Raw genomic sequence first — 57,671 nt, forward strand, 5'->3', positions numbered from 1 at the left:
GCGCTGGCGCTCAACATCAGCAACCTCACCGACAAGCGCTATTTCGCCAGCACCGGCACCAACGGCTACGTGGCCTCCGATCCGGACGGCTATAACCAGACCATGGTGGTCGGCGCACCAAGGCAGTATTTCATGAGTCTGGACGCGAAGTTCTGAGCAATCGGCGCGTAACAGCGCCACTGTGTTAGTCCCGCTCCTGCCGGGGGCGAAAGGGCACTGCGTGGCGCGCCATCGACGCGGGGGCTTGGAGCGCCTGCGTCGCAGCGCAGGCCGGGGCACGCAGCGGGAGCTGGGGGGAAATACGGAAGGCACTAGATCTGCATTCGGCAGTCGGCGGTTCACCCTCCTGGCGCGCAGGGACGCATTTGGCATAGCTGGCTAGCGCAGGTGTCTGAGGCGCACCCCGCCTATAATAGTCGAATTACTTTCATTCAGCAGGTCTCGCAAGATGGCGCAGACGATGAAGGCGCTGGTCAAGCGCGAAGCGAACAAAGGCATCTGGCTAGAACAGGTCCCCGTGCCGACGCCCGGCCCCAACGAGGTGCTGATAAAGCTGGAAAAGACCGCGATTTGCGGCACCGATCTGCATATCTATCTGTGGGACGAGTGGAGCCAACGCACAATCAAGCCCGGCCTGACCATCGGCCATGAGTTCGTCGGCCGCGTGGCCGAGCTCGGTTCGGCGGTGACCGGTTACCAAGTCGGCCAGCGCGTGTCGGCTGAAGGCCACATCGTGTGCGGACATTGCCGCAACTGTCGCGGCGGCCGCCAGCATCTGTGCCCCAATACAGTGGGCATCGGCGTCAACGTCAACGGTGCGTTTGCCGAATATATGGTGATGCCGTCCAGCAACCTGTGGCCGATCCCCGATCAGATCCCGTCCGAACTGGCCGCGTTTTTCGACCCCTATGGCAACGCCGCGCATTGCGCGCTGGAGTTCGACGTAATTGGCGAGGACGTACTGATCACCGGCGCCGGCCCGATCGGGATCATTGCGGCGGGTATCTGCAAGCACATCGGTGCACGCAACGTGGTGGTCACCGACGTCAACGACTTCCGCCTCAAACTGGCAGCCGACATGGGCGCTACGCGCGTGGTCAACGTGTCCAAGACCTCGCTCATGGACGTCATGGCCGACCTGCACATGGAAGGCTTCGACGTGGGCCTGGAAATGAGCGGCAATCCGCACGCGTTTAACGACATGCTCGACTGCATGTACCACGGCGGCAAGATCGCCATGCTCGGCATCATGCCGCGCGGCGCCGGCTGCGACTGGGACAAGATCATCTTCAAGGGCCTTACCGTGCAAGGCATCTACGGCCGCAAGATGTACGAGACCTGGTACAAGATGACCCAGCTGGTGCTGTCGGGTTTCCCGCTGCACAAGGTGCTGACCCACCAGTTGCCGATCGACGATTTCCAAAAGGGTTTCGACCTAATGGAAGAAGGCAAGGCCGGCAAGGTCGTATTGAGCTGGAACTGATCAACCGACACGTGAGACACATCAAAGGCGCCTTGCGGCGCCTTTGATGTGTCTCACCGCTGGATTATCGACAACGACGTCGTCAGCGATGATGGCCGCACGCACCTAGCATCGCTGCCTGAACAGACAGCGGCGCGGCACACATCGCGATCAGGTCCGCATCGTCGTCGAGCAGCGCATGCGGGTAACTGCCTGCGCAGCAGCGCAGGTTCAACACGCTCTCAGTGCATCGTCCTTACGGCCAGGTGACCGTCGCAGTAGCGACCAGATGGCTCTGCGAATTCTGTCGACCGAAGCCGAATTCGGCTGCTTTGCTGGTGTCGTAATAGCCCACGCTCAACCCGAGTGGACCGAAGGCCTTACCCACGGTCACTCCGAAATCGTTGTAGTCGTGGTCCACCAGACTCAGCGCGGAGGTATAAACGCTGTGCCCCGCATGCGCACCGAAAGTGAAGTCGTGCGGCAATGACCAGTTTGCATCCAGCGCATAGTAATAGCCATCGGTCTTGGTGCCGTACAGATCGTTGGTGTAGGCAACGGTGAGACTGTAAGTCTTCAGCAACGTGGTCTTGGTAATCAACTCGGAGTAGCTGGACGCGGCTGCTCCCAAAAACTGGTAGCGGTTGACCATCACATCGAAGTTCCAATTGGTGCCCAGGTCGGTGTTGTAGCCGACAAAGCCGTCCACTTCCCAATCCGGGTCGCCGGCGACGTTAGATGCCCAGGTGCCGATGTACAGCCCGAACGGCGTCTTGTAGGTCAATCCGGGCTGAAATGCAGGCTCTTCATTGGTCTGCGAAATACCACGGAACAGATAGTTGCTGGTCACCGCAAAGGTGCCACTGAACGGCGAGGCGGGCACAGCTTCGTCTTGCGCCTGCGCCATTGGAACAACACCTACGAACAACAACGACAGACAACAAGCGAGTGGGGACGGCTTCATTGGGGGCATCTCCTGAAACGATGGGCGGTAGGATGGCGCGAAGTGGTGCTGCCATGACTTAATTAGTCCAACTTTCATTGCAGCGCAACATAAAAGTCGCGCTCGCTTGATCCAGCGCACATCATTTGGAAACTGATGGTGCGTGCCACGGCTGTGTCCTATCGACGGCCTGCGGGGAACCTCGATGCACCAAATTTGGGATTCGGGATTCGGGGATTCGTAACAGCCAAAGCGAACAGCGCCGCACGCCTTACGACTCCCTAATCCCCAATACCCAATCAAATACCGACGCCGACCGGCGTTGAGTCACGCCGGAAAGACGCCGTAATGCCGCGCTGCCAGCCGCAACTGCTGCCCTGGCTGAAAACTCCCTGCCGAGGCCGGCAGCTCCACTTCCACCTCGTTGCCTGCTGGCTGCAGCTTTGCGCGCAGGCGCAAGCGCGCCCCGCTGCGCTGCGACCAGGCAACCGTGGCCGGCCAACCGGCGGCGTCCGGCACCAGATCTTCCGGCCGTACGTAGACCTCGACCGGGCCAGCCGCGAGCGCGGCGTTGGATGCCGGCAATGCGTGGCCCGCCACCTGGATCTGACCATGCGCCAGCACGCCGGGAATGCGGTTCACCGCGCCCACGAATGAATATACGAACGGCGAGGCCGGCTTGTCGTAGATCAGCGCCGGGGTGTCGAGTTGCTCAATGCGGCCATGGTTGAGGATCGCCACCCGGTCGGCCAGTTCCAGCGCTTCTTCCTGATCATGGGTAACGAAGACCGTGGTCAGGCCTGTGCGTTCGTGCAGTTCGCGCAGCCAGCGGCGCAGGTCGCGACGCACCTGCGCATCCAGCGCACCGAAGGGCTCGTCCAGCAGCAGCACGCGCGGTTCGATCGCCAGCGCACGCGCCAATGCCACGCGCTGCCGCTGGCCACCGGACAGTTGGGTGGGATAGCGCTGCTCCAGACCCTGCAACTGCACCAGCGCAAGCAATTCCTCGACGCGTGCGCGGATGCGCGCTTCGGGCCAACGCTCGTTGCCGCGCCGCACCCGCAACCCGAAAGCGATGTTTTCGAACGCGTCCATGTGCTTGAACAGCGCGTAGTGCTGGAACACGAACCCGACCCGGCGCGACTGCACGCTCATGCGAGTAGCGTCTTCGTCGCCGAACAGCACCTGCCCGCCATCGGCGTGCTCCAGCCCGGCCATGATCCGCAGCAAGGTGGTCTTGCCCGAGCCTGACGGCCCCAGCAAGGCCAGCAATTCGCCCTGGCGCACGTCCAAGGTGATGTCCTCTAGCGCAGTAAACGTGTCGAACTGCTTGCGCAGGCGGTGGATGCGAATGCCCATGTTCACCTCAGTGGCGGTGGTTGGCGGCAAGCGAATCGCCATGCCGCCATTCCAGATACGTTTTTAGCGCCAGCGTCAGCAGCGCGGTCAATGCCAGCAGTGAGGCGCATGCGAACGCTGCGCTGTAGGCGTATTCGTTGTAGAGAATTTCCACGTGCAGCGGCAGCGTATTGGTGCGGCCGCGGATATGCCCGGACACCACCGACACCGCACCGAACTCGCCCATCGCGCGCGCCGCGCACAACAGCACACCGTACAACAGACCCCAACGGATATTGGGCAGTGTCACCCGCCAGAACATCTGCCAGCCGTTCGCGCCCAGGCTCAGCGCGGCCAGCTCTTCATCGCTGCCCTGCTGCTCCATTAGCGGCATCAGCTCACGCGCGATGAAGGGAAAGGTCACGAAGGTTGTCGCCAACACAATCCCCGGCAGCGCAAACACGACCCGTGGCAGCTGGATCAGCGTTTCGCCAAGTAACGGCAACGGCACGCGCCAGCCTTCGTCGATCAACGGCCACGCCCAGCCGCTGCGGCCGAATATCAGCAAGAAAATCAAACCTGCCACCACCGGCGAGACCGAAAACGGCAAGTCGATCAGGCTGATCAGCAGGCGTTTGCCAGCGAACTGATGCTTGCTCACCGCCCACGCCGCCGCCACGCCGAACACCAGATTCAACGGCAGTACGATTGCGGTCACGATCAGGGTCAGCTTGATCGCCGACAACGCGTCCGGGTCGACCACCGCGCGCAGGAATGTCTCCCAGCCGCCGCGCAAGGCCTCGGCAAACACCAGCACCAGCGGCAGCAGCAGGAACGCCAGCAAGAAGACCAATGCCCCCAGAATCATCAGCCACTGCACCCAGCGCGGCTCGTTGGTGGCCGAGTCGGTGATGCGGCGCGCTTGCTTGGTCATCGCATGTGTCTGCTGCATGGAGGGCAGCGACGAAACAATATAGTTCATGCGGGTCTCCGTTGATAGCGCAGCAGGCGTGCCTGCAGCGTATTGACCAGCAACAGGATCACGAACGACAGCAGCAACATAGCCGCCGCGATTGCGGTGGCGCCGGCGTAGTCGAATTCTTCCAGCCGGATGGTGATCAGCAGCGGTGCGATCTCGGTGGAGTTGGGCAGGTTGCCGGCAATGAAGATCACCGAGCCGTATTCACCCACGCCGCGCGCGAACGCCAGCGCAAACCCGGTCAAGACTGCCGGCCAGAGTCCCGGCAATACCACCCGCCACACCGTCTGCCAGCGCGACGCGCCCAGCGTGGCGGCAGCCGCTTCCAGTTCGCGCTCGCTCTCGGCCAGCACCGGCTGCACCACCCGTACCACAAACGGCAAGCCCACGAATACAAGCGCCAGCACGATACCCAGTTGGGTGTAGGCCACCTTGATGCCGATCGCTTCCAGCCAACGGCCAACCCAACCATTGCCGCCGTACAACGCGGTCAAGGCGATACCGGCCACAGCGGTCGGCAACGCGAACGGCAGGTCGATCACCGCATCGAACAAGCGCTTGCCGGGGAAGCTGTAGCGCACGAATATCCACGCCACCCAGGTCCCCATCACCGCATTGAAGGCGCCGGCCACGAACGCGGTGCCGAAGCTCACCCGCAGCGCCGACAGCACGCGCGGCTCGCTCCACACCCGCCACAGGCCGTCCCAGCCCAATCCGCTGGTCTTGAGGAAGATACCCAGCAGCGGGATCAGCACGATCAATCCCAGCCAGGTCAAGGTGATTCCCAAACTCAAGCCCAGCCCCGGCATCACGCGTCGGCGCAATGACTGCACTGGATGGGGTGCAACCGACATCTGCATTGCCTACTTGTTGGCCTGGATCTGATCGAACACGCCACCGTCGGTGAAGTGTTCCTGCTGCGCCTTGTCCCATGACCCGAACGCTTGCCGGATGGTCACCAGCTTGATGTCCGGGAAACGCGCCAGATCTGCCGTATCGGCAAATTCCGGATGCCGCGGGCGATAGAAATGCTTGGCCGCCAGCTTCTGGCCCTCCGGCGCGTACAGATAGCGCAGGTAGGCTTCGGCCACGTCGCGGGTGCCGTGTTTGTCGACGTTCTTGTCGACCAGCGCCACCGATGGCTCGGCCAGGATCGACAGCTTCGGCAGCACGATCTCGAACTTGTCCTTGCCCAGTTCTTCGCGCGCCAGCAGCGCCTCGTTTTCCCAGGCCAGCAGCACATCGCCGATGCCACGCTGCGCGAACGTCGTCGTGGCGCCGCGCGCGCCGGTGTCCAGCACCGGCACGTTGCGGAACAATGCCTGCATATAGCGCACGATGCGCTCGCGGTCGCCCTTGAAGATATGGTCTGCGTAGGCCCAGGCGGCCAGGTAGTTCCAGCGCGCGCCGCCGGAGGTCTTGGGGTTGGGCGTCACCACCGAGACCCCCGAGCGCAGCAGATCCGGCCAGTCGTGAATGTTTTTCGGGTTGCCTTTGCGCACCAGAAACACAATCGTCGAGGTGTACGGCGCGCTATTGTCGGGCAGACGCGTCTCCCAATCGCTGTCGATCAGCTTGGCCTTCTCGGCGATCGCGTCCACGTCATAGGCCAACGCCAGCGTCACCACATCGGCCTCGATACCGTCGATCACCGCGCGCGCCTGCTTGCCGGAGCCGCCATGCGAGGTCTCTACGGTGACCCTGTCCTGCGGATGCTGCTGCTTCCATTGCGCGGCAAAGGCGGTGTTGTAGTCGCGATAGAACTCGCGGGTGGGGTCGTAGCTGACGTTGAGCAGGCCGATGTCGCGTGCCGCAGCCGGGCCGGCCAGGGCCAGCAAGCTGCATAAGAGAGTCGAAACAAGGCGGAAGCGGGGGTGGGGCACAGCAATCTCCTGGCCGGTTGGGCGAAGCTGAACAGCAAGCATGCCATGCTGCGCACCGGCACGCAGGCGGTAAAATGACATCCACGCCACCGCTTATGCCGATTTTTGCATGACGTAGTGGTATGCCACTGTGATCATTAGAATTACGCCTCATTTCTGCTATTGCAATCGACATGGCCAATGCTCCCGCCGCGCTGACCGCCCACTACGCCGCCGAACTGGAGACGATCCGGTCCCAGGGCTTGTTCAAGTCCGAGCGCATCATCACCGGCCCGCAGTCGGCCCGGATCACCTTGGCCGATGGCCGCAGCGTGCTCAACTTCTGCGCCAACAACTATCTGGGCCTGGCCGACCACCCGGACATCATCCAGGCCGCCAAGGATGCGCTGGACACCCACGGCTTCGGCATGGCCTCGGTGCGCTTCATCTGCGGCACCCAGGATCTGCATAAACAGCTCGAACGCACCATTGCCAACTTCTTCGGCACCGAAGATACGATTCTCTACGCGGCCTGTTTCGACGCCAACGGCGGCCTGTTCGAACCGCTGCTCGGCGAGCACGATGCGATCATTTCCGACGCGCTCAACCATGCGTCGATCATTGATGGTGTGCGCCTGTGCAAGGCGAAGCGCTTCCGCTACGCCAACTGCGATATGGCCGAACTGGAAGCGCAGTTGCAGGCCGCCGATGCCGCCGGTTGCAAGACCAAGCTGATCACCAGCGACGGCGTGTTTTCGATGGACGGTTTCATTGCGCCGCTGAACGAAATCACCGCGTTGGCGCGCAAGTACAACGCGTTGGTGCATATAGACGAATGCCACGCCACCGGCTTTCTCGGCGCCACCGGCCGTGGCTCGGCCGAGGTCGAGGGCGTGCTGGACCAGATCGACATCTTCACCGGCACGCTGGGCAAGGCCATGGGCGGCGCACTGGGTGGCTTCACCACCGCTAAGCGCGAAGTCATCGAACTGCTGCGTCAGCGCTCGCGCCCGTATCTGTTTTCCAACGCGCTGCCGCCGCATGTGGTGGCCGCCGCCATCAAGGCGTTCGAGATGCTGGAAGCCGCCGGCGCGCTGCGCACCCAGTTGGTCGACAACACCCGCTACTTCCGCGAGCGTATGAGCGACGCCGGCTTCGACGTCAAACCCGGCGTGCATCCGATCAGCCCGGTGATGCTTTACGACGCACCGCTGGCGCAAAAGTTCGCCGAGCGCCTGCTGGAAGAAGGCATCTACGCGATCGGTTTCTTCTTCCCGGTGGTGCCCAAGGGCCAGGCGCGCATCCGCATTCAGATCAGTGCCGCGCATACCCGCGAACACCTGGATCAGGCGATCGCCGCGTTCATCAAGATCGGGCACGAACTCGACGTCATCAAAGACTGATGCGCACGGTCCTGCGCCAACGGCTGCTGCTGGCGGCGCGGACCGATGCGCAGGCGCACTTGTTCGACGGCAACTGGGATACCCGTTGCCTGCATTGCCGTCGGCGCCTGCAGGTGCGCGCCGACGGCGAACCGCTTGGACGCGCCACGCTGGAACACGTGGTGCCGCAAGCCTGGTTCGGCCGTCGCGCTGCGGCAGAACTTTGCGCACTGGTCGGCGACGATGCGAATGCGGCACGCAATCTCGCCGTGGCCTGTGCCAGTTGCAATCACGCCAAAGGCCGTCGCCACGATGCCAACGGCGGTGGCGACGCACGCGCCTTTGAAGTGGTGAGCGCCTTGCTCAACGCACGTCTGGCGCGCTGGCGGGATCCAACATCAGCGCCCTGAGGTCCTCTGCACTGAGCATCCGCCACGCACCTTTGCCCAACTCACCCATGGCCAGCGCGCCGATCGCCACACGCACCAAGCGCAGCACGCCGATCTCAACCGCAGCCAGCAAGCGGCGGATCTGCCGATTGCGGCCTTCATCCAGCACGATCTCCAGCCATGCATTGCGCTCGCCCTCGCGTAGCAGGCTGACCCGTTTGGCGCGCAACAGCGTGCCATCGCCATCGCCATCAGGATCAGGATCAGGATCAGGATCAGGATCAGGATCGATGACACCGCTTTGCAATTGCGCCAACTGCTCAGCACTCGGGCGGCAATCGATCTGCACGTGATAGGTCTTGTCCGGCCCGGTCGCGGGGTCGGTCACCGCCGCCGCCCATTGCGAGTCGTTGCTGAAAAGCAGCAAGCCTTCGCTGGCCTTGTCCAACCTCCCGACCGGGGCGATCCACGGCAACCCAGCGCCATCGAAACAGCGATACACCGTGTCCCTGCCATGCTCGTCGCGCACGGTGGTGACCACCCCACGCGGCTTGTTGAGCATCAGATAGCAGCGCGCCGGCCCGGCCAGCGGCTGCCCATCGACGGTGATGCTGGACTGCTGATCTGCGCGGATCGGAAATTCGGGGTCGCGCACCACGCGTGCGGACACACTGACGCGCCCTTCGGCGATCCAGCGCGTCGCTTCAGTACGCGAACACACACCGAGCTTGGACAACACGCGCGCCAGTCCATGACATGGCGCAGTTACAGCAGGCCCTGCACCAGAGGCGCGTGAAGCGCTTGCCGATACCGGGCCACGGTGACGTTGCCGGGACGTCGCCGGCGCAGGCCGCCGGGTCATGCCGTCCCGACCGTGCCGTTTACTTATTTTCGACCGACTTGGCGTCGGCCGCAGGTGTCGCGGTTGCAGCAGCCGGAGCCGGGGCGGCCACCGGGTGTGCCTTGACCACGCGCACCCCGCGCGCCTTCATCCAGGCATCGAATTCCTCGGCGGTCATGCGCTTGCCGTTCTGGCTCATGTCGAAGCGCCACGGCGTGTTGTCGAACACGGTGGTGGCCTTGTAGGCGGCCGGATCGTTTGGGTTGACGGTGCCACCAGGCGCAATGACCTTGGTCAAATCCTGGCAGCCTTCCACGCGCAGACGCAGCAGCACGCGATCCACCGATTGCTCGTTGCTATAAGGCTGCGCCAGCACGCCGGTAGGCATGCCCAGTTGCACGTTGCGGGTGTAGAACTCGGCGGCCGCTGGCGCAATAACGGTGGCGGGCAACGGCAGCGGCTGGGACACCGTGCTGCCGGCGCAGTTCGGAACGGCGTAGGCGGCGGGAATCAAAGCGAGACAGAGCAATCCTGCCGTGGCGGTACGCAGCATCGGGTTCTTCCAATTATGAGTGTGGTATTGCGCGGCGAGTGTAGGCAGCGATGAACGCTGTTTCAACCGGAACCGTGCCTGGATGGCAACACAGACAGGATTGGCGCTGGTTGATGACACATGTTTGGGTTCTACAAAGACAAAACCCGGCGCAGGGCCGGGTTTTGTATGAAGCAAGCTAGCGGTCCAATTAGTTCTGGACGTTCAGCTCGGTACGACGGTTCTTCGCACGGCCTTCCGGATTGTCGGAACCATTCGGGTTGGTGTTCGGAGCAATCGGACGGCTCTCACCGTAGCCGATCGGGCCAACCAGACGCGACGCCTCGACGCCGTTCTTGGTCAGGTAGTCGTACACGGCAGTCGCACGACGCTCAGACAGCTTCTGGTTGTACGCATCGCTACCCTTCGAGTCGGTGTGACCGGCAACCTCGACCTTCAGGTCGGGGTAACGCTTCAGGATCTCGGTCGCTTCGGTCAGGATCGACACAGCGTCCGGACGCAGGGTCGCCTTGTTGAAGTCGAAGTTCACGCCCTTCAGGTCGATCGAGACAGGAACCGGGCAGCCGTCCGGACCGATGGTCTGGCCAGCCTGCGAAGCCGGGCACTTGTCGTCGCAGTTGTTGACGCCGTCGTTGTCTTCATCCAGGTCTGCGCAGCTCGGTGGGACCGGAGCCGGGGCCGGTGGCGGAGCGGTCGACGGAGCCGGTCCCAACGGGATCACGACGCCGACCGAGGCCAGCACGTCACCGAACCAGTCTTCCTGCGGAGCAGCAACGCTCTGGTCGTTGAAGTCAGCGCGGTAGGCCAACTCGGCACGCACGGCGATGCGCTTGTCGAAGGTGGTCTGCAGACCGACACCAGCCTTGGCGGCAAAGTTGCCGTCTTTCTGCTGGCCCGGCGAAACCGGGTTCGGGGTTGCGTTAAACTCTTCTTCCGAGCGCTGGTAGCCCAGACCGAACAGCAAGTAGGGGTTCCAGCCGCGGCCTTCTTGGATGAAGTGGCGGCGCAGGTCGAACGAGATACCGTACTGGCTCCAGTTCTGATCCTGGTTGGCATCGAAATTCGGATTCTGATAGTTCAGCTCGCCGTCGATCGACCAGTTCGGGCTGACGAACTTGCCCAGACCCAGGGTGACGAACGGGGCATCATTGGTCAGACGATCGCTGTCCTGGAAGTTGAAGCCAGCGCTACCGGTCAGGTACCAACGGTCATCAAACTCCTGCGCGGACGCAGCCTGGGCAAATGCCAGACCGCCAAGCAACGCGGCAGTGAGAATTTTCTTGTTCATTTATACAGCTCCTTCTTTGGGAGATAAACCGATAGAGGCGTCGTTCTTGGTAAAGATGCTCGTCACATCAAGAGCCATCGGGGCGCAGATTAAGCCGGGCTCAGTGAAGATCGCGTTAACGGTCATATAACATGTGAAAGCAATCACCAAGTCTCGCAATCCCACGCGATACTACGTATACAGTTTGATGAAGGAAAGGACCGAGCGCTCAGTTCGGACATTCTACATGCATGAACCGTAGCCTAATTAGGCCACTGAATACGCTTCCAACAGGGCGGGTTGTCGTTAGTTCTAGCGTGGCGCCAAACCCACATTGGTGAACGCCAAGTCCCGCCTGAGCTGAATTGCGGGGCCTGTAGTTGCAGGCGACTTGCGCTACAAAGCACCCTGAACTCCCCACCAGGAGCGCTCCGATGAAAGCTGTCGCATTCACCCGCCATCTTCCGATCGACGATCCCGAGTCGCTGCTTGACATGGACCTTCCGTCGCCCGCAGCCCCCTCGGGGTATGACTTGTTGGTACGCGTGGAAGCGATCGCGTTGAATCCGGTCGATACCAAAGTGCGCGCGCCCAAACCGCAGACCCTGGATGCGCCGAAGATCCTGGGCTACGACGCAGCCGGCGTGATCGAAGCGGTGGGCCCGGAGGTCACCGCCTTTGCGGTCGGCGACGAGGTCTACTACGCAGGAGACATCGGGCGGCCAGGCAGCAACGCGCAGTTCCAGCTGGTTGACGCGCGCATTGCCGGCTGCAAACCGACCTCGCTCAGCTTCGCCCAGGCCGCTGCCTTGCCGCTGACCACATTGACTGCGTGGGAGCTGTTGTTCCAGCGCATGCCGTTCGCCTTCGACGGCGCACGCAATCGCGGTAAGCACTTATTGATCATCGGCGGCGCGGGCGGCGTGGGCTCGATCGCGATCCAGTTAGCGCGGCATGCAGGCTTCACGGTGATCGCCACCGCCTCGCGCCCGGAGACCATCGAGTGGGTGCGGCAGATGGGCGCGCAGCATGTAGTCGACCATCACCAGCCGCTGCATCCGCAATTGCGGGCGCTGGGCATGGAGATGGTGGATGCGGCGCTCAATCTGGCCGACACCGATCGTTACTGGCAGCAACTAGGCGAGATCCTGGCGCCGCAGGGACACGTGGGATTGATCGTGGAACCGCGCGGACTGCTGTCGATCGGCGACCCATACAAATCCAAGTGCATCGGCATCCACTGGGAATTGATGTTCACCCGCTCGCGCTATGCGACCGATGACATGGTCGAGCAGCACCGCATCCTCAATCGCGCCGCCAGCCTGATCGATGCGGGCGAGTTGCGTACCACGCATACCGAAACGCTGTCGCCGATCAATGCGCAACAGTTGCGCGAGGCGCATCGTCGTTTGGAGAGCGGCAGCACCATCGGTAAGTTGGTGCTGGCGGGTTGGTAATTGGCGGTTGTTGTTGAGATTCGAGTGCTGCATTGCGTGGGCTTGCAAATCGCCCACACCTTGGGCAGTGAGCGTCAAGACTTGCCGACAACTCCGTCTGCCTGCATCGTGCGTAATCCGTACGCCAGCGTATCTATGCCATGTCGCCCGCCACCGGCCTGTCCGCCCCGCCCTTCCCGCACCTGTTCACGCCGCTCGATCTGGGCTTCACGCAACTGCGCAACCGCGTCCTGATGGGATCGATGCATACGGGGCTGGAAGACCGTGCGCGCGATTTCCCGAAGCTGGCTGCCTATTTCGCCGAGCGCGCCGCCGGCGGTGTCGGCCTGATCGTCACAGGGGGGGTCTCGCCGAATGTGGTGGGCTGGCTCAAGCCGTTTGGCGGCAAGCTGTCGTGGCCTTGGGAGGTGCGCCCGCATCGCCAGGTCACCCAAGCGGTGCGCGAACACGGCGCCAAGATCTGCCTGCAGCTGCTGCATGCCGGGCGCTATGCCTATCACCCGCTGTCGGTAGCGCCGTCCAGGCTCAAGGCACCGATCAACCCATTCACCCCGTGCGCCTTGTCGGCACGTGCAGTGGACCGACAGATCGCCGCTTACGCGCGGGCGGCACGGCTGGCGCGCGAAGCCGGCTACGACGGCGTCGAGGTGATGGGTTCGGAAGGCTATCTGATCAATGAATTCACCGCAGCGCGCACCAATCAGCGCAGCGATGCCTGGGGCGGCGATGCTTCAAAGCGCATGCGTTTTGCGGTGGAGATCGTGCAGCGCATCCGCGAAGCCTGCGGACCGGACTTCATCATCATCTACCGGCTGTCGCTGGTAGATCTGGTTGAAGACGGCAACCAGTGGCAGGAAATCCTGGCACAGGCGCAGGCAATCCAAACAGCCGGCGCAACCATCATCAATTCCGGCATCGGTTGGCACGAGGCGCGCATTCCGACCATCGCCACCTCGGTGCCGCGTGCGGCGTTTGCCGGCGTGACCGCCAAGCTCAAGCCGCATCTGCGCATTCCGGTGGTGGCGACCAACCGCATCAATATGCCGGAAGTGGCCGAGCGCATCCTCGCCGATGGCGCGGCCGACATGGTGTCGCTGGCCCGACCACTGCTGGCCGACCCGCAGTGGACCAACAAAGCCCGCGCCGGGCAGTCGCACACCATCAATACCTGCATCGCCTGCAACCAGGCTTGCCTGGATCACGTCTTCGACAACAAGCTGGCCACCTGCCTGGTCAACCCACGCGCCGCGCACGAAACCGAGCTGATCTACACGCCGACCAGCACCTCCAAGCGCATCGCCGTGGTCGGCGCAGGCCCGGCCGGCCTAGCCTGCGCGACGGTGGCGGCCGAGCGCGGCCACCGCGTGACCTTGTTCGATGCCGCCACGGAAATCGGCGGCCAGTTCAACGTAGCCAAGCGCATCCCGGGCAAGGAAGAATTCAACGAGACGTTGCGCTACTTCGGCCATCGCATCGAAGCGACCGGTGTTCAGTTGCGTCTGAACACCCACGTGCAAGCGGCCGATCTGAAGGACTTTGACGAGGTGGTGCTGGCCACCGGCATTGAGCCGCGCAAGGTGGACTTCCCCGGCGCCGATCACCCGATGGTAGTCAGCTATCTCGACGTGGTGCTGGGCCGCCATGTGGCCGCAGACAAGGTGGCGATCATCGGTGCCGGCGGCATTGGTTTCGATGTCGGCGAGTTTCTGGTGCATGCAGGCGAATCGCCGGCGCTGGATCCGGCACGCTGGATGGCCGAATGGGGCGTGGACCCCAACTTCGAGACACGCGGTGCATTAGTCAAACCGCAACCCGAGCGCCCCGCTCGTCAGGTCTGGCTGCTGCAGCGCCACCCGGGCAAACCGGGTGCACGCCTGGGCAAGACCACCGGCTGGATCCATCGCGCAACGCTCAAGGCCAAGGGCGTCAAGATGCTTGGCGGCGTGGAATATCTAGGCGTGGACGATTCAGGGCTGCGAATTCGCGTGGACGGTAGCGAACAGTTGCTCGACGTCGGCATGGTGGTGGTCTGCGCCGGGCAGGAACCGCGCCGCGAACTGCTTGCTGCGCTGCAATCCGACGGACAGCAACCACATCTGATCGGAGGTGCGGACGTGGCAGCCGAGTTGGATGCCAAGCGCGCCATCAATCAGGCGTGTCGGTTGGCGGCGGCGTTGTAGGACATTTTTCGCAACGTTCTTTGTTGGTCAGCACGGCGATCGGAATGGTGCTGAAAGCCGGCGCACATACCGCTGCATCGCTGTGGCAGCGCGATCAACTGTTGCCGCTGGCAGTGATCGCGACGCTGGCGCCACCGATCTTCACCAAGCTGGTACCGTATCTGGCGCAGTCGCGCAGTCGCGCCGTCGCGCCGTCGCAACTTCGCAAAAAGAACACCTGTCGCCGCAGCGCACGTGCCGCGGCATCTTTGATTGCTTCGGCACGTTAATACCTGGCCCCCTTTGCATGTTCGCGATGACGAGAAACTGATAGGAACCCTTGCTTTCTCGCTACCGAAATATCCTTTAACGGTATGCATCGAAACACTAGGGAACCTCTGAACAACGCACTTCAAATGCGCGACACTACACACCTACGTTGAGGAGTCATCCATGCAACTGACGTTCGGTGACGCTGAAGGTTTGGGCAAGCGCAAGCAGACTCGCCGCGAGATCTTCCTGGCCGAGATGGAGCAGGTGGTTCCGTGGAGGCATTTGCTCGGACTGATCGCGCCGCACTATCCGGTGTCGGGGCGGCCTGGTCGACAGCCGTACGCACTGGCGACGATGTTGCGGATTCATTTGCTGCAGCAGTGGTATGCGTTGAGCGATCCGGCGATGGAAGAAGCGTTGCACGAGATCCGGACCTTGCGCCGTTTTGCCCGGCTCGGCGGTTTGGACAATGTTCCCGACGAGACCACGATTCTCAACTTTCGCCGCTTGCTGGAAACCCATGGCCTTGCAGCGCGGATGCTGGAGGCCGTCAACGCGGATCTGGTGCGCAAGGGTCAGAGCCTGCGGTCCGGCACGATCGTCGATGCAACCCTGATCGCTGCGCCCAGTTCGACCAAGAACACCGACCGCGCGCGCGACCCTGAAATGCATCAGACCAAGAAAGGCAATCAGTGGTATTTCGGGATGAAGGCACCCATCGGCGTGGATGAGTTTTCCGGGCTGGTGCACCACGTCCGTTGTACGGCTGCCAATGTGGCCGATGTCACGGTGACCCACGCATTGCTGCACGGCAAAGAAGACAGTGTGTTCGGCGACAGCGGCTACACCGGTGCGGACAAACGCGAAGAACTGCAGACCTGCAAGGCTGGTTTTTTCATTGCCGCCAAGCGTTCGACGATTCAAGCCATTGGCAACAAACGCGAGCGCCGCCAGGAAGAACGTTGGGAATACTTCAAAGCAAGTGTGCGTGCGAAGGTGGAGCATCCATTCCGCGTGACCAAACGCCAGTTTGGCTACACCAAGGTCCGCTATCGCGGCTTGGCCAAGAACACCGCGCATGTGCTGACCCTGTTCGCACTATCCAATCTGTGGATGGTGCGCCGGCAGTTGCTGCCGGCCAGGGGATAATGCTGTCTGGCGCCAGCCAACGCCGCAAGAAACCGTAGAAATCGTATCGTACGCATCAACTCTGTGCGCTATTGGCACGCAGCAGGCTCGAATTTTAGAGGTCTGGTGCGTTGTTCAGACCTTCCCTAGTGCGCGTCGACAGAGCGCCGCGTCATCTGCGTCACGGACACCGAGGCATATTAGTTGACACCACGCCGCATGCACACTATTCAGAGCGGCTAACAAAACGTAGCGAGCAGCCGCCACGCGGTGCTGTCGCGCGTTGAAGCTCACTTTCGTGGCATCACCGCAAGCCCATACGTGGCGCTGTGGTTTTTGATACGGCGCAAGGCAACCGTCGCCGCATCGATGCGACGCAGATTCAACGCTGCATGACGTGGTGCGGTGTCGCGCAACGCCAAACGCTGCAAGCAATCACAAGCTTAAACTCGGCCCATTCAGCTGCGATTATGTGACCGCCGCCTACTTTGCGTCACCTTTTTGGTCCACCCCATCTGGTGGGCACCTGCGGCAGTTTGTTCTCTCGCCGAAGACAGGGCGACCCGCGGCAGGCCGCCTCCCCATGACGCCAAGTCCTCTGCACTGATGCATCCGCCTTGGATGCTCTGCGGATCGGCCCATACGGAGCAAGGAGTTCTATGAAACTTGTTTGGATACTTTGGCTGTCGCACGTATTGCCGCAGCCGGCTGCGGATTCGCTGTGTTTGAGTACGACCGTGTACTTGGAAGCGCGTGACCAGACCTTGCGCGGTCAACAGGCCGTTGCCGAAGTTGCGTTGCGTCGTCTGGATAGCGGTTTGTGGGGCGATTCGATGTGTCAGGTGGTCACCGCGCGCAAGCAGTTCGCGCCCACGATCGTGTCTCCGGGCACGCAGCTGAAAAATGACGATGCCTGGAACAAGGCATTGGATGTGGCGTTGGCAGCGCAACGTAACTGGGCATTGCCGGTCGGGCAGCGCAAAGAAATCGTGCCGGGCGCAAGTCACTTTGCCGCAAGCGCGATTGCAAGCCCGAGCTGGCGCAATGCGTATCAGGTAGCCACCATTGGCGACCACACGTTCTATCGCGTACAGAAGCTGCGTCCGCGCACCGCCTCCTGAGCACAGCGCGTTGCAGTGACTCCCTCGCAGGGCGCACGAGGCCAGCGCGTCTGTGATGCATCGGCGCTACAACAGCGTTGATGATCGATGAACACGCGCCGAGACGTCTCACGGATTGCACAGGTCGTTTTGTTAGCCATTCTTAATCCAGCCGGTGCGGTACCGCTGCTGGCAGTGGACGATCCGGCGCTGACCCGGAACGCGACCATCCTGAATTACATTGCCGACATCGCGCCGCTGACCGGCCTGTCCGGTGATGACACCGCGCGTAGCCATGCGGACATCGATCGCTGGATCGCCTTCGTCAACGCCGACGTGCACCCGACGTTCAAGCCGGTCTTCGGTAACACAGCGTATCTGCAGAACGCCGCACTGATCGCGCGCAGCCACGACGATGCACGCAGCAAACTGCGCACACTGTACGAACGCGTCGATGCGCATCCGCAGGGTCGTACTTGGCTTGCCGGCGACGCCCACACTGATGCCGATGTGCAGGCTGCATTGAAGGCGGAAGGTCTGGCCTGAGCCAGCCGCATCGGTGATGCATTCTGTGCAGTGGCTAGGCGCACGCGGATTGAGCAGCGCAGGCCGACGTCGTTACGTGAAACATCGAAACGCTTAACGGACGCGATGCACAGACGAAAACGCCGAGCCATGCCCGGCGTTTTCGTGACTCATTTGCTGGCATGCTGCCGCGCTCTTCTTCCAGCTCGACCAAGGGCTGGTCGATGCATTCCTGGCTGAAGCCGCCCATCGGCAACGAACGCGAAACAGGCGACGGCGACGCAACACCTTTCAGCACGTCACTGCTGGATATCCAGACGCTGCTGCAACAGTGCCATTTGTCGCGCCTGGACCTCTTCGGAAGCCCATCGCGGCGCAACTTCCGCAGCATCGTCTGGCGTCGGCACCAGGCTCCAAGTCTTGCTGAACTCGTCAATGGCTTTCGCCAAGCGTGCCTGATCCTTCTCTGTAAGCGGCTGGTTGGCCTGCTTGGCTTGCAGGAGTTGGGCCATTTTGTACTGCGTATGGCAGGTCTTTTTTGCCTCTCTGCTCTGCGGAGTATGGAATTGCACTTCAAAGCCCTGCCCAACACCATCCATGAACACCGCATTGATGCCCTTGTATGGATTGGCCGGGTCCGTCGGTGCGACGAATGTGTTCTTTACCTTCAACAAGGTCATGCCCTTTCGTTCGAGGCCCTCCAGGACCGCTGTGCATTGCGCCGCGAACGCGTCCCCTTCGATTTCGACCTCGTAGCGCAACACGTCCATCACGCTGGCTGCCGCCTTGAGTTACTGCTGCGGGGTCTCCGGCTGACCGACCTTGCGCTCGATCTTGCTGCGGATCGAGTCCCTTTTCTTGCCCTGCTCGCTGATGAGCAACTTCGGCCCGCCGACGATATCGGGCACGACCTCGCGGATGGCGGCGTTGATCTGCTCTTCGCGCTCCAGCGCCAAGTTGCGCAACCGGGTGGCCAATCGCGTCGACGGCTTCCCGGCGGCGCCTTGGGGCTGCTGGTTGACAACGCGCGATGGCCCGACCGTGGCTTGCCGCCGCAATGGCGCATGTTCGGCATAAGCGACGATGCGCTCGATGCCGGGGGGTAACGGCACCCGCGCGCGGGCTTCCCGCATGCGTTCGATGAGGGTCTGAAGCGATGCGTTATCGGGTCGATCCGCCAACTGTTCGGCCTGGCTAAGCTTGTAGTCCGCGTGCAAATCGAGCTTGAGCTGCAGGCTCTGCGGTGTATGGAATTCCACCTGAAATTCGACCTGTTCGCGCATGCGCAGCTGGGCCACGACACCGCTGTAGGTTGAGCTGGACACAAAGTGGTTCTGCACCCCGATGCACCTGATTCCTTGCTTCTGCAGCGTATCCAGTGCGGTGCGCACGGTCTCAGCCAGTGCCGATGGATCGACTTCCACGGTATATCGCAGCGCGCCGCTCAGCTGACCCGCAGCGTCGTCCACGCTCAGCTGCTTCCTGCGGGCCCGCACCAGGATGTCGTCGCTCAGCGACTGCGGCGATCGCAGCTTCTTGTGGAGCAACACCAGGCGGCTGCGGCCTTGGTCTTGGTCTTGGTCCACCAGCCTGCGCATCAGCGCACTGACGCCCGGCTCTTCCTGCTGCGCGCGCAGCGCAAGTTGCCGCGCATGTTCACCGGCTTGCATCCGCATTTCCTCAGTCAGCGGTGGCATCGGCTGCGGCGAGGGCCACAGATCTTCATGCACGATGTGTTCGCTACACCGCAACATCACGCGCGCGGACAGCGTGGGAATACGCTCCAGCAGTTTCAACGTTTCTTGCGCTTCGAGCCGACCGGCCGCCAGTTTGGCCCCGGCACCTTTGGTATAGGGCACGCTGTGCAGACTGGGCGCATGCCCCAACAAGCTTTTGAGTGACGACGCACAGGCGCTGAACTCGCGCGTGGCCGTGTCGGATTTGTATGCGTCGGTGCCGACCTTGATACCGATACTCAACAGGTTGCGCAGACTTCCGAGCAGATCATCTGGCGTATAGCCCAACCGCGACCGCAGCTTGCGCCGTGGATACCTGTCCACCAGTGCATGCAGGCGCGCGCGCGTATTGCTGGCCTGCGCATAGGCGTTCTCCAGATGCGGTAGCAGTTCCGTCATCGAGCCGGGCAGCGGCAACGGCTCTTCCCGGCCGTCACGCCATTGCTGCAGCAGCGCCCGCAGCAACTCGGCCACCTGCTTGGCCGGCGCGTGCAATGCGTGGGCCACGTCCTCGTCCGCGGCCTGCACCAGGCGCTCGACCACCGCGGGATCGGGCGCGTCTACATCCAGCTGCCGAAGCACTTCGCTACGCAGCGTTGCGTCCGTGCCCTCGTAGGTTCCAAGTACCGCGCGCTCGGCCACCCATGCCTGGACCTCGGGGGTCTGCGCGTACAGGCTGACCTGCAACCCGGTGAAGTCCTCGACCACCTTCCGGTAAATCGCCATGATCTGCGCTGTGCGGCTCGGATCGTAGGCACCAGTGTCCGGATCGATCGCCGGGGTATGGGTCTTGGGCGGCTTGAACGAAGGTTGCGGATTGGCCTGCCGCTCCTGCTCGTCCTGTCGCACGTGCTGGCTCAACGTCGGCAGACCCGCAAACAACTGCACCGTATCGCCATCGCAATCGGCATCCAGGCGCTTGATCGTGGACAGGGGCAAGGCGACCAGCGAACCCGGCGCAAACACTTCCGTACCGATATACGCGCCGCGGCCGTCCACCGCGGTGTCACGCTGCACCGGTGCCTTGGAGTGCTGCCAGTCGCTGTGCACCTTCACGTCCTTGGCCGGTCCGACCCGGTCGCAATCCTTGTATTCCGCTGGCCACAGCGCATCGGGCACCACGATGTCGATGCCCTTCAAGCCGAACCAGGCCCGCTCGCTCTCCGCTCGCTGCGGCGTGGCGTCTTCGCCCGGTACCTGCACCGCGTCTTCCACGCCGACATAGCTGTATTGCAGGGCGGCACAGCTGCCAAGGAACTGCGCTGTCGCATCCTCCTCTGCCTCGGTGCCGATGCGCTCAGGCTCGAACACCACCATGTTGGCTTTATCGAAAGGCGATTTTCCGATCAGCAGATCCTTCCCGTCCCATTGCGAGCTCTTGGCCTCGGGCAGATGCGCCCTATCGTCTGCCGACGCCACCAGAATCCCCGTCTTGCCCTGGATCAGACCGTTGGCCGCGCAGCGGAACAGCGTTTCGCCGCTCAACTCCTGCTTCTGCTGCAGTGCAGGCAGCCGCTCTCGCAGCGCCTCGACCGCTTCCTGCGCGACGGCCTCGTCCGGCACATAGTGCTGCAGCGCGCTCAACGACAAGTTCGACGGACGGCCGTGACCGATCGGCTTCATCGCCTGACCGCCCTCCTGGCCCAGCGCGCGCCGATAGGCCGGCATGCGCTGGACGACCGATGCCTTGATGAAGCCACAGCCGTCGTAGGGCTGTATGGCGATCGCGCGGCCCTGCTGGTCCTGCAGCTTGAAGGGATGCGCCGGCGCATCCAGACGATCGGGCAGATCGGGCATGAACAGCATGCGGAAGCGCCCTTCCAGCACATGGTCGGCCGGTCCCAACCCGGCGATGCCGGCTGGCGGGGACGGCCTCATCAGCCGCTGGAAGTACCAGAAGCTTTCCTTGTTGGGGAACAGCTTGGTCAACAACGTCATGAAAGGCGCATCCGGCAACACATCGCAAGCGCGCACGCCCATCAGCTTGGGATTGCGATTCTTCTTCCGGGCCTGCCTGTCCTGAATGTCCTCGAACCCCGAGGCGCCCAGCTTCAACGCACTGCCGCCGAATATGTTGAAGCAATACGGCACGCCCTGGTGGGTTACCGTCCGCTCCAACTGGAAGGAAGTCGGCACGCCGTCCAGTTCCACCTCGATCACCGGCATGTTGCCGGTCAGCCGGGTCAGCAGCGAGTAGCGCCGGGAGGCGGTCTCGCTCGCACTGTCGGCAACCAACCGGCCAAAGCTATCCACCCGGGGCGGCAATGCTGCTACCCCGGCTCCTGCTTGCGGAACGTCAGGCGGATGGTTCCACTGCCGCGCCACGGCATCCAGCCGCACCCGCGCCTGGGTGTGGCCTGCCCGTGCCAGCTCCGCCTTCACCGTTGCGGCGTTTCTCGACAGGTACTGGTGCAGCGCACCGGACATCTCGTCAGACTCAATCATCGCCCGCACTGCCCAGCTCGATGCACCGAGTTCGGCATCCAGCAACGGCTGCGCCTGCTGGACCAACGTGCGCAACCATGCGCCCAGCTCTGCGCGTCGGACGTTGATATGCGCGGGAGTGCCGCCGAGTTCGCTCCATCGCCATTTCCGCGCGACCGCGGCATAAGTCTTGAGGGTCAGATACAGCGAATGTCCCGGCTTGCGCGCAGTGCGGGTGTTTCCAAGGTGATCCGCGGCCGATATGTCCTGCGCCTGGGGCGCATGCTGTTGCAGCACCAGCTCGATCTCATGGGCGATGTCTGGCTGCAGGCGATTGAGCAGTTCCAGCGTCTTCCGACGGTGACGGTGCAGCCCTGGGTCCTTGCTGCGCACCAGCGGCAGCAGCCCAACACACAGCGAGCCGTTCGCCTCCATGCTAATGCTGCCCGCCTTGCCTTGGCCGTGCAGTTCCTGCAGACGCTTCAGCGCCGGCTCGGCCAACGCGGCCAGGGTGTCGTACTGCTCCGCCTTGGCCAGCGCCTTGAGCAGGATCGACAACTCCACCATCGGAAAGTCAGCCAGCCGCTCGGGCATCTGCAGTAGATGCACGGCCAAGGCGTGCATCCGGCCGCGCATCAATGTTTCCACAGACTCGTAGCCTTGACTTTCTGCCCACCGCGACATGCGCGACAACGCGTTGGCCAGCTGTGCCAGTCCGCTTGGTGAGAAGGTCGCATAGGTATGGTTTCCGACCCCCAACCGTTCGGCGATGACCTGCATCCCCGCAACGCAGTCGGCCATGGCTTCGCCGCGGCTGAAAGCGCCGGCCAGCCATCCCAGAGTCTGCTGATTGAATACCGAAAGACCCGCAGGTTCCTGCGCGCGGTCTACGATCTCGTGGCTGATGGCGCTCAGCCCGGCCAGGCCATCGTGGACGTAGGCGACCTTGGCCAAGCCATTGGCCAACATTCCCAGCTGCTGCGCATTGAACTCTCCCGCCATACCCGGTGACTGGATGCGCCGTTCCACCTCGGCGCCAAGCGTGGCCATCGCCTGACGTGCGTTCGGGTCCGCAACTATCTTGGCCAGCCCATTGACCAGCATTGCCAAGCCCTGGCTGGAGAACTCGGACAAGCCACTGCCTGGGCCGCTACGCCGCACCACTTCCTGGCCCACGGCGCTCAACCCGGGTAGGCGGTCGACGTCCTCGGCCGCCTTGCTCAGGCCATTGGCGACCGAGGCCAGTTGCTGGGCATTGAAGTCCGACAGCCGGTCATGATGCACGGCACGCCGCGCCACCTCTCCGTCCAGCGCCAGCAGCGCGTCTACGCTGTCGCGCTCGGCACTGGCTTTGGACAGCGCGTTGCTCAACATCGTCAGCTGATTGGTGCCCAGGCCAGACAAGCCGTCCGGCACCGTGGCACGCTGCAGCAGTTCCCGGCCCAGCAGGCCCAATGCGGCCTGCATGTCCGTGCCGGAACCGCTCTCGTTCGTCTTGCTCAAGCCCTGGGCCAGAATTGCCAGACCCAGTAAGGAGATGTCCGACAACCTGCCGGCCCGCCCCACCACTTCCTGACCCAGCGCGACCAGGCCTTCGCGGCAATCGCGCTCGTCGGGCAGCTTGCCCAAGCCGTTGGCCAGCATTGCCAAATGCTCGCTCCCAACGTCCGACAAGCCATCGGGCGTGTCGCCACGCCGCGCGACTTCCCGACCTATCGCACTCAATCCGGGCACGTGCCCCCCATTTTCTGCGAGCTTGCCCAGCCCATTGGCAAGCATCGCCAGATGCTGACCATTCAGGGCAGACAACCCATCGAGCTCGCCGGCGCGTGACGCCACCTGGCGACTCAACAAGGTAAGCAGGGGCAAAAAAATGGGCGCGTGGTCGTGGCCTTCGACCGCTTTGCCGAAAGCGCGGGCCAGCACCGCCATATCGGCAAGGGAAAGAGGCAGCGATCCAGCTTCCCTTGCGGCACGCTGCAGAAACTCCTCCCCAACAGCGATCAGGCCGTCGGCGCAGTCCTGATCCTCAAGCCATTTACCCAGATCGTTGGCCAGCATCGTCAGGCCCTGCAAGGTCACTCCAGGCCACCCATCCAGCGGATCGCGACGGCGTTTTACCTCACGTGCCAGCGCGCTCAACCCGGGGAGCGCGTCTTCCGGCTGGGTCAGCTTGCCCAGTGCGTTAGCCAGCATCGCCAGGCCCTGGTCCGCAAAGTCCGCAAGGTCGCCATGCTCGGCGCTGCGCTGCGCCAATTCCTTTCCTAATGCGCTCAGCGCAGATTGACTCGCGCCGCCCTCGGCCAACTTGCTCAGTCCGTTGGCCAAGACGGCCAGCTGCTTGGCATCGTAATGCGACAGCCCGTCAAGCTCCTCGGCCTGCTGCGCCACATCCTCCCCCAGGGCCTCCAGCACCGTTTCGCAGGCAGGATCGTCCTGGGCCACGATGCGCAACGCACCAGCCAGCATCGTCAGTTCCTCATGCTTGAAGCTCGGCAATGCACCGTCGAGCTGGATGCGTCGCTCCAGTGCGCGGCCCACCGCCTTCAACCCGGTCGCGCAGCCCTGCATCCCGGGCAGCTTGGCCAGGGCGTTGGCCAGCACCGCCAGTGAGGCACACTGGAAGTCCGACAGACTGCTCGACCTCTTTAGCCGCGCGTCGATCTCCTTACCCACGGCCGCCAATGCAGCGGCGCTGTCCCGGTCGTGCGCCACCTTGCTCAATCCGTTGGCCAGCATCGCCAACTGTTGCACGTCTGCGTGCTGCGCCCATTGCGGATCTTTCGCGCGCTGCACCACTGCGCGACCCACCGCGACCAGACCGGGAGCGATGTTGCGGCCGCTGGTGGGTGGCCTGGAAAGACCGTTCGCGACCATCGCCAGGCCCTGTATGGTGAACTTGCTGAGCCCTGCCGCTGTGCCGCCGCGCCGCACCATTTCCCAACCAACCCCAATCAATCCGGGTACGTCGGCATCCCCGGCGACCTTGCCGATCCCGTTGGCCAGCATCGCCAGATCCTGGGGATTGAATTGCGACAACCCATCACGCGGCTGCACCCGCTGCTCCAGCTCTTGCCCCAGTTCCGCCAACCCGGCGCGTGCATACTCGCTGGCGTCTGCCCGGCACAGCCGCTGCCCCGCGTCGCCCGCCCGCTCAGCCTCGCTGCGCCTGCTATCGGATTCGGCGACCAGACGCCCCATCCCGGCAGCCAGAATTGCCAAATCCTTCGGGTGAACCTTCGACAATCCCTCGGCCGATCTCCTGCGCAGCACGATCTCCCGTGCAATCACACCCATTGCCTCGCCCACTGCTGCTGCCGTCTGCGAGTCCTTGCTCAACACCTTGGACAAGCCGTTGCAGATCTGCGCAAGGTCATTTGCACCAAAACCCTGCAAGTGCAGTTCTTCGTTATGATTGCCGCGTACCTGCCCGGCAATCAGGTTGATCTCATTGGCGATACGCTCTAACCCGGCCGTGCACTGCGCTATCTGCGTCGCAAGGTCCGCATCGCCTTGTGGGTTGGGAATATCCACGCATTTGGACAATGCATTGGCGAGATTGGCCATACTTAGCGGATTGACGTGCGTATCGCGATGACCATCAGCCAGGCACTGGCCGATCCGGCTCAATGCCTGGCGATAGACATATCCCGGTTTGGGGAGCCGAAACTCGGGATATTGGCTGAGCGAGTTGGCCATGATGGAAAGGCCGATCCAGGACACATGGAACCACATCTGGCTCGACTGCTTGCAGATCTCATCGGCAATCGCCGCGCAACCTTCCCATTCGCCGCCTCTCTTGGCGTTGAGCATCTTTGCGCTGGTGCTTGCCCAATAGAATTGGAATTCACGCGAGGCAGCCTGATGCGCCACACGCGGGCCACTGTTTCCTGCACCCGGTCGCAGCTGCGCGCGCGCTGGTTGCCGCGGCTGTCGCGGCTGCGCACGCGCTGCCCGCTGAGGCTGTCGCGGTTGCGCACGCGCTGCCCGCTGAGGCTGTCGCGGTTGCGCATGTGCTGGCCGCTGTGGCTGTCGTAGCCGGGCGTTGTCCATTGGTGCAACGTCGTGTTGCCTGCGCTGCTGCCCTTCGCCGCGCGGTGGCAAATTGCCGAGAATCCCTGCCGCCGGCTCATCCTGCGTACCGAATCGTTGCGCCGGCGCACCACTGGTCGATGCACCCGAGCTTTCGCCTCGTTCCAGATAATTCGAAGCGCTCGATCCGCGTGTATTTCCGATATTACGAAATCCGCCCACAGGTGCATCCTTTATCCAAGCCATTCGATGTCCAGCATGTTCTTGCCAGCGCATGCGCCATGCGTCACGCATGACGAAAGCCGGTATCGATAGATGAAGCGAACGCTGCGGCAGCACGCGAGCATGACCGCAGTTGCAGCGCATCCCTGAGACACGCGGGTCCGACACGACATCTGCAACGGGGAACTGCGTGATCGGCAATGTAGCCTGATCGAGCAGCGCAGCGAGGCCAAAAGCCCTACGCGCTGACCTCGACCAGCAGCGCACTTGCCGTGCCTATGCGGACGCACGGCATCATCGGGTTTCCGGCCGCGCGTGCATCGGCACCCGCTTGGGCGCGCGATGACCTGGTGCTACATCGGCTCTGCGCAACGCATTGCAAGCGCCGGGGCAACGTCGGCACGTGGCCGCCAAACCGGAGGCAACATCGGTTTGTTCTCCAGGGCCATAACGCAGAACGCCGGGCATCACCCGGCGTTTTTCATCTACTTACGCGATCGATCAGCCCAACAGATGCGACACGCCGCTGCGCTCTTCTTCCAGCTCGGCCAGGGTCTTGTCGATGTACTTCTGGCTGAAGTCGTCGATCGGCAGATTCTTGACCAGGGTGTACTCGCCGTTGGCGGTGGTCACCGGGAAACCGAAGATCACGCCTTCCGGAATGCCATAGGAGCCGTCGGACGGCACGCCCATGGTCACCCACTTGCCGTTACTGCCCAGTACCCAATCACGCACGTGATCGATGGCGGCATTGGCGGCCGACGCTGCCGAGGACAGACCGCGCGCTTCGATGATCGCCGCGCCGCGCTTGCCCACGGTCGGGATGAAGGTGGACGCATTCCATTCCTGATCGTTGATCGCAGCGCCGATGGACGCGCCATCGGCGGTCGCGAAACGGTAGTCCGGGTACATGGTCGGGCTGTGGTTGCCCCACACCACCAGCTTCTCGATGCCGCCGACCGGCTTGCCGAGCTTTTGCGACAGCTGGCTCAGCGCGCGGTTGTGGTCCAGACGCAGCATGGCGGTGAAGTTCTTCGGGTTCAGATCCGGCGCGGACTTCATCGCAATGTAGGCATTGGTGTTGGCAGGGTTGCCGACCACCAGCACCTTGACGTCGCGCTTGGCGACCTTGTTCAGGGCTGCGCCCTGCGCGGTGAAGATCTTGGCGTTCTCCAGCAAAAGGTCCTTGCGCTCCATGCCCGGGCCGCGCGGACGCGCGCCGACCAGCAGGGCGACGTCGATGTCCTTGAATGCCACGTCGGCGTCGTCGGTGCCGACCACGCCAGCCAGCAACGGGAAGGCGCAATCTTCCAGTTCCATGATCACGCCCTTGAGCGCAGTCTGGGCCTTTTCATTGGACAGTTCCAGCAATTGCAGGATCACCGGCTGATCCTTGCCCAGCATTTCGCCGGAGGCGATGCGGAACAGCAGGGCATAGCCGATCTGGCCGGCAGCGCCGGTCACAGCAACACGAACGGGTGCTTTCATTGGGAGTTTCCTCTGCTAAAAAAGTTGTTGGGGGTGCACGCTGGCGGGGCCACACAGCCAGGCGGCGCGCTGTGACAAGCGAACGGCCGCACAAGGCGGCCGTTCGGGTAACGACATCAGGCGGCGAGGATCTTGTTCCACTCCGCGACGCGGTCGGCCTTGGCGGCCAGCACCGCGTCGGTATCGCCTTCGATAGTCACCTTATTGATGACATCGCCCTGGGCGACGGCATCGACCACGTCCAGGCCCTGACTGACCTTGCCGAACACGGTGTGCTTGCCATCCAGCCACGAGGTAGCGGTGTGGGTGATGAAAAACTGGCTGCCATTGGTGTTCGGACCGGCATTGGCCATGGAAAGCACGCCGCGCTCGTGACCGACGCCGTTGTTGGCTTCGTCCTCGAAGCGGTAGCCAGGGCCGCCGCGACCGGATCCCTCAGGGCAGCCGCCCTGGATCATGAAGTCGGCGATGACGCGGTGGAAGCTCAGGCCGTCATAGAACCCGCGCTGGACCAGGTTGACGAAGTTGGCAACGGTCAGCGGGGCCTTGTCGGCGAACAGCTCGACAGCAATCGGGCCTCTGGCGGTGTCGAAATGGGCAATCAGGGACATGGAAATCCTTGCAGGTTTCAGGGTATATGACAGCCCATTAGGATACACCCGAGCGCGCAAGCGGCCGTGCAGGCTACGACCATGGTCGGGAGTCGCACGGCAAGCTGAATGGGCGATTTGAACCGCCCGGCAGCCGGCCGCAACGGCGTGGCAACGAAACCGCTATAATGCCGGGCTTACCTCATCTCAAGACTGGCGCCAGACAGGGGCCCTTTCCGCATGTCTATTGAAAAACTCCGCAATATCGCCATTGTCGCGCACGTTGACCATGGCAAGACCACCCTCGTCGACTGCCTGCTGAAGCAGTCCGGCACCCTGTCCGAACGCACCGTGTTGGCTGAGCGCGTGATGGACAGCAACGATCAGGAAAAGGAACGTGGCATCACGATCCTGGCCAAGAACACAGCCATCACCTGGAACGGCAATCGCATCAACATCGTCGATACCCCCGGACACGCCGACTTCGGTGGCGAAGTCGAGCGCGTGCTGTCGATGGTGGACTCGGTACTGATCCTGGTCGATGCGATGGACGGCCCGATGCCGCAGACACGCTTCGTAACCCAGAAGGCCTTCGCGATGGGCTTCAAGCCGATCGTGGTGGTCAACAAGGTCGACCGTCCCGGCGCACGCCCGGACTGGGTGATCGACCAGGTGTTCGACCTGTTCGACAAGCTCGGCGCAACCGACGAGCAGCTGGATTTCCCGATCGTCTACACCTCCGCATTGAACGGCTACGCCAGCCTGGATTCGGACGTGCGCGACGGCGACATGACCCCGCTGTACGAAGCGATCATGCAGCACGTGTCAGCACCTGACGTGGATCCGGACGGCCCGTTCCAGATGCGCATCAGCCAGTTGGACTACAGCAACTTCGTCGGCGTGATCGGCATCGGCCGCATCCAGCGTGGCGTGTTGAAAAAGAACATGCCGGTCAGCGTGATCGACCGCGAAGGCAAGAAGCGTCAGGGCAAGGTACTGCAAGTGCTGGGTTTCCTCGGACTTGAGCGCATCGAGCAGGACACCGCCGAGGCCGGCGACATCGTCGCCATTTCCGGCGTGGCCGAGCTGACCATCTCCGACACCGTGTGCGCGCTTGACGCCCCGGAAGGTCTGCCGCCGTTGACCGTCGATGAGCCGACCATCTCGATGACCTTCCAGGTCAACAACTCGCCGTTCGCCGGCAACAAAGACCTGTCCGGCGGCAAGTTCCTGACCAGCCGCCAGCTGCGCGACCGTCTGGACCGCGAGAAGGTGCACAACGTGGCACTGAAGGTCGAGGAAGGCTCCGACGCCGACAAGTTCTTGGTCTCCGGCCGTGGCGAACTGCATCTGTCGGTGCTGATCGAAAACATGCGTCGTGAAGGCTATGAGCTGGCCGTGTCGCGTCCGGAAGTGATCGTCAAGGAGATCGACGGCAAGCAAATGGAGCCAATCGAACAGCTCGTTGTGGACATCGAAGAACAGCACCAGGGTGGCGTGATGGAAAAGCTGGGCACCCGCAAAGGCCAGCTGAAGAATATGGAGCCGGACGGCAAGGGCCGCGTGCGTCTGGATTACATGATCCCGGCACGCGGTCTGATCGGCTTCCAGAACGAGTTCCGCACCCTGACGCAGGGCTCGGGCCTGCTGTTCCACGTGTTTGACCATTACGGCCCGAAGGAACAGGGCGCGATCGCCAAGCGCCAGAATGGCGTGATGATTGCCAACGCACCGGGCGCAACGCCGGCCTATGCGCTGGGGCCGCTGGAAGAGCGTGGCCGTCTGTTCGCTGCCGAAGGCGATAACGTGTACGAAGGTCAGCTGATCGGCATCCACTCCAAGGACAACGATCTGACCGTCAACGCCATCAAGACCAAGCCGCTGACCAACATGCGCGCGTCGGGCAAGGACGATGCGATCAAGCTGACTCCGGCGATCAAGTACACGCTGGAACAGGCACTGGACTTCATCGAAGACGACGAGCTGGTTGAAGTCACCCCGAAGGAAATCCGCCTACGCAAGAAGTTCCTGACCGAAAGCGACCGTAAGCGCGCTGGCCGTTCGGGCTGAGTTGTCAGGTCGACAAGCGTGAGCAACAAGCCCTACAGCCCGGATCCGCATGCGCATCCGGGACTACACGTGATCGCCTTGCTAGAGGCGGTCAAGGGGACGCTTGCGCTGCTGGCGGCAACGGGCCTGGAAATTCTGGGCCCGCTCCCGCTGCAAAACGCGGTCAGCACTATGATCCGCCGTTTCAATCTGGATCCCGAGCACGGCGCACTGCCGTCGTTGCTCAAGACCATCAGCCCCGATGCGGTGCATCTGGCTGCTGCCGCGATGCTGGCTTACGGCCTGCTGCATATCGTGGAAGCCTGGGGCCTGTGGCGTGCCAAGGCATGGGCTTCGGTATTGGGCTGCCTGTCAGCGGCCATTTATTTACCCTTCGATATCTACGCCATCGTCCGCCATCCCGGCTGGACCGCCTGGGGCGTGCTGGCGATCAATCTGTTTGTGGTCGGCGTGCTTGCGCGCGATCTGTTCCGACGTCGCTGAGCAAACCCTGCCCGTCTGCGGGTACTTCATCCGTCGTCGCCCCCGACGCAGCACCTTTAGCCCGCGGAAGCTGACCGTCAATGCGACCCACCGCTTTAGAGTGGCTAACAACATGTAGCGAGCAGTGCGGACGGCGCTGAGAAACCGCGGTATACGCGTGGTACATGAGAATTTCGAACACCGGCCGCACCCGTCTGGCGGTGAGCGAAGTAGTTTTGTCAGCCAGTCTTAATTCGTCGCCATAGGCTCGCCGTCTTCGGCCCCGGGCGAGCGCACGCTCTCCTGGGCGATCGGCTCGGCGACGCGCGACGGCGGCTTTTCCTGTGCGGCGATTTCGGCGCGGATCCTCGGCAGCGCGTAGGCATGCTCGCGGGTCAGGAAGTCGATCATGCGCTCGCGCACGATGCAGCGCAGATCGAACGCATCGCCGGAATTGCGCGCACTCACCAGCAGGCGCAGCTGGATCGTGCTCTCGCTGGTCTCGGTCACCTGGGTCACGCACACGCGCCCATCCCATAGCGGTTCGCTCTGGCAGATGCGCTCCAGTTCCACGCGTACTGCCGCGATCGGCGTGCGGTAGTCCAGCCACAGAAATGCGGTGCCGAGCAGATCGGCGCTACTGCGCGTCCAATTCTGGAACGGATGCTCGATAAACCAGGTCAGCGGCACCACCATGCGCCGCTCGTCCCAGATCCGCACCACCACATACGAGCTGCCGATCTCTTCGATACGGCCCCACTCGCCCTCCACGATCACCACATCGTCCAGCCGGATCGGCTGGGTCAACGCGATCTGCAGCCCAGCAATCAGATTGCCGAACACCGGCTTGGCCGCGATACCGGCCACCAGCCCGATGATGCCGGCCGAGGCAAGCAACGTCTTGCCGATCTGGCGTACCTGTTCAAAACCCAGTAACACGACCGAGATGCCGAGCAGGATCACCGCGCCCATCACTACGCGGCTCAACACCCGCGTCTGGGTCTGGATACGCCGTGCGGTGAGGTTATCGGAGACTTCGATCGGATTGCTGCGCAGGATCGCCGCCTCGCCCGCCGCCACCGCTCGTACCAATAACCAGGTAATGCAGCCGACGATTCCCACATGCAGCAGGTTCTGCAGTGCCGTGAGCCCCTTGCCCTCCAGCGGCGTTGCTTCGGCCGCAATAAGCAAAAACAACAACGGCAGAATGACTGCCGCCGGCAGCGTAATCACGCGAATGATGCGCGCACGGCGGTAGTCGCGACCCTGCATGCGGCGAAACAGCCACAGCATCAGCGACCAGGTCACGATGCCCGCCAGCAGCGCGGCAACGAGCGGGATTGCATATTCGCCGATGACGTTCCAATTGGCAGTCAAACCGTTCCTCCTGTGGGGGGGAAAGAGGGATGGCTGCCAGAGCATGCCGCAAGCGTAATGAGCATCACGTTATACGCTCATGCCGATCACGCACCCAGCGGCTGCGAGGGCACCTGTTGTTGCTTGCGCACGATCGCCATCGCGATCTCCAGCGACTGCTCATAGTTCAGGCGCGGATCCACGCTGGAACGATACGCGCGCTCCAGATCGCGCTCGGTCAATTCGCGCGCACCACCGGTACACTCGGTGACGTCTTCGCCGGTCAGTTCCAGGTGCACACCGCCCAGCCGCGTGCCGGCCGCTGCATGCAGATCGAACGACAGCTCGACTTCGCTGCGGATATTATCGAAACGCCGGGTTTTATAGCCATTTCCGGTGCTTTCGGTATTGCCGTGCATCGCGTCGCAAACCCACAGCACCCGGCGCCCGTCGCGCTTGACCGCATCCAGCAACCGCGGCAGTTTCTCGGCGATCTGCGCCGCGCCCATGCGATGGATGAAGCTCAAGCGCCCAGGTTCGTTTTCCGGATTAAGCACATCGATCAGACGCAGCAACTGATCCGGCTGCACCGACGGCCCCACCTTGATCGCGATCGGGTTACGCACGCCGCGCAGATATTCCACATGCGCACCATCCAGCGCGGCAGTGCGCATGCCAATCCACGGGTAATGCGTGCTGAGATTGAACCAGCCCCACTGACGAGGTACCTGACGGGTCAGGCCTTCCTCGTACGGCAGCAACAGCGCTTCATGCGAGGTGTAGAAGTCGATGCGATTGAGGTTGTACACCTGCGCTCCGGACAAGGTTTCCATGAAGCGCACCGCATCGCCGATCGAGGACACCATCTTCTGGTAGTCCGCCGCCAGCGGCGAATAGCCCACCCAATCTAAATTCCAGTATTCGGGGTGATGCAGGTCGGCGAAGCCGCCGTCGATCAACGCGCGCACGAAGTTCATCGTCATGGCCGAGCGCGAATGCGCGGTGATCATGCGGCGCGGGTCGGGCACGCGTGCGGCTTGGGTGAACGCCGGCGCATTGATCACATCGCCGCGGTAACTCGGCAAGGTCACCCCATCGCGGGTTTCGTTATCGGCCGACCGCGGCTTGGCATACTGGCCAGCGAAGCGACCCACGCGTACCACCGGCAAGTGCAAGCCATGCACCAGCACCAGACTCATTTGCAGCAACACCTTCAAGCGATTGGAGATCGTGCCCGATTCGCAATCGCTGAAATTCTCGGCGCAATCGCCGCCCTGCAACAGGAAGCGCTTACCCTCTTGCGCCTCCGCCAGTTGGCGCTTGAGCGCGAAGATTTCCCACGAGGTCACCAGCGGCGGCAGCTGCCCCAACTCGTCCATCGCGGCCTGCATCGTAGCCTGGTCCGGGTAAACCGGCAGCTGCAGCGCGGGTTTGCCGCGCCAGCTGTCCGGCGCCCACGACGAGGCAGTGGAGTCGGAAACGCGAGATGGGGCGGAAAGATTCATGACAAAGCTCCTGGGCAGCCTGTGATGGTGGCAGAGCCGGATCGCCACGCAAAGCACCCTGCACAGCGGATCGCCAAGGCGCGGTTGGATGGTTCAGCCGCCGAGGACGGGCGCTCCATCAATGAACGCGACTGAACGGCGAGCAAGCCGTCCAGGCAAGCATGACTTTCGGCCCAGGCTCGCGCCCACCTGTGAATAGAATGTTATGAGATAACACAGCATCCCCTTAGCCGCCGCCCCTCGCCTCATCTCCGTTGCCATTGTTTCCACCCTGCTGACCTCACCTGCCGATGCGGCGCCCCCAAGCACGACCGATCTGGATACCGTCAACCTCATCGCCAAGCTCGAAGCGGCGCGCAACGCCTGTCGCCGGATATCGGCGGCAGCCAGTACGCCATCACCGCCGAAGACATCGATCGCCTTCCCACCCCGCTCAACCAGGTGCTGCTGCAAGCACCAGGCGTAGTAAAGGATTCGTATTGGCGGCATCCACGTCCGCAGAGACCATACCAACCAGCAGTAACGCATCAAAGGGCGTGATGCTGCCCGAGTCCATCTCCGGCTTCGACCAGAGCCCGGAGCCAGGTGGACCGCAGCGACCGCGCTAATACGGCGCAAGCCGACTTTTCCATGCCCTGGGGACAGCGGCGCGCATGCCTTGCGCTACGGCCTGAATAGCACTTGAGAACACGCCATCGCTAGCAACAATTCTTATTCCGAGCACCGGCCGCACCCGCCTGGCGGCTGCGCAGCAGTTTTGTTAGCCGCTCTAAATCCGAGTCCTACTCAGGGCGGGGAGATGTCGGCACGCAGCCAGACAGACACACGCATCACCGGTTTCCGGTAAGCGCGCGGGCGCACCAGGCGGCCTGGAAGACTGCGGTAGCCGAGGCCACGTTGAGGCTTTCGACCTTGCCACTGCCGCGGATCGACAACTGCAGGTCGCAATCGCGTGCGAACTGGCGGTCCATGCCTTCGCTCTCTGCGCCCATCACATACACCAGCCGCTGCGGCAACGCTGCGGCGAACACATCCTGACCGCCGTCGACCAGCGTCGCAGCCACCGCGAAGCCGGCCTGACGCAACTGCGCCACCGCCAGCGCAGTCTCGGGGAGCTGCACCAGCGGCACCGCTTCGGCACCACCTTCTGCCACACGTGCCGCTGCGCCGGACAACCCCAGCGTGGAGCCGGCAGGCAACAACAAACCGGCCACGCCGAAATGCGCGGACGAACGCAGGATCGCGCCGAAGTTATGCGGATTGCCCACGCCATCCAGCCACAGCGCCAGCGCCGGGCCCTGCGGCAATGCTGCCAGCCAATCGTGCAACGGTTGCGGTGACACGCGCAGCACCTCGGCCACCACACCCTCGTGGTGCGTACTGGCGGCAAGCTTGCTCAGATCAGCATCTTCCACCACGCGGTAGCCGATACGTTGCGCGACGCACCAAGCCAGCAGCGCCTTGCACTGCGGGATGCGCGCCTCGCTCAGATAAATTTTGCGCAGGGCTTCCGGACGCGCCTTGAACACGGCTTGCACCGCATTGATGCCGTACAGCCGCACTTCGCATGCGTTGCCGCCTACCCGTGCCGATGCGGATGGCGCGTGCTGCGCTGGTGCCTGCTGCGCAGGTGCGCGCGGCGCGGCGCGGCCCCAGGGGTTACCGCCGCCATCACACGGCGGTCGCCCGCCTCGTCCGTCATGCTGTGTCATCGTCGTATCCAAAAGTTCGTGTTTCTTGCAGTGCCGGGAAGGCCGTTTTCGCTCCTTCCCGCTATTGCTGTGTTGGTCGTCCTGCCAACGCCGACAGGGCCGGTGGTGCGGGAGCCGTGACGAAGATGGTAAGCCACTGCTGCGATGAGCCGTGTGTGACGGTCGGGATGAGGTAAGTTCCCAAGCTTGCCGGCTGTTCGACGCCCCAGGTGGCGCAACACGAATCTAAGGCCGCCGCACGCCCTCCCCCAGCTTTTCAAGCTCATGAGTCGCGGTCTATCTCAGTAAGGGAGATCTAGCAAACTCACATCGTTCGAGGCGGTGGCGAAATCGACTGTTCGCGTTGCTGCCCTTGTTGCCGGGATTGCTGTTCTCGCTGCGTCTCAATCACGGACCGGAACTGTTCCAGGGAGTACTCGGCTTGCCGTGCGATGGCATCACCGATCTTCATGCGCACTTTTTCATGTGCATGACAGGCCAACTTGCCCTCGACCAGAAACACGTACTTGCCCGGTCCTTGAGACGTTGTTTCCTGACTCAACATGACCTGATCGATCCTCGACCGCCCGTTCTCTTTCGCAAGCTACCCGCTGCTCGCTGCCAGGCGAGCGCTGTTGTCGTCATAGTCGCGGCCGAGGTCCTGCTCAAGGCTGCGAACGGATTCTTCTGTCTGGCGGTGCGGTGAATCCTACGATTGAAAAAGCCGGCCATGCGTAGGCACCGCCTGCCGCAGTTCAGGCCGCTCAGGTTGCGCTGGCTTATCTCAGCCCACGCAATGGGGCTGCGCGTGGATCAATATGCAGCAGCAGCTCGCTTGAGCCATCCGAGCTATTGCGAATGATATCGGTCGTCCCATCTTGATGAAGCACCCGGACCAGATTTTCACGAGGTGCGTCGGACCAGACCCCGCCGACAAATGCATGACCTTGACCATCACGATTCCAAACGACAAGGTCGTTGCCATATACGTTAAGACCGGCTGTGAACTGATGATTTCTCTCTGCGTGTGGACGACCAAACGCATGGTTCGCCCCCTGATCCACTACGTGGATAAAGGCGGGAGCTTCAGTATTTTGCAGGAACAACGTTTTCATAACACCGTAGTGGTGAGATATCTCGGGCGCTCCGCGACCGTCGCGTGCGTCGACTGGATTGATCAACGGATCGGCGACCACACTCTGATACGCCGCACGCAGCGGATTTTTGGCATTCGCTGCACGCAGCAGATTGATACGCCCAGGGTTCCGTAGACACTCAAGACCCTCGTTGCGCGTAGCGCCGTTCAAACTCTACAGGGGACAGGTCGCCAGTTGAACCGTGGCGGCGGTTGGGGTTGTAGAACATCTCGATGTAGTCGAATACCTCGGCGCGAGCGGCGTCCTTGGTGGAATAGGTCCGCCGCCTGATCCGCTCGCGTTTGAGCAGTCCGAAGAAGCTCTCCACGGGTGCGTTGTCGTGGCAGTTGCCACGCCGACTCATGCTGCACACCACGCCATGGGACGCCAGGAAACTGCGCCAGTCATCGCTGGTGTAGACAGACCCTTGGTCCGAATGAACCAAGCAACCAGCGTTGGGTTTGCGCCGCCACACCGCAGACAACAAGGCCTGCACGACCAACTCGGTGTCGGCCCGATCGCGCATCGCCCAGCCGACGACCTGCCGGGAAAACAGATCGATCACAACAGCCAGGTACATCCAGCCTTCATGCGTGCGGATGAAGGTGAAATCGCTCGCCCAGGCTGTGTCCGGCTCAGTCACGTCGAACTGTCGGTCAAGCAGGTTGGCCGCCGCCTTGCACTGCATTCCTCCATGGAAGCGCGGTTTGCGACCATAGCCCACCTGGGCACGCAGTCCCTCGGTGCGCATCAGCCGATGCACCCGATGGCGACTGCAACGCTCACCCAGATCGCGCAGATCCCTGGTGATCTTGCGATGCCCATAGACACTGCCGCTGGCCAGCCAGTGGTGCTTGATCAGTCCAAGCAAGCGCCCATCTTCCTTGGCGCGCTCACTGTTGGGCGAGCACAACCAGGCGTAATAGCCCGACCGGTTGACCCGCAATACCCGGCACATCGCACACACCCTGAATTCCCCACAGTGGGCTTGCATGAAGGCGTACTTTGCCCTTACCCCTTGGCAAAGTACGCGGCGGCCTTTTTTAGGATGTCGCGCTCCTCGGTCACTCGACGCAACTCTGCCTTCAGCCGCCGAACCTCGGCGCTCTGGTCCACCTCGGCGCGCTGCACCACGCCAGGCTTGCCGAACTTGCGCAGCCAGGCGTAGAGGCTGTGCGTGGTGAGACCCAGTCGCTCCGCGACTTCTGCCACCTTGAAACCACGATTGGTCACTTGCCGGACCGCCTCGATCTTGAATTCATCCGTATACCGCTTGCTGCTCATAGACACCTCCGAATTGACCATTTTCCATGGCCTTGAGATGTCTAGGAAACCCTGGGCGTATCACGCCCACCACCTCAACGACGCTTTGAATGCGGCAATACGGCTGATTGAAGATCACTTCGACAAGCTCGCAGCTGTAGGCTTTCGGCGCATGGTCGCGCGCCTGGGCCTCCAATCCGCCAATTGCCTCGATCTTCGCCGTCGTCCATGCAGCCGTCTCCGCAACAGCAGCGAGCATGTAGTGAATCCATTCGGCCCAATAGCCATGCCGCGTCACATCCAGTAGCAGGCGGTAATAGTCGCTGCGATGGCGGATGATGTAATGGGATAGATAGAGCACTGGCAAGTCAAGCAGCCCTTGCTCAATGAGCATCAGCAGATTCAAGACACGCCCCGTACGGCCATTGCCATCGGTGAATGGGTGAATCGCTTCGAATTGATAGTGCGCGACAGCCAGACTAATCAATGGATCGACGTCGGTGTTCTCATGGATAAAGCGTTCCCAGTTGGCCATTTTGTCGCGCAGTAGCATTTCGCCAACCGGCGGCGTGTAGAGGCTCTGCTGGGTCTGGACGTTGGCCAGGGCAGTCCCTGGGCACGCGACGGATCTGCATTTGCACCGCCTTGATCCGGCTACAGACGACGACAGCGGTATCCTTACACAAAGGCCGCTGCTGTAGCGACTGAAGTCCTTCGTAGAGCGCACTGCGGTAACGCAACGCTTCCTTGGTGGCAGGCTTTTGTGCCTTGTCCTGATCTTCGGCGTAGCGGAGCAGTTCGTCCGTCGTCGTCACGATGTTCTCGATCTCGGAACTGGCCTGAGCCTCGAGCATTGGAATTGTATTGATCAGTACTGTGGGATTTGGCAGCAACGCTGTTGCCTGTTTCAGCTCGGCCAATGCAGTTCACGCATTGATGCAAGCCTTGAGCAGGTTCCGCGTTCGATATCTCCCGCTGGTGGAAGCAGCGGGAGCTCGTTGTGAGGGAGCTCAGCGTTAAACTTCGATACGCTTTCCATGCCTGCCTCACTCATGTTGTTGTATCGAACATGATGAGAGAACGTGTATTAAAAATCCAATTTTTTTAACACGTCCCTGCACCCATCGACCCAGGACTCCGTCACCAGACCACTTCCGCCATCGAGCAATTCAGCCCCGAGCCAATGCCCAGCAGCGCAATCCGGTCGCCTTTCTTCAGGCGGCCCAGTTCCTTGAGCTTGCTCAACACGATCGGTACCGACGCCGGGCCGATGTTGCCGTGTTCGCCGAAGATGGTCATGACCTTGGCCGGATCGATGCCGAACGATTTCACGAACGCGGCAGTGTGCGGGCGGCTGACCTGGTGGATGACGAACTGGTCCAGCTCGTCCACCGCCCAGCCCAGCACCTGGCGGGCCGCTACGAAGGTCTTCTGCGCTAGTTTGATGCCCTCGATCAGCAACAGGCGGGTGTCGGTGACCATGCGGTCAAGGTTGCCCCGGCACAGCTTGTTCCATTCGGTGGCCGAGCGGGTCACGCCGCCCTTGTAGCGCGGCGCGTCGGGCACCAGCTCGGTGCGCGCCATCACCATGGCGGCGGCACCGCATCCCAGCGTCAGCGCGGCCAGTTCGTTGCGGAACTCTTCCGCGGTGACGTCCGGCGAGGTCATGCGCTCGAGAGTCTTCTCGTAGACCAGGTTGGCGGTCTCTCCATCGACGACCAGCGCGTAGTCGATCTCGCCGCGTTCCAGCATGCGCGCGGCGATGTCCATGCCATTGATGAAGGCAAGGCAGGCGTTAGCCACGTCGAAGGTGACGCAGTGCTCGCCCACGCCCAGGTTGCCGGACACGATGGAGGCCGTGGACGGCTCCAGGTAGTCCCGACTCACCGAGGTGTTGATCAACAGGCCGATCTTCTCGATGCCGATACCGGCGTCGAGCAATGCCTTGCGCGCGGCCAGGGTGGCTGCGTCCGATGCCTGGACATCCTGGTCCCACAAGCGCCGTGCATGGATACCGGCAACATCGCCCAATACATCGGTCTTGATCCCGAGGCGGTCGTAGGTCGGTTGCAGGCGCTCGTTGATTTCCTTGGAAGTCAGCGTGTGCGGCGCATCAATGTGCGCCAGTCCCGCGATGGAGACGTTCTGGAAGAGCATCGAAGTAGCGCCATGGCGTCAGGCGAGGGGGCGCTAGTCTAGCTGCTGGCCGCTTTTACCGCATCTTTACAATTTAACGGCACGCGCGCCAGCCCAACGGTTCAGCGCGGCGGGCAGCGGAACGCGTTGAAACGCTGGCTACCGTCGGCCGGGTCACCCTGCGCTTGCACCGCATTGGCATTGGCACCCGGCGCCTCGTTACGTGCCAGCGTTTCCAGTTCTTCCTGCACGCGCAGCGGGTTGCGGTTGTAGAAACCAACCTTGCTCTTGACCGTCACCACCACCTCGCCCTGCTGCTGACATCCAGCTGGCGCAGGGCCTGCGGGCAGGACCTGCACACTTTTGCCACTTTGTTCGATCGGCACCCAGGTGCAGGCCGCGGTGGTGGTGGCAAACAGAACAGACAGCATCAGCACGCGCATAAGTCACAACACCTGAGGGAAAACCGGATTGTGCCGCAGTTGCCCATTCGCAATCAGGCCCGGCCTGCACCTGCAACGCCCCCATTCAGCGCCCTGAACTGCTTCTAGAACGACCGCAATACCCTGTTCGCCGCAGTGTCCGCCGTTCTCCGACTCTTCCGGGTGTCCGGACGCGGAAACTTCCGCGCCGCAAAAGCTACTTTCAAAACAACATGATGCTATGGGCTCGTCGTTTGCTTTAATTCCATCAGCAAACGCCACATGCACCCGAAAGTGACTTCTCGCTGAATAAAAGAAATTCGCTCCGAAAATTCTTGCTCCGGCCAGGCCGCTGCCGCAATCGGTGCGCTGGTGGGCCCGGTCTGCGTCAACCTGCCGCAGCGGCAGCCCTCACCGTTCGAACTGGAAGCATTGGCCAACGCCGCCATCAGCCTTACTAAGCGCACACGCAGCTACACTTGCGCGCATGCCAGCACCCGTCCTCCATGTCATCTTGTTTCAGCCCGAAATTCCGCCCAATACGGGCAATGTGATCCGCCTGTGCGCCAATACCGGCGCGCGCTTGCACCTGATCGAGCCGCTTGGCTTCGACCTCAGCGACAAACAGCTCAAGCGCGCCGGGCTGGACTATCACGAATACGCAACACTGCAGGTGCATGCCGACCTGCCCAGCGCACTGGCCGCGATCGCGCCCAAACGCGTGTTTGCATTGAGCACCCGTAGCACGGTGCGTTACGACACACCCCAGTTCGCCGATGGCGATGCGTTCTTGTTCGGCCCGGAAACGCGCGGCTTGCCGGCTGAGGTACTTGAGTCGCTCCCGCCGCAGCACCGGCTACGTGTGCCGATGCGCGCTGACAACCGCAGCCTCAATCTGTCCAACACTGTGGCGGTGATGGTGTTCGAAGCATGGCGGCAGTGGAATTTCCACGGCGGCCAGTAAACCTGGCGATCAAATGACGGCGTCACTGCCAAGCACTGCCCCAGCATCACGTCGCCATGCGCGGCATCGTCCGGCGTCGCGGCATGGTGGCGATCTGATCTGGTTGCGGATCTCGTGCGCCACCGTTGCCGTCATGCGTCCCAAGCGGCCAGACGTTCATGCCGCGACAGCTCATCGGCCAGCCGACGCGTCTGCACCGAGGCCTGCGCCTAGTCGGTCACGGCGGCACCAAGTCGATTCAGTTCCGGGGCGCCGGTGACCGGAATCTGTGGCGTCTGAAGTGTCGGCGGCCAGCGCCTGCTGGATGCGATGCAAACGTTGACTCCAACGGCGCACCAAAACGCCCAACGCAATCGCCGCCACCGCTACCATCGCAAAGATCAGCAGCATGCCGAGCACCAACAGCCGCCACACATCCGAGGTGCTGGCCGGCAGACGCGAGATGGTCCATGCCGCCGTGTCGGACGTCATCGGGCAGGCACCGATCAACAGCACCTGCCGACTGCCATCACGGCGAAACTGCACGACCTTGTTACCCACCGCACTTTGCCGCGCGGTACTGACAATCGTGGTCCACTCGGACGCGTGAATATCGGTCTTGTGAGCGCTGCCGTCCTAGGTGGGATACGCGTACGTAATGAACCCTTTATCCAGGTTCCATACACAGCCCTCCACGCCAGGCGCCTCGGCTAGTACCAACTGCACCACCACTGCCGCCAACCCCGCCTCCATTGTCGCCACGACGCGCCGCGTCGCTTGCGCCGACATAACACTGCACGATGCACGTGCACTGGACAGTCAATTGCTGGCGCGCTTCGTCCAACCGCACGCCTTCGGTCTGCCGGTACAACCCGTACAACATCGTGCCATGCCCACGCAGGCGGCCACGATCACCAACCAGATCGGCAGCAGTTGTCGCAACAGCGAACGAGGGATGAGCAACGACCCGTAGAGACGGGCGATATCTTCGACACAAGCAGCCGCGTCAGCGAAAGTTGGTCTTGACCAACTCGATCACTTCATCGCCGCGCCCTGTCATTACCGCCTTGAGGAGGTACAAGCCCATGCCCTTGGCCTGTTCAAGTTTGATTGCCGGCGGTGCTGCCAGTTCCTGCGTGGCGATACGCACATCCACCAACGCCGGTCCGGAGTGCACGAATGCTTGGCGCAGTGCTCGCTCCAGCTGTGAGGACTCATCCACCCGGATGCCGAGGATGCCCATTGCATTGCTCATCGCCGCAAAGTCCGGATTGCGCAACTCGGTACCGGTATCCAGATAACCGGCGGCCTTCATCTCCATCGCTACGAATCCCAGCGACGCGTTATTGAACACCACTACCTTTACCGGCAGATTCAACTGCGCCAGCGAGAGAAAGTCGCCCATCAACATCGCAAAACCACCGTCGCCCGACAGCGAGATCACCTGCCGCGCCGGAAACGCCGCCTGCGCGCCCAGTGCCTGTGGCATCGCATTGGCCATCGAGCCGTGGTTGAACGAACCCAGCAAACGGCGCTTGCCGTTCATGCGCAGGTAGCGCGCAGCCCATACCGTCGGCGTGCCGACATCGCAGGTGAACACCGCATCCTGATCGGCGATCTGGCTGATCAGCCGTGTGACGAACTGCGGATGCAACGGCTCGCCCGGATCTGCCGGCACCGCCAGATCGTCAAGTCCTTCGCGCGCCTTTCGGTAATGCGCAAGCGATTTATCCAGGAAGCTGCGCTCCTCGCAACGCTGCAGCTGCGGCAGCAACGCGGCGATGGTTTCGCCCACATCGGCAGCGATGCCCAGCTGCAATGGCGTGCGCCGCCCCAGCGCGCTGGGGTCGCGATCCACCTGCAGGATGGTCGCTTCCTTCGGATAAAACTGCCGATACGGGAAGTCCGTACCCAGCATGATCAAGGTGTCGCAATTGAGCATTGCGTGATAGCCGGAACTAAAACCGATCAGACCAGTCATGCCGACGTCGAACGGGTTCTCCCACTCCATATATTCCTTGCCGCGCAGCGCATGCACGATCGGTGCACCCAACGTGTCGGCCAAGGCCACCACCGCATCATGCGCGCCCGCGCAACCACTGCCGCACAACAAGGTAACCGCCTTGCTGTGCCGCAGCAGCTGGGCCAGTTGCTGCACATCTTCGGCGGCAGGCAAAACGCGCGGTGCGCGCAGCGGCGGCCAGACGGTCGACAGCTGCGTGTCCACTTCCAGCAGCGCAATATCGCCGGGGATCACGAGCACCGCCACGCCTCGCTGCAGGATCGCGGTGCGCATCGCCCGATGCAGCACTTCCGGCAGTTGCGCCGGATTGGTGACCAACTCCACGAAGTGACTGCACTCGCGGAACAATTCCTGCGGATGGGTCTCCTGAAAATAGCTCAGCCCGATCTCAGACGATGGAATGTGCGCGGCAATCGCCAGCACCGGCTGGCGATTGCGATGGCAATCGAACAGCCCATTGATCAAATGCAGATTGCCCGGCCCGCAGCTGCCCGCACACACTGCCAGATGCCCGGTCACCGCAGCCTCGGCGCCGGCCGCGAACGCAGCAACTTCCTCGTGGCGGACGTGCATCCATTCAATGGTCTGCATCTGGCGCAACGCATCGGTCAAGCCGTTGAGGCTGTCGCCGGTTACACCCCAGATCCGTTCGACACCTGCGCTCTGCAGCGTTTCGGCCAGAAACCGCGCCAACGTCTTCTTCTTCGCCACGATGCAGCTCCGCACAAGTCTTAAAGAGTCTGCAATGCTCCCAGCGATGATGTCGGTACAATGTGCTCGCGTGCGAAACTGCGCAAAAGCGCCAACAGTCTTGCATTCCTGAACACGCGTCTCACATTTGCGCCGTGTAACCATAACCACGTCACGCTTTGCACGTGCGCTACGCGCGTTCATATGCAACCACAAGACAGCGGAGCTGAATCTGGCGCGATGATTCATCAACTGGTCAGTCATTAATTCATCTGGCGTTCCATCGAATAACGGAGAATTTACATCTCGGCAGCGAACGGCATTCGCCTCAGCGCCGGCCCAAACCATAAGTACAGGTACCGATCATGAAGAACTCACTGCTGGCCCTCGGCCTTCTTGCAGCCCTGCCGTTTGCGGCCTCCGCTGCTGAAAACCTCTCCTACAACTTCGTCGAAGGCGACTACGTGCGCACTCCGACCGAAGGCCGCGACGCTGATGGTTGGGGCGCGAAGGCTTCCTACGCCGTTGCGCCAAACTTCCACGTGTTCGGCGATTACAGCAAGCAGAACGCTGACGACGACGACAACGTGTTCGATAGCTCCAACTCCGACTTCCAGCAATGGGGCGTCGGTGTGGGCTATAACCACGAGATCGCCACGAGCACCGATTTCGTTGCCCGCGTCGCTTACCGCAAGCTGGACCTAGACACCCCGAACATCAGCTTCGACGGCTACAGCGTTGAAGCCGGTCTGCGTAACGCCTTCGGCGAACACTTCGAAGTCTATGCCCTGGCTGGCTACGAAGATTTCTCCAAGAAGCGTGGCATCGACATCGGTGACAACTTCTACGGCCGCCTTGGCGCCCAGGTGAAGTTGAATCAGAACTGGGGCATCAACGGCGATATCCGTATGGACGGCGACGGCAACAAGGAATGGTCGGTCGGCCCGCGCTTCAGCTGGTAAGCCGCAGCCGACACGTCGGCATGTTTGACCGCAGCGCCCGCGTTTTTCGCGCGCTGCATCAGAAGCCCGGTCACCCGACCGGGCTTCTTTGTTTTGGATAGGGCCGGCAGCCCGTCGTTGCTTGCGCCTCGGAACGCTTTCTTTGGAACGCTTTATTTTGATGGTCGGCAGCGGCGCCGCTCAATGACTGGAAGCCCGCGGTAGCGCAGCGTGGGCCACGGGCTGTGGCGCAGCGTACGGTGTCAGGCAGCGCTGAAGATGCCGCGACGGTTGCAGCGCCAGCACTTCATTCGGGGGGCGAGATGCATGCCACTTTAGCGGCATGCGTCGCGCAACTAGGCTAGTGTTGCCTGGGCAAGACAGAAAACGCCGGTCATTGCCGCGCGTTTTGCTGTTCTAGATGCCGTATGCCGCAGCCGGCTGGCCAGCAATCAGGTAAACAGTCGCTCCTGAAAAACCCCGTATCCGCAGCTACACCAAGCCTGGGCGAAGCCGGGATGGAGGAGTTGCTAGCGCAGACGATCAACGCGCCCAGGGCGATGCACTGAGCGCCATCGGCGCCACTGCTGGCTATAACCTGTGCGCTGGCTGATCCGTTGGATCGTGTTTTGTTGCGTCTGGCTCCGAGCTATCGTGATGACGTCGATGGTGCCCAGACCAATGCTCTATGCGGCAAGGACTTGCTGAAAGCAATTTTTTCAAGGCCGACTAAACAAGGTCTGCGGATACTCGGGCTTACGCTCGCGTGCCAGCAATTCTTTCAAGCCTGCTTCCGGGGTGATATCGCCATGCAATACGGCACGTACGGCGTTGGAGATCGGTAATTCGATGCCGTGATATTCGGCTTGACGCATCACTTCGTCGGCGGTCTGTACCGACTCGACTACCTGGCCGATCTGGCGGATCGCATCGTTCAGGCTCTGCCCACGTCCCAACGCCAATCCCAACCGGCGATTGCGCGACAGATCGCCAGTGCAGGTCAGCACCAGATCGCCCAACCCGGCCAGGCCCATCAAGGTTTCTGGACGCGCACCGATGACTGCCGCCAGGCGCAGCATCTCGTTCAAGCCACGCGTGATCAAACCGGCACGTGCGTTGAGGCCGAGTTGCATGCCGTCGGCCACACCGGTCGCCACCGCCAGTACATTTTTCATCGCGCCACCGAGCTCAGCGCCCACCATGTCATCACCGGTGTAGGCGCGGAAGGTGGGGCCATGCATCGCATCGGCTACTACTTGCGCAAACGCCGCATCGTCGCCGTGCACAGTAATGGCGGTCGGCAAGCCGAGCGTGACTTCCTTGGCGAACGACGGCCCGGTTACCACGGCAAGCGGAACGCTGGGGCCGAGGATGTCGCGCGCAACTTCATGCAGAAACCGCCCGGAGCCGGGCTCGAACCCCTTGGTCGCCCACACAACACCGGCACCGGCCGGACGCAGCGGTGCAATCAGCTGGATGGTCTCGGTGAACGCATGCGAGGGCACCACGACCAAGATCCAACCTGTAGCGGCGATGGCCAGCTGCAGATCGGTGGTCGCGCGCAGACTCTCAGGCAGCGCAATGCCCGGCAAATAGCGCACATTTTCGTGGCTGCGATCGATGGCATCCACCATAGATGCATCGCGCCCCCAGAGCACGGTCGGGTGACCGTGTCTGGCGAGCAGTGCGGCCAAGGCCGTTCCCCAGGAACCGGCGCCGAGAACGGCGATCTTCTGTTTCGAATCGCTCATCGGCGCAGGCGATGCTTAGGCGTTGCCAGCCGGCTCGGAATCGGCCAACGAGGCGTCTTCGCCCTGCGAACGCTGACGCAGAGTCTCTGCGTACAGGGCTTCGAAGTTGATCGGCTGCAGATAGAACGGTGGGAAGCCGCCAGCCTGGATCAGGTCGCTGACCAGGGTGCGCACATACGGGAACAGAATGTTCGGGCACTGGGTGCCGAGCAGCACGTCGATCGCCTGCGGGTCCAGACCGACCAGGCCGAACACGCCCGCCTGCTGCACTTCGGCCACGTACGCGGTCTTGCCGCTGGCGGTGCAGGTCAGGGTCACAGCCAGCACGACTTCGAAGGCGTTATCGTTAAGTCGCTGCACCTTCTGATTGAGATTCAGCTGAAGCTCGGGCTGGTTGGCGTCATTGAAGACGGCCGGTGCGTTCGGCGATTCGAAAGAAACGTCCTTGACGTAAATCTTCTCGATGGTGAAAGCGGGGCCAGCAGCGGCGTCGGCCGGCGCAGCCGCGCCGTTGATGATTTCGTCGGACATTCCTAACTCCAGAAACGGTTCGGTGGATGCAGCATTGAATGATGCAGACGTGAAAGCACGAGTCTCTCACGCAAGCAATGGGGACTTGCCCAGCGCCTCACAAGGTGCGATCAGGCGCGGCCCTTGACCAACGGCAGCTCGGCCATCTGCCAGGCGGCGACGCCACCTTCGAGCCAGTACACCTGCGCGAAGCCAGCCTTCTTCAGCGTCTTGGCGGCACCTGCGGAAGCGTTTCCGTTACGGCAGACCACCACCACAGCGGAGGCCTTGGCATTGGCGAGCAGCTTGCCGGCCGGGTCGAACTTGGCCAGCGCCACACTCCGGCTACCGGCAATATGGCCTTTTTCGAAATCGGCGGTGGGCGACAGGTCGATCACCAGCGCGTTTTCGCTGTTGATCAAACGGGTCAGCTCGGCCGGCTGGAGTGCGCGGTACCCACGGAACAGTCGCCCGACTTCAGTGACGATCAGGGCGATGGTCAGGCCCACCAGGGCCAGCGACAACATGGGGTTGCGGCCGACAAAGGCCTGCAGATCTTCGAAATTCACGGGTTTAGGGTCAATCAAAGCGGGCGGGAATTGTCGCACAGCTGGCGCAAGCGACGGTCAGCGCAGAAAGCGCTTGGCTACTGGCCCTGCCACAGATCGGGCAGGCCATTGGCCAGCCACCAGCGTTTGCGTTCGGCATCCCAGCGCCACAGTTCGATGCTGCGCACCAGCCGCTCGGCCTGGGTATTGCGGTTGATCACGCGCAGTTCGACCTCGCGGCGCAGGGCCCCATCGACGTCTTCACCCACGCGCACCTCGCGGTAGCCGGAAATCTGCACCTGTTCGTAGCGCGAGCGCTCCAGGTCGCTGAGCGGACGCGCCAGTGCGTAGGCCGGTTCGACGAAGCCCTGCGCGGCATCGAAATCGCTCCAGCGCACCGCGGCCGTGTAAGCGGCCTGCGTTGTTTCCAATGCGCGCGCCTGGGCGCGACTGCTGGCGTTGACCACCTCGCTCAGCATCACCAGCCCCAGCAACAGCATCGCCCCCATCACTGCACGCATGCGTATTCCCCTTGAATCCAGCCCGCATCCTACCGTTTCGCAAACGCCACGAAGCGCCCGCTCAACGTGGCCGCCGCCGTACCGGAGCCCAGCGCGATCTGTGCACGCATGCCGATGGGGGCCTTGCCGCGTTGCAGGAAAGTGGCCAAAAATGCCTCCCAGCTCCCCATTTCGGACGGCTCGGCGTTGGCCACCAGATCCTCGTACACCGGCGCGACATAGCGCAGCTGGCTGTCGGCGACATAAACATCGGCGCTGTGGCCGGCCAGTCGCAGTTGCAGGGTCAACCATCCCCAGCTGGCCAATGTCATCAGCGAGGCCAGGCTGCCGCCGAACGCATTGGCCTTGTCGTTGACATTGGCCTGCAGTGGCGCGCGCAGACGCAGCGCACCGTCGTACAACCCGTCGACGGCGATGCCCATCGACAGCACTGGCGGCATGGCGTTGAATTGCTGCTGCAGCGACTGCAGGGCGGATGCGAGCGGGCACGAAAGCGTCATCGGCAAAGGCTGAAAAACGGCGGAGGGCGGCATCATGCCGCAATGTTCTGCGAGCGTCTTGTGCACCTGGATGACATGCGGTACTGCATGGTGAACGCGTGCAGCGTTACCTGGTGACACGCGCTGGTTTTTTGAATCGCTCTCAGGCGCAAACACAACGATGTCGGGCATGATGCGCCAGCGCACTTCGGCAGCCATCGGCAGTCGCGCGCTTCCCGGCTGATGGTCAATGCTCCGGCGCACACAGGACGGCAATGCTGATAGGTCGATTGGGATACCAGACCTAGCCGCCGCTCGGCAGCGTCGGCCACCTTGGAAACGCGCCGACGTGGCCTGCAGACGGTCGCTACTGCGCGGCATATTGATGAGGCAAGACCTAATCATGGCGCCACTCCAGCGCGGTTGTTGCGCCGGGTCGCGACTTGATTCATATATTTTTCAAGTGGTTACGGATTTTCCCCTGGCGCTTAAACGCCGCCTTGGTGTCTGTATGCATGTGCTGGCGTATGCCCGGTCGAGTACCGCAACGGCAACCATGGCGCACGAACGGAACCGCGACCGATTGCCACTGCCCCGCCATTGCGCCGCTCTCGCATAATCGGCAGATGACGCACGCCGCCCCATCCGCCGATGCCTGGACCCTGATCTCGTTGCGGCCCAGCGGCGACCACGCGCCGCTGCGGCGACCAGTGGCGCGGCATGGCGGGCGCGTCCTCGCGCTTTCACCGTGGCGCTTGCAGATCAACGACACCGCACAGGCGCGCGCTGCGTTGCGGAAAGCGCTGGAAGCACCGATCGCAGTGTTCACCAGCCCTGCAGCCGTAAAGGCGGCGCATCGTCTTGCGCCGCTGCAACGTCCGGCGCAGGCGCAATGGGTGAGCGTGGGCAACGGCACCGCCCGCACATTGCAGGCCTGCGGGATCGACACCGTGGTACGCCCCGCGCGCATGGACAGCGAAGGGCTGCTCGCGCTGCCGCTGTTCCAGCCACCGCCGGACACGGTCGGATTGATCACCGCACCGGGTGGACGTGGCATGCTGGCACCTGCGCTGGAACAGCGCGGCGCACACATCCTGCGCGCCGATGTCTATCAACGCATTGCACTGCGATTGCGGGCATCGGCAGTGCAGGCCTTGTCCGTCGCACTGCCACGCAGTGTGTTGGCACTGAGCAGCGCCGAAGCATTATCGTTGGTCTTGCAGCAACTGCCTGCTACGCTGATCGAGGCGTGGCGGCAGCGGCCAGTGGTGGCCTCCAGCGATCGCATGCTCGAATCCGCACACGCTGCCGGCTTCATGCATGTCGTACGTGCCGCAGGTCCACTGCCCGTGCAGTTGGCCGCTGCCGCTGCCGCAATCATGACGCCGCCGCGACTTTGCTGAACTCCGAACTCAAGCACAGCTTGCGGGCCTCTGCCGCTGCACGCCATGCTGTATGAGTTGACTGCGGCGCCTGCGCCAGTCGTGACCGCCCGAGGATGCCCGAATGACTGACATGCCCGCTCCCACGCGACGCTTTCCGTTGGCATGGCTGCTACTTGTCATCGCCGTGGTGGCGGTGGGCGCGGCGCTGTTTCTGGGCTGGCGCACATGGCAGACGTATCGGGCCGAACAGCTGCAAGCGGCCGAAGCGCAGCAACAGCGCTGGGATGGCATGCAACAGATGTTGGAAACGCTGCGACGCGATCAGCGACTGGCCAACGAGCGCCAGCAAGATGCAGCGTCAACCAATCGCGTGCTGCGCGATGAGATGCTCGGCTTGAGTCAGCGCAGCGCGCTACTTGAAGAAACCGTGCAAAAACTGGCAGATACCAATCGCCACGGCGCACAAGCGCTGCGGTTGGATGAAGTGGAACTGATGCTTGGGCTCGGCCAACAGCGGCTGAGCATTGCCGGCGATGCCGATGGTGCGCGCCGCGCCTATGCGCTGGCGAACGGCACGCTCAACGGCATCGACGATCCGGGGTATCTCAATTTGCGTCAGGCGCTAGTGCAGGAACGCGATGCGCTGGATCGCCTGGGTGCCGGCCCGCAAGCGCAGGTCGAACAGACATTGGACAAACTGGCCACCGATCTGCACCGTTTGCCGGAACGGACCGCGCAAAAAACCAATGCGGCACAGCCGTGGTGGCAGAAAGTACTGGCACCGCTGGTGGACATTCGTCCCAGCCGTGGCGATGCCCTGCTGACCGGCAGCGACCGCAACGCCGCGCACGATGCGTTGCAGATCGAAGTCAGCCTGGCCCGCGCGGCTGCAGAACGTGGCGATGTCGATGGCTTCGCGCAATCGCTGCGGCGCATCGATACTTGGATTATCCGGCTGTGGCCGGATTCGCCACAACGTCGCCAAGTGCGTACGCGCGTGCGCACCCTGCAACAAGCGCCACTGCGTCCGCGCCTGCCGGAACTGGGCACCACCCTGCTGCAATTGCAGGCCATGCGTGAAGGGAGATCCACCCAATGAAAGTGTTGCGTACCGTCTTGATTCTGTTGGTTGCCGTAGCGCTGGGCGTGCTCGGTGCGCAGTGGCTGTCGCACCAGAACAGTTACGACCTGGGCAACGTGGTGGTCAGCGTTGGTGGCAACGACTACCGCGCGGCCATGCCGCAAGCGGCGCTGATCCTGGTCATCGCGCTGTTGGTGTTGTGGCTGTTGTGGACGCTGATCAGCCTGCCGTTCCGCGTCTGGGGCAAGTACCGCCACAAGAAAGGCCGTGCACGCCTGATCGAAGGCCTGCGCGCGGCCGATCATGGCCAGTGGCAGCGCGCCGAACGCCTGCTGGTAAACGCCAGCAAAGACGACGAAGTCAGCGGCATTGCGTTGGCAAGCGCAGTACGGGTGGCCGACGCGCGCGGCGATGAGGCAGCGGCCAATGCACTGGCCCAGCAATTGGCCGAGCGCGACCCCACCGCGCATGCGCTACTGCAAGGCGAGCGGCATCTGGCACGGCAACGCCCGGTCGAGGCGATCAATGCACTCGACATCGCCAACGCTCAACCGCTGCCGGCGCGTGGTCTGCTGCTGCGTACGCATGCCTTGGCGCAGATCGGTCGCGCCGATGAAGCTTACGGCCAGCTCGGCGCCTTGCGTCAGCAGGCAGTGCTGGCACCCGACGCCTACAGCGCGCTGGAAGCGACGTTGGCCGAACAAACACTGTTGCAGGCCAGCGACGCCAATGCACTGGCCGAGCGTTGGGAAACATTGCCCAAACCGCTGCGCACTTATCCAGCAGTGCTCGGCGCTTACGCACAGTGCGCGGCGCTACTGCATTGGGACGATGCGGCCGTCCACAGCCTGGAACAGGCGCTGGACACGCAGTGGGACGAATCGCTGGTGCGTCTGTACGGCGTGCTGCCTCTGGAAAAATACGATTCGCGTCGCGCCAGTGCGCAGCGTTGGCTGACCCAGCATCCGGATAGCCCGGGCCTGTTGCTGACGCTGGCGCGGCTAGCACGCCACCAACAGCAGTGGTCGCAGGCCGAAGAATTTCTGCATCGCGCTGTGGCCAACGGTGCCGGTAGCCCGGCCTGGGAAGAGCTCGGACACGGCTTCGCGGCGGCCGGCGATCTGTTGTCAGCGCAGCATTGCTATGCCAATGCCTTGCGTGCCGCACGTGGTGAACCGGTGCACGAGGCCATGCCGCAGCACTTACTGCGCGGGTCGATCGTTTCGACGTATGAAACACCGCCAGCCGATCCGCTCGCGCCGGACGATCGCGCTCTGTAATCGATAACGTTTGATTACAAGAAGCAATTCGGGATTCGGGATTCGCAAAAACAGGCTTCCCATCGCGAATCCCGAATCCCGCCGCGCAGCAGCGATCAGCGCTCGACGATTGCCACCACACCCATGCCGCCAGCCGTACAGATCGAAATCAACGCACGGCCACCACCGCGTTCTTCCAGCTGCTTGGCCGCGGTGGTCACCACACGCGCGCCGGTAGCGGCGAACGGGTGGCCGGTGGCCAGCGACGAGCCAAGCGGGTTGATCTTGTCCGGGTCGATGCGGCCCAGCGGCGCGTCCAAGCCCAGGCGATTGCGGCAGTAATTTTCACTTTCCCACGCGCGCAACGTGCACAACACCTGCGCGGCAAAGGCTTCGTGGATTTCATAAATATCGAAGTGCTGCAAGGTCAGGCCCTGGCGCGCCAACATTTGCGGCACCGCTATAGTTGGCGCCATCAACAGGCCTTCACCATGCACGAAATCAACCGCCGCCACCTGCGCATCGCGCAGATAGGCCATCGGCGTGTGGCCGTGCGCCAGCGCCCAGGCTTCGCTGGACAACAGCACCGCAGCGGCGCCATCGGTCAGCGGCGTGGAATTGGCGGCAGTCAGCGTGCCGCGACCGGAAGCCTTGTCGAACGCCGGGCGCAACGTGGCCAGCTTTTCCAGCGAGGTATCTGCGCGCAAGATGTTGTCGCGCGAGACGCCGCGAAACGGGACGATCAGCGAATCGAAGAAGCCGCGCTCATACGCTGCGGCCAGCTTATGGTGCGAGGCCACCGCCCACTCGTCCTGCGACTCGCGCGAGATGTTCCATTCCTTGGCCATGTCCTCACAATGGTCGCCCATGCTCTTGCCGGTGCGCGGCTCGGCCACGCCAGGGAATTCGGGCTTGAGTTCGCCGAGTTTGAAACCTCCCATCAGGACTTTGAGCTTGTCGCCGGTGGCCTTGGCCCGATTGGCCGCCAGCAACCGTGCACGCAACTTCTTGCCGTAGACGATCGGCACTTCCGAGGTCGTGTCCGAGCCGCCGCCGATGCCCGAGTCGATCTGGCCCAACGCGATCTTGTTGGCGATGGTAATCACCGAATCCAGGCTGGTGCCACAGGCACGCTGCAAGGTGGTGCCTGGGGTCAACGGCGACAGCCCGGACGACAGCGCCGCCTCGCGCGCCAGGTTCCAGTCCGCGGAGTGCTTGATCACCGCACCCATCACCACCTCGCCCAGTTGCCGCCCATGCAGCCCGAAGCGCTCGACCAGTGCGCCCAGCGTGCGCACCGACATGCCCAGGTTGCCCACGTCCGCGTATGCGGTGTTCTGACGACAGAACGGGATACGGACGCCGCCCAGAATGGCGACGGGACGGGCTGCGGGCATCGGTTGACCTAGCATGGAGGACTCGAGGGACATGGCCTGCACAGGGCCGGCAGGCATAATGGCCGCAGTGTAGCTTCGACCCCGTGATGGGCCAACCGCAAATCATGAGCAAGACCGAACACGGCGTGATCGCCATGGGTGTGATGGCGCTGGAATTGTCGGGCGGAACCTCCCCCGAGCGTGGCGCCCTGCCGCCCGAGCAAGCTGGCATGCTGGCCGAACGCATTGGACGCGACTTGACGCAATGGATTCCTGAAGTGCGTGCGCTGGAGCTGAGCGTGGCGATGGCGCATTTCGACCCAGCCGAAGTGCTGCGACCGGGCTGGCCGCTGCATCGCCGGCTGGAAGAGCTGCATGCGCGCGCGCCCGGACGCGACCAAGGCCCGCGCGTGCTGGCCTTCGGTGCCGATGCGCAAGGCCAGATTCCGCTGCCCTTCCAGGCAGACGCACAGCTCACCGGCGGCAGCTTGCGCGTGCTGCCGTTCCTGCTCTGCGGCGATCCGGAAATCGTCGCCACGGTGGCCGATGCGATGGAGCAAGTGCTGCTGGCTCAGGGCATGGCCCAGGCCGACACCGCGCTGCTGGCGCAGGAAAGTTTCGGCGCACGCATCGAACATGCGCGTTACCTCACCACGCACGACCTTGCGGCGATGATTTCCATCCAGTACGACAACCAGGGCCTGGCACCGTTGTGGCCGCTGATTGAAGCCGCCCTGCTCGCCCCGTACACCGAACAATGGCTGGACCAGTCGCCCGAACCGGTGCTGCGCTACGTCGACGGCGAAGTGCGCATTGCGCTGTTCGACCCGGCCGATTGGTGCGATTACTACACGTATGATCGCGAGAACTGCGAACGCCTGCGCGGCGTGTACGAGCAATATCTCTCGCGTCAGCGACAAATGGCCGCTGTCTTGGAAGCACATGGGCTGCCGGTGCTGTATGTGCATGTAGAACCGGGCCAGCACCCGCGGCAAGCGTTGGCGGCGTGAGCGATACGCCGGTGGTTTCGGCCCCTGCACTGCAGGGCATGCCGGAAACCGGCGTCATGTGGCGGAGCTGGACCGCGCGCGCGTCTCACGCACGCTTGCTGGGCCTGGAACCGATGCACCGCGATGCGCATGGCCGCCTGGACAGGTGTTGCTGCTGTTCTTGCAGGGCAGCAGGTCGACACGGTGAGGCTATCCGGCGACACGATCCAACCGCATGACGGCAGTGTGGCCGCATGCATCTAAGTTGTCTGCGGATTAGGGCGGCCGGCAGCTCATCAACATGCAAAAGCGACGCCGCGGTAATAATCACCGCGGCGCTTCAAGTATTTAGAGCGTCTAACAAAACCCCTTGAATCTTGTCTCGCCGGTGGCAAAATTGCGGACATGACACGTCGCAAAGAGATCCCCATTGCGCTGTGGAAGCGCATCGAGCCGCTGATTCCGCAAGTGAAGCGTTCGCCCAAAGGTGGACGGCCGCATATCAGTGATCAGCAAGCCCTCAACGGCATCGTCTATGTCCTGCGCACGGGCGTGCCGTGGGAAGGACCTGCCTATGGAGCTGGGCTACGGCAGCGGCATGACCTGCTGGCGCCGGTTGCGTGATTGGCAGGCCGCCGGTGTGTGGCATCGTCTGCATCAGGTGTTGCTGGCCGAGCGACGTCGCGCTCAGACGCTGGACCTGAGCCGAGCTGGTCTGGACGCCGCTAGCGTAGCCTCCCCCCCGGGGGGCCCATATACCGGGCCGAACCCGACCGATCGCGGCAAACTCGGCAGCAAACGGCATCTGATCGTCGATCGCAACGGCATCCCCTTGGCGGTATGCGTCACCGGCGCCAATCGGCACGACTCGGTCGTGTTCGAGGAGTTGATCGACGCCTTGCCGCCAATTGGTGGCAAACCAGTGGTGGCAAACCAGGGCGCCTGCGATGTTGGCCAGACAAATTGCACGCCGACAAGGCTTACGACATCGACCGCTGTCGCGCCTTCCTCAAGCAGCGCGGCATCATTGCGCGGATCGCACGCAAGGGGATCGCGCGCAACGACCGGTTGGGCCGTCATCGCTGGGTCGTCGAGCGCACCCATGCCTGGTTCGCAGGCATGGGCAAACTGCGCATCCGCTTTGAACGCCGCATCGATCTCCACTTGGCGTTGCTCTCGCTTGCTTGCTCCATCATCTGCTTACGGCTTCTTCCTGGGTTTTGTTAGACGCTCTTAGTCATCCCTGAAAAACCTCTTTCAAGCACCAATCGTCAGCGGTGATCGGTGCACGGTGCTCAAGGATGCTCATCCCATCGCCCGGATCCAGGCGCGCAATAACGCAATCCAGCGCATCAGCCAGCGCAGGTTGTAGCCGGCGGCGCAGCCAAGCACGTGCAGCGCATCGTCTTGGGCGCCTTTGAGCCTGCAACGACGCAGCCGACAGTCTTCTTTCATATGTACAACGCTCGACGCGATCGATGCGTCTCTTGGACTCATCCCCGCATCGGTACAGGAACAGCACCAAGATGAGGATCTCATCTGATGGCGCGGGGACGTAAACGGAAGTTCAACCCGGCAATTCCGGCTCACATCGAGCAGGAGGCAGTTCCAAAAAGTATGTACTGGGACAACGGTTGCTGGTACATGCTTGAAGACCATCCGGCGGCTTCAACCCTGGATCGCACCACCAACGGTTGTGAAGTGGTCCAGGCGACCTGACCTGAGCAACTTCACCGCCAAGTGCAGTTGCTCAGGTCATCCAGCCGCCTGGACCTGTCAGAACGAGACCGTCTGCATGCGTTGTATGAAACCGGCATATCGATGCATGCCATCGCCAGTGCATTGGAGCGTGCGCGCAGAACGATCAGCCGCGAACTGCGTCGCAATCAGCACGCTCGGCAGTATCGGCCAGATCACGCGCAGCGCATCTGGACGCTGAGCGCATCGCCCAGATCGAGGTTTTGCTGGGTGAGGACTTCAGTCCGGAAAAGATTGCCGGCCGCACCGGATTGGCAAGTCACGAATGGATCTATGGGCACATTGATGCCGACAACGGTAAGCAGTTCGCCGATCATCGGCTTATTGCTGCTTGCTTGCAGAGCGATTTCTATTTTGCAGATCCGTACTGTGCACGGCAGCGTGGCAGCAACGAAATTGCCAACGGATTGACCCGCCCGTAGAAGAACGTCACCGGCCGCGATTTGCCGTTGCGCGCAGGCGCGATGCAGGCCACATACGACAGGGTTGCCTGTGGCTGGCTGAAGGATCCTTCGCAATTAGATGGCCGGTGCGCACGCTATAGCCCACCGTCTGTTGCTTGCCACGTCACAAGTAGTGCGATGCGCGGCAGGCGCAGCACAGAAAGACGATGGCATGTCGATTTTCTAAAGCCGCTTTCGTCGGTAGCATGGACGGACACCTCCGCCACCCAGCGTGTGCCTATGTCGACCGTCACGCGACACCGCGTTCTGCATACCAGCCTCGAGCGCATCTATCGCGCATTCCTGGTGCACATCGCGGTTCATCGCACGCGATCTGCATTAATGCGGCGCAGCAATGAACGGGGTGTCGTCAGATTGACTACTGCGCTGCACGTCGCGCTAACGCAATGGGCACCATCATGCGTTACCAGCTGTGCAGCCCTAGGGTATCTAGGCAGCTTAAAGGGTGCAGGCATCCGCAGTTGGACCACTTTCTCGACAGACACCGCGCACTGCGCGGTGTCTTCGTTGTGTGCGCTGATCGGGGCGCGCGCTGTGTGACGACCAGTGCCATCGCACCAACGCTTCGCGCCATAACCGCGCTAAAACGTGCCCTGCTTCCACAGCCGCACCAGTTCGGCCGGCGCATGTTCTTCGGGAATGCGCAGCGGCTCGCTGGCGCCGTCCCAGACGATGCTGAAATAACGGCAGTCGCCACCACCGGCCTGCGGAAGCGACAGCGCATGCACCAGGCATTGGTCCAGCAAGGTCTTCAGGTGTCGC

46 protein-coding genes, 1 other RNA gene and 8 pseudogenes (2 of these 55 cut by a window edge) are annotated in these 57,671 nt (G+C 62.6%); 23 read left to right on the forward strand and 32 right to left on the reverse strand.

Features of this window, described 5'->3' with window-relative positions; genetic code table 11:
• Positions 1–156, forward strand: partial view of a TonB-dependent receptor gene (locus tag PD885_RS17575; protein WP_088057019.1) — the final stretch only. 2,190 nt of this gene lie to the left of the window's left edge; only the last 156 of its 2,346 coding nucleotides appear in the window; its start codon lies off the left edge, out of view; it ends in the stop codon at positions 154–156.
• 292 nt (positions 157–448) lie between these two features.
• Positions 449–1,483 carry an L-threonine 3-dehydrogenase gene (gene tdh / locus PD885_RS17580; RefSeq protein WP_040763063.1) on the forward strand — a complete coding sequence of 345 codons (1,035 nt, stop codon included), beginning with the start codon at positions 449–451 and terminating at the stop codon, positions 1,481–1,483.
• Between the two features lie 235 nt (positions 1,484–1,718).
• Here tdh and PD885_RS17585 read toward each other — a convergent pair whose 3' ends face one another.
• From PD885_RS17585 to PD885_RS17605, 5 genes are all read right to left on the reverse strand, one after another.
• A complete protein-coding gene (locus PD885_RS17585; protein WP_040763062.1) occupies positions 1,719–2,426 on the reverse strand; it encodes a TorF family putative porin in 708 nt (235 codons plus the stop codon).
• Between the two features lie 306 nt (positions 2,427–2,732).
• The gene (locus tag PD885_RS17590) at positions 2,733–3,764 is read right to left on the reverse strand and encodes a sulfate/molybdate ABC transporter ATP-binding protein (protein WP_002814601.1); all 1,032 of its coding nucleotides are present in this window, start codon (positions 3,762–3,764) and stop codon (positions 2,733–2,735) included.
• Between the two features lie 7 nt (positions 3,765–3,771).
• Positions 3,772–4,725: a sulfate ABC transporter permease subunit CysW gene (gene cysW / locus PD885_RS17595; protein ID WP_002814598.1), complete on the reverse strand. Its 954-nt coding sequence runs from the start codon at positions 4,723–4,725 to the stop codon at positions 3,772–3,774.
• Positions 4,722–5,582, reverse strand: a complete 861-nt coding sequence (gene cysT / locus PD885_RS17600) for a sulfate ABC transporter permease subunit CysT (RefSeq protein ID WP_002814595.1) — start codon at positions 5,580–5,582, stop codon at positions 4,722–4,724. The genes cysW and cysT overlap by 4 nt, the downstream gene beginning before the upstream one ends.
• 3 nt (positions 5,583–5,585) lie before the next feature.
• Complete coding sequence (locus PD885_RS17605) at positions 5,586–6,686, reverse strand: sulfate ABC transporter substrate-binding protein (RefSeq protein ID WP_040763061.1); 1,101 nt, start codon at positions 6,684–6,686, stop codon at positions 5,586–5,588.
• A 92-nt stretch (positions 6,687–6,778) separates the two neighbouring features.
• On the opposite strand from PD885_RS17605, the gene kbl reads away from it, so the two are divergent.
• Complete coding sequence (gene kbl, locus PD885_RS17610) at positions 6,779–7,987, forward strand: glycine C-acetyltransferase (protein ID WP_002814591.1); 1,209 nt, start codon at positions 6,779–6,781, stop codon at positions 7,985–7,987.
• Positions 7,987–8,376 (forward strand): hypothetical protein, encoded by a 390-nt coding sequence (locus tag PD885_RS17615; protein WP_002814590.1) that lies wholly within the window; start codon positions 7,987–7,989, stop codon positions 8,374–8,376. Before kbl ends, PD885_RS17615 begins: the two co-directional genes overlap by 1 nt.
• Here the strand turns inward: PD885_RS17615 and PD885_RS17620 are convergent.
• From PD885_RS17620 to PD885_RS17630, 3 genes are all read right to left on the reverse strand, one after another.
• Positions 8,330–9,217 (reverse strand): pseudouridine synthase, encoded by an 888-nt coding sequence (locus PD885_RS17620; RefSeq protein ID WP_088057020.1) that lies wholly within the window; start codon positions 9,215–9,217, stop codon positions 8,330–8,332. The genes PD885_RS17615 and PD885_RS17620 overlap by 47 nt on opposite strands.
• A 19-nt stretch (positions 9,218–9,236) precedes the next feature.
• Positions 9,237–9,749, reverse strand: coding sequence for a hypothetical protein (locus tag PD885_RS17625; protein ID WP_002814588.1), 513 nt, complete (start codon positions 9,747–9,749; stop codon positions 9,237–9,239).
• Positions 9,750–9,939: 190 nt separating this feature from the next.
• Entirely contained in the window at positions 9,940–11,037 is a 1,098-nt protein-coding gene (locus tag PD885_RS17630; RefSeq protein WP_002814587.1) for an OmpA family protein, read from the reverse strand.
• A 413-nt stretch (positions 11,038–11,450) separates the two neighbouring features.
• Here PD885_RS17630 and PD885_RS17635 point away from each other — a divergent pair, with 413 nt between their 5' ends.
• The 6 genes and pseudogenes from PD885_RS17635 to PD885_RS17660 form a co-directional block, all read left to right on the forward strand.
• Positions 11,451–12,473, forward strand: coding sequence for a zinc-binding alcohol dehydrogenase family protein (locus tag PD885_RS17635; RefSeq protein ID WP_002814586.1), 1,023 nt, complete (start codon positions 11,451–11,453; stop codon positions 12,471–12,473).
• Positions 12,474–12,613: 140 nt separating this feature from the next.
• Entirely contained in the window at positions 12,614–14,653 is a 2,040-nt protein-coding gene (locus PD885_RS17640) for an NADPH-dependent 2,4-dienoyl-CoA reductase (RefSeq protein WP_002814583.1), read from the forward strand.
• Positions 14,654–14,670: 17 nt separating this feature from the next.
• Positions 14,671–14,829 (forward strand): annotated as a pseudogene (locus tag PD885_RS22835) (MFS transporter); the annotation flags it as partial.
• A gap of 256 nt (positions 14,830–15,085) precedes the next feature.
• Complete coding sequence (locus PD885_RS17650) at positions 15,086–16,054, forward strand: IS5 family transposase (protein WP_088057021.1); 969 nt, start codon at positions 15,086–15,088, stop codon at positions 16,052–16,054.
• 638 nt (positions 16,055–16,692) lie between these two features.
• Positions 16,693–17,154, forward strand: a complete 462-nt coding sequence (locus PD885_RS17655; RefSeq protein WP_002814578.1) for a cell wall hydrolase — start codon at positions 16,693–16,695, stop codon at positions 17,152–17,154.
• Positions 17,155–17,295: 141 nt separating this feature from the next.
• Positions 17,296–17,679 (forward strand): annotated as a pseudogene (locus PD885_RS17660) (glutathione S-transferase family protein); the annotation flags it as partial.
• 278 nt (positions 17,680–17,957) lie between these two features.
• Here PD885_RS17660 and PD885_RS17665 read toward each other — a convergent pair.
• The 4 genes from PD885_RS17665 to PD885_RS17680 form a co-directional block, all read right to left on the reverse strand.
• Positions 17,958–18,431 (reverse strand): hypothetical protein, encoded by a 474-nt coding sequence (locus tag PD885_RS17665; RefSeq protein ID WP_145954108.1) that lies wholly within the window; start codon positions 18,429–18,431, stop codon positions 17,958–17,960.
• Positions 18,432–18,449: 18 nt separating this feature from the next.
• Complete coding sequence (locus PD885_RS17670; protein ID WP_145954109.1) at positions 18,450–25,631, reverse strand: hypothetical protein; 7,182 nt, start codon at positions 25,629–25,631, stop codon at positions 18,450–18,452.
• 942 nt (positions 25,632–26,573) lie between these two features.
• Positions 26,574–27,560, reverse strand: a complete 987-nt coding sequence (locus PD885_RS17675; RefSeq protein ID WP_002814569.1) for a malate dehydrogenase — start codon at positions 27,558–27,560, stop codon at positions 26,574–26,576.
• Positions 27,561–27,676: 116 nt separating this feature from the next.
• Positions 27,677–28,171, reverse strand: a complete 495-nt coding sequence (locus PD885_RS17680; RefSeq protein ID WP_002814567.1) for a peptidylprolyl isomerase — start codon at positions 28,169–28,171, stop codon at positions 27,677–27,679.
• 219 nt (positions 28,172–28,390) lie between these two features.
• Here PD885_RS17680 and typA point away from each other — a divergent pair, with 219 nt between their 5' ends.
• Complete coding sequence (gene typA / locus PD885_RS17685; RefSeq protein ID WP_002814565.1) at positions 28,391–30,220, forward strand: translational GTPase TypA; 1,830 nt, start codon at positions 28,391–28,393, stop codon at positions 30,218–30,220.
• Positions 30,221–30,289: 69 nt separating this feature from the next.
• Positions 30,290–30,703, forward strand: coding sequence for a DUF2127 domain-containing protein (locus tag PD885_RS17690; RefSeq protein WP_172402145.1), 414 nt, complete (start codon positions 30,290–30,292; stop codon positions 30,701–30,703).
• A 102-nt stretch (positions 30,704–30,805) separates the two neighbouring features.
• Here PD885_RS17690 and PD885_RS17695 read toward each other — a convergent pair.
• The 3 genes from PD885_RS17695 to PD885_RS17705 form a co-directional block, all read right to left on the reverse strand.
• A non-coding RNA gene (locus tag PD885_RS17695) (sX9 sRNA) lies at positions 30,806–30,869 on the reverse strand.
• 62 nt (positions 30,870–30,931) lie between these two features.
• Entirely contained in the window at positions 30,932–32,059 is a 1,128-nt protein-coding gene (locus PD885_RS17700) for a mechanosensitive ion channel family protein (protein WP_002814560.1), read from the reverse strand.
• Between the two features lie 86 nt (positions 32,060–32,145).
• Positions 32,146–33,543 (reverse strand): class II 3-deoxy-7-phosphoheptulonate synthase, encoded by a 1,398-nt coding sequence (locus PD885_RS17705; protein WP_002814557.1) that lies wholly within the window; start codon positions 33,541–33,543, stop codon positions 32,146–32,148.
• Between the two features lie 220 nt (positions 33,544–33,763).
• Between PD885_RS17705 and PD885_RS17710 the strand changes: the two are divergent.
• A pseudogene (locus tag PD885_RS17710) lies at positions 33,764–34,127 on the forward strand (hypothetical protein); the annotation flags it as partial.
• A gap of 246 nt (positions 34,128–34,373) precedes the next feature.
• On the opposite strand, the gene PD885_RS17715 reads toward PD885_RS17710, so the two are convergent.
• Both PD885_RS17715 and PD885_RS17720 read right to left on the reverse strand, forming a co-directional pair.
• On the reverse strand, positions 34,374–35,255 hold the full coding sequence (locus tag PD885_RS17715; protein ID WP_002803817.1) for a TrmH family RNA methyltransferase: 882 nt from the start codon (positions 35,253–35,255) through the stop codon (positions 34,374–34,376).
• 304 nt (positions 35,256–35,559) lie between these two features.
• Complete coding sequence (locus tag PD885_RS17720; RefSeq protein WP_002814551.1) at positions 35,560–35,799, reverse strand: hypothetical protein; 240 nt, start codon at positions 35,797–35,799, stop codon at positions 35,560–35,562.
• A gap of 376 nt (positions 35,800–36,175) precedes the next feature.
• On the opposite strand from PD885_RS17720, the gene PD885_RS17725 reads away from it, so the two are divergent.
• Positions 36,176–36,505 (forward strand): hypothetical protein, encoded by a 330-nt coding sequence (locus tag PD885_RS17725; RefSeq protein ID WP_145953971.1) that lies wholly within the window; start codon positions 36,176–36,178, stop codon positions 36,503–36,505.
• Between the two features lie 4 nt (positions 36,506–36,509).
• On the opposite strand, the gene PD885_RS17730 is transcribed toward PD885_RS17725, so the two are convergent.
• The 4 genes and pseudogenes from PD885_RS17730 to PD885_RS17745 form a co-directional block, all read right to left on the reverse strand.
• A protein-coding gene (locus PD885_RS17730; RefSeq protein ID WP_088057023.1) for an IS3 family transposase occupies positions 36,510–37,654 on the reverse strand; the annotation gives its coding sequence in 2 pieces (ribosomal slippage) (positions 36,510–37,417 and positions 37,417–37,654; 1,146 coding nt in all).
• Positions 37,644–38,687, reverse strand: a pseudogene (locus PD885_RS17735) (Fic family protein); the annotation flags it as partial. The pseudogene PD885_RS17735 and the gene PD885_RS17730, both read right to left, overlap by 11 nt.
• A gap of 86 nt (positions 38,688–38,773) precedes the next feature.
• The gene (locus tag PD885_RS17740; RefSeq protein WP_002809874.1) at positions 38,774–39,790 is read right to left on the reverse strand and encodes a 3-oxoacyl-ACP synthase III; all 1,017 of its coding nucleotides are present in this window, start codon (positions 39,788–39,790) and stop codon (positions 38,774–38,776) included.
• 101 nt (positions 39,791–39,891) lie between these two features.
• A complete protein-coding gene (locus PD885_RS17745) occupies positions 39,892–40,212 on the reverse strand; it encodes a DUF4156 domain-containing protein (protein WP_002809872.1) in 321 nt (106 codons plus the stop codon).
• 466 nt (positions 40,213–40,678) lie between these two features.
• On the opposite strand from PD885_RS17745, the gene PD885_RS17755 reads away from it, so the two are divergent.
• Positions 40,679–41,155, forward strand: a complete 477-nt coding sequence (locus tag PD885_RS17755; protein WP_002809869.1) for a tRNA (cytidine(34)-2'-O)-methyltransferase — start codon at positions 40,679–40,681, stop codon at positions 41,153–41,155.
• A 35-nt stretch (positions 41,156–41,190) separates the two neighbouring features.
• Here the strand turns inward: PD885_RS17755 and PD885_RS21615 are convergent.
• Positions 41,191–42,091: pseudogene (locus PD885_RS21615) on the reverse strand (two-component sensor histidine kinase); the annotation flags it as partial.
• 49 nt (positions 42,092–42,140) lie between these two features.
• Positions 42,141–43,850 carry a ubiquinone-dependent pyruvate dehydrogenase gene (gene poxB / locus PD885_RS17770; protein ID WP_172402140.1) on the reverse strand — a complete coding sequence of 570 codons (1,710 nt, stop codon included), beginning with the start codon at positions 43,848–43,850 and terminating at the stop codon, positions 42,141–42,143.
• Positions 43,851–44,212: 362 nt separating this feature from the next.
• On the opposite strand from poxB, the gene PD885_RS17775 reads away from it, so the two are divergent.
• A complete protein-coding gene (locus tag PD885_RS17775) occupies positions 44,213–44,809 on the forward strand; it encodes an OmpO family porin (RefSeq protein ID WP_002809864.1) in 597 nt (198 codons plus the stop codon).
• A gap of 698 nt (positions 44,810–45,507) precedes the next feature.
• Here the strand turns inward: PD885_RS17775 and PD885_RS17780 are convergent.
• The 6 genes and pseudogenes from PD885_RS17780 to PD885_RS22230 form a co-directional block, all read right to left on the reverse strand.
• Positions 45,508–46,539, reverse strand: coding sequence for an NAD(P)H-dependent glycerol-3-phosphate dehydrogenase (locus PD885_RS17780; RefSeq protein WP_002809861.1), 1,032 nt, complete (start codon positions 46,537–46,539; stop codon positions 45,508–45,510).
• A gap of 15 nt (positions 46,540–46,554) precedes the next feature.
• Complete coding sequence (secB, locus tag PD885_RS17785) at positions 46,555–47,070, reverse strand: protein-export chaperone SecB (protein WP_002809860.1); 516 nt, start codon at positions 47,068–47,070, stop codon at positions 46,555–46,557.
• Positions 47,071–47,180: 110 nt separating this feature from the next.
• Positions 47,181–47,618, reverse strand: a complete 438-nt coding sequence (locus PD885_RS17790; protein WP_002809858.1) for a rhodanese-like domain-containing protein — start codon at positions 47,616–47,618, stop codon at positions 47,181–47,183.
• Positions 47,619–47,695: 77 nt separating this feature from the next.
• Complete coding sequence (locus PD885_RS17795) at positions 47,696–48,118, reverse strand: hypothetical protein (protein ID WP_002809857.1); 423 nt, start codon at positions 48,116–48,118, stop codon at positions 47,696–47,698.
• A gap of 29 nt (positions 48,119–48,147) precedes the next feature.
• Entirely contained in the window at positions 48,148–48,618 is a 471-nt protein-coding gene (locus tag PD885_RS17800; RefSeq protein WP_040762765.1) for a YiiD C-terminal domain-containing protein, read from the reverse strand.
• Between the two features lie 150 nt (positions 48,619–48,768).
• Positions 48,769–48,935 (reverse strand): annotated as a pseudogene (locus PD885_RS22230) (glycosyltransferase family 25 protein); the annotation flags it as partial.
• Positions 48,936–49,223: 288 nt separating this feature from the next.
• Here PD885_RS22230 and PD885_RS17805 point away from each other — a divergent pair.
• From PD885_RS17805 to PD885_RS17815, 3 genes are all read left to right on the forward strand, one after another.
• Entirely contained in the window at positions 49,224–50,000 is a 777-nt protein-coding gene (locus PD885_RS17805; RefSeq protein WP_002809845.1) for a uroporphyrinogen-III synthase, read from the forward strand.
• Between the two features lie 103 nt (positions 50,001–50,103).
• Positions 50,104–51,081 (forward strand): uroporphyrinogen-III C-methyltransferase, encoded by a 978-nt coding sequence (locus PD885_RS17810; protein WP_088057024.1) that lies wholly within the window; start codon positions 50,104–50,106, stop codon positions 51,079–51,081.
• Positions 51,078–52,343 carry a heme biosynthesis protein HemY gene (locus tag PD885_RS17815; protein WP_002809830.1) on the forward strand — a complete coding sequence of 422 codons (1,266 nt, stop codon included), beginning with the start codon at positions 51,078–51,080 and terminating at the stop codon, positions 52,341–52,343. The genes PD885_RS17810 and PD885_RS17815 overlap by 4 nt, the downstream gene beginning before the upstream one ends.
• Before the next feature lie 95 nt (positions 52,344–52,438).
• Here the strand turns inward: PD885_RS17815 and PD885_RS17820 are convergent, their stop codons facing one another.
• Complete coding sequence (locus PD885_RS17820; protein WP_088057025.1) at positions 52,439–53,734, reverse strand: acetyl-CoA C-acetyltransferase; 1,296 nt, start codon at positions 53,732–53,734, stop codon at positions 52,439–52,441.
• 89 nt (positions 53,735–53,823) lie between these two features.
• Here PD885_RS17820 and PD885_RS17825 point away from each other — a divergent pair, with 89 nt between their 5' ends.
• Together PD885_RS17825 and PD885_RS17830 are read left to right on the forward strand one after the other, a co-directional pair.
• Complete coding sequence (locus PD885_RS17825) at positions 53,824–54,708, forward strand: hypothetical protein (protein WP_040762763.1); 885 nt, start codon at positions 53,824–53,826, stop codon at positions 54,706–54,708.
• 384 nt (positions 54,709–55,092) lie between these two features.
• Positions 55,093–55,914, forward strand: a pseudogene (locus tag PD885_RS17830) (IS5 family transposase).
• Between the two features lie 78 nt (positions 55,915–55,992).
• Here PD885_RS17830 and PD885_RS21055 read toward each other — a convergent pair.
• Entirely contained in the window at positions 55,993–56,142 is a 150-nt protein-coding gene (locus tag PD885_RS21055) for a hypothetical protein (RefSeq protein ID WP_425477629.1), read from the reverse strand.
• A gap of 87 nt (positions 56,143–56,229) precedes the next feature.
• Between PD885_RS21055 and PD885_RS21060 the strand changes: the two genes are divergently transcribed.
• Entirely contained in the window at positions 56,230–56,406 is a 177-nt protein-coding gene (locus PD885_RS21060) for a hypothetical protein (protein WP_197493707.1), read from the forward strand.
• 27 nt (positions 56,407–56,433) lie between these two features.
• A pseudogene (locus PD885_RS17835) lies at positions 56,434–56,861 on the forward strand (transposase); the annotation flags it as partial.
• A gap of 629 nt (positions 56,862–57,490) precedes the next feature.
• Here PD885_RS17835 and PD885_RS17840 read toward each other — a convergent pair.
• On the reverse strand, positions 57,491–57,671 hold the 3' portion of the coding sequence (locus PD885_RS17840) for a protealysin inhibitor emfourin (RefSeq protein WP_002809816.1). Its footprint extends 131 nt past the window's final position; only the last 181 of its 312 coding nucleotides appear in the window; the start codon falls outside the window, past its right edge; the stop codon is at positions 57,491–57,493.

Origin of the sequence: Xanthomonas fragariae (assembly GCF_900183975.1) — a bacterium.
GTDB classification, from domain to species: domain Bacteria; phylum Pseudomonadota; class Gammaproteobacteria; order Xanthomonadales; family Xanthomonadaceae; genus Xanthomonas; species Xanthomonas fragariae.

What these genes read in the sequence shown, in the direction of transcription:
- tdh (WP_040763063.1), top strand. Translation starts at nt 449, where the DNA reads ATGGCGCAGACGATGAAGGCGCTGGTCAAGCGCGAAGCGAACAAAGGC.
- PD885_RS17585 (WP_040763062.1), bottom strand. Translation starts at nt 2,426, where the DNA reads ATGAAGCCGTCCCCACTCGCTTGTTGTCTGTCGTTGTTGTTCGTAGGT.
- PD885_RS17590 (WP_002814601.1), bottom strand. Translation starts at nt 3,764, where the DNA reads ATGGGCATTCGCATCCACCGCCTGCGCAAGCAGTTCGACACGTTTACT.
- cysW (WP_002814598.1), bottom strand. Translation starts at nt 4,725, where the DNA reads ATGAACTATATTGTTTCGTCGCTGCCCTCCATGCAGCAGACACATGCG.
- cysT (WP_002814595.1), bottom strand. Translation starts at nt 5,582, where the DNA reads ATGCAGATGTCGGTTGCACCCCATCCAGTGCAGTCATTGCGCCGACGC.
- PD885_RS17605 (WP_040763061.1), bottom strand. Translation starts at nt 6,686, where the DNA reads ATGTCATTTTACCGCCTGCGTGCCGGTGCGCAGCATGGCATGCTTGCT.
- kbl (WP_002814591.1), top strand. Translation starts at nt 6,779, where the DNA reads ATGGCCAATGCTCCCGCCGCGCTGACCGCCCACTACGCCGCCGAACTG.
- PD885_RS17615 (WP_002814590.1), top strand. Translation starts at nt 7,987, where the DNA reads ATGCGCACGGTCCTGCGCCAACGGCTGCTGCTGGCGGCGCGGACCGAT.
- PD885_RS17620 (WP_088057020.1), bottom strand. Translation starts at nt 9,217, where the DNA reads ATGACCCGGCGGCCTGCGCCGGCGACGTCCCGGCAACGTCACCGTGGC.
- PD885_RS17625 (WP_002814588.1), bottom strand. Translation starts at nt 9,749, where the DNA reads ATGCTGCGTACCGCCACGGCAGGATTGCTCTGTCTCGCTTTGATTCCC.
- PD885_RS17630 (WP_002814587.1), bottom strand. Translation starts at nt 11,037, where the DNA reads ATGAACAAGAAAATTCTCACTGCCGCGTTGCTTGGCGGTCTGGCATTT.
- PD885_RS17635 (WP_002814586.1), top strand. Translation starts at nt 11,451, where the DNA reads ATGAAAGCTGTCGCATTCACCCGCCATCTTCCGATCGACGATCCCGAG.
- PD885_RS17640 (WP_002814583.1), top strand. Translation starts at nt 12,614, where the DNA reads ATGTCGCCCGCCACCGGCCTGTCCGCCCCGCCCTTCCCGCACCTGTTC.
- PD885_RS17650 (WP_088057021.1), top strand. Translation starts at nt 15,086, where the DNA reads ATGCAACTGACGTTCGGTGACGCTGAAGGTTTGGGCAAGCGCAAGCAG.
- PD885_RS17655 (WP_002814578.1), top strand. Translation starts at nt 16,693, where the DNA reads ATGAAACTTGTTTGGATACTTTGGCTGTCGCACGTATTGCCGCAGCCG.
- PD885_RS17670 (WP_145954109.1), bottom strand. Translation starts at nt 25,631, where the DNA reads ATGCTCAACGCCAAGAGAGGCGGCGAATGGGAAGGTTGCGCGGCGATT.
- PD885_RS17675 (WP_002814569.1), bottom strand. Translation starts at nt 27,560, where the DNA reads ATGAAAGCACCCGTTCGTGTTGCTGTGACCGGCGCTGCCGGCCAGATC.
- PD885_RS17680 (WP_002814567.1), bottom strand. Translation starts at nt 28,171, where the DNA reads ATGTCCCTGATTGCCCATTTCGACACCGCCAGAGGCCCGATTGCTGTC.
- typA (WP_002814565.1), top strand. Translation starts at nt 28,391, where the DNA reads ATGTCTATTGAAAAACTCCGCAATATCGCCATTGTCGCGCACGTTGAC.
- PD885_RS17705 (WP_002814557.1), bottom strand. Translation starts at nt 33,543, where the DNA reads ATGAATCTTTCCGCCCCATCTCGCGTTTCCGACTCCACTGCCTCGTCG.
- PD885_RS17715 (WP_002803817.1), bottom strand. Translation starts at nt 35,255, where the DNA reads ATGACACAGCATGACGGACGAGGCGGGCGACCGCCGTGTGATGGCGGC.
- PD885_RS17720 (WP_002814551.1), bottom strand. Translation starts at nt 35,799, where the DNA reads ATGTTGAGTCAGGAAACAACGTCTCAAGGACCGGGCAAGTACGTGTTT.
- PD885_RS17725 (WP_145953971.1), top strand. Translation starts at nt 36,176, where the DNA reads ATGACCTTGACCATCACGATTCCAAACGACAAGGTCGTTGCCATATAC.
- PD885_RS17740 (WP_002809874.1), bottom strand. Translation starts at nt 39,790, where the DNA reads ATGCTCTTCCAGAACGTCTCCATCGCGGGACTGGCGCACATTGATGCG.
- PD885_RS17745 (WP_002809872.1), bottom strand. Translation starts at nt 40,212, where the DNA reads ATGCGCGTGCTGATGCTGTCTGTTCTGTTTGCCACCACCACCGCGGCC.
- PD885_RS17755 (WP_002809869.1), top strand. Translation starts at nt 40,679, where the DNA reads ATGCCAGCACCCGTCCTCCATGTCATCTTGTTTCAGCCCGAAATTCCG.
- PD885_RS17775 (WP_002809864.1), top strand. Translation starts at nt 44,213, where the DNA reads ATGAAGAACTCACTGCTGGCCCTCGGCCTTCTTGCAGCCCTGCCGTTT.
- PD885_RS17780 (WP_002809861.1), bottom strand. Translation starts at nt 46,539, where the DNA reads ATGAGCGATTCGAAACAGAAGATCGCCGTTCTCGGCGCCGGTTCCTGG.
- secB (WP_002809860.1), bottom strand. Translation starts at nt 47,070, where the DNA reads ATGTCCGACGAAATCATCAACGGCGCGGCTGCGCCGGCCGACGCCGCT.
- PD885_RS17795 (WP_002809857.1), bottom strand. Translation starts at nt 48,118, where the DNA reads ATGCGTGCAGTGATGGGGGCGATGCTGTTGCTGGGGCTGGTGATGCTG.
- PD885_RS17800 (WP_040762765.1), bottom strand. Translation starts at nt 48,618, where the DNA reads ATGACGCTTTCGTGCCCGCTCGCATCCGCCCTGCAGTCGCTGCAGCAG.
- PD885_RS17805 (WP_002809845.1), top strand. Translation starts at nt 49,224, where the DNA reads ATGACGCACGCCGCCCCATCCGCCGATGCCTGGACCCTGATCTCGTTG.
- PD885_RS17810 (WP_088057024.1), top strand. Translation starts at nt 50,104, where the DNA reads ATGACTGACATGCCCGCTCCCACGCGACGCTTTCCGTTGGCATGGCTG.
- PD885_RS17815 (WP_002809830.1), top strand. Translation starts at nt 51,078, where the DNA reads ATGAAAGTGTTGCGTACCGTCTTGATTCTGTTGGTTGCCGTAGCGCTG.
- PD885_RS17820 (WP_088057025.1), bottom strand. Translation starts at nt 53,734, where the DNA reads ATGCTAGGTCAACCGATGCCCGCAGCCCGTCCCGTCGCCATTCTGGGC.
- PD885_RS17825 (WP_040762763.1), top strand. Translation starts at nt 53,824, where the DNA reads ATGAGCAAGACCGAACACGGCGTGATCGCCATGGGTGTGATGGCGCTG.
- PD885_RS21055 (WP_425477629.1), bottom strand. Translation starts at nt 56,142, where the DNA reads ATGAAAGAAGACTGTCGGCTGCGTCGTTGCAGGCTCAAAGGCGCCCAA.
- PD885_RS21060 (WP_197493707.1), top strand. Translation starts at nt 56,230, where the DNA reads ATGGCGCGGGGACGTAAACGGAAGTTCAACCCGGCAATTCCGGCTCAC.